This window comes from Streptomyces sp. NPDC088261 (assembly GCF_044740805.1).
In the GTDB taxonomy this organism is placed as follows: domain Bacteria; phylum Actinomycetota; class Actinomycetes; order Streptomycetales; family Streptomycetaceae; genus Streptomyces.
The window spans coordinates 171,761-228,692 of record NZ_JBIURL010000009.1 but is presented as its reverse complement, the minus strand read 5'-3'; the positions used below and the strand labels follow the sequence as shown (position 1 = coordinate 228,692).

The 56,932-nt window shown below is 72.9% G+C and carries 52 protein-coding genes and 1 pseudogene (2 of these 53 cut by a window edge); 36 read left to right on the top strand and 17 right to left on the bottom strand.

Annotation, left to right across the window (positions count from 1 at the left end; all coding sequences use genetic code 11):
* Window positions 1-398, bottom strand: the 5' end (the start) of a protein-coding gene (locus ACIODU_RS19725) for an amino acid deaminase/aldolase (RefSeq protein ID WP_356424925.1). The gene continues 805 nt to the left of window position 1, outside the view; only the first 398 of its 1,203 coding nucleotides appear in the window; the start codon lies at window positions 396-398; its stop codon lies off the left edge, out of view.
* 1,235 nt (window positions 399-1,633) lie between these two features.
* On the opposite strand from ACIODU_RS19725, the gene ACIODU_RS19720 reads away from it, so the two are divergent.
* A complete protein-coding gene (locus ACIODU_RS19720; RefSeq protein ID WP_401769067.1) occupies window positions 1,634-2,689 on the top strand; it encodes a hypothetical protein in 1,056 nt (351 codons plus the stop codon).
* A gap of 1,004 nt (window positions 2,690-3,693) precedes the next feature.
* Complete coding sequence (mycP, locus tag ACIODU_RS19715) at window positions 3,694-4,824, top strand: type VII secretion-associated serine protease mycosin (RefSeq protein ID WP_401769065.1); 1,131 nt, start codon at window positions 3,694-3,696, stop codon at window positions 4,822-4,824.
* Window positions 4,825-5,808: 984 nt separating this feature from the next.
* Here mycP and ACIODU_RS19710 read toward each other — a convergent pair.
* Entirely contained in the window at window positions 5,809-6,459 is a 651-nt protein-coding gene (locus tag ACIODU_RS19710; protein ID WP_401769064.1) for a serine hydrolase, read from the bottom strand.
* 50 nt (window positions 6,460-6,509) lie between these two features.
* Between ACIODU_RS19710 and ACIODU_RS19705 the strand changes: the two genes are divergently transcribed.
* On the top strand, window positions 6,510-7,292 hold the full coding sequence (locus ACIODU_RS19705; RefSeq protein WP_401769062.1) for an SseB family protein: 783 nt from the start codon (window positions 6,510-6,512) through the stop codon (window positions 7,290-7,292).
* A gap of 55 nt (window positions 7,293-7,347) precedes the next feature.
* On the opposite strand, the gene ACIODU_RS19700 is transcribed toward ACIODU_RS19705, so the two are convergent.
* A complete protein-coding gene (locus ACIODU_RS19700) occupies window positions 7,348-7,665 on the bottom strand; it encodes a DUF1844 domain-containing protein (protein WP_161307760.1) in 318 nt (105 codons plus the stop codon).
* A gap of 508 nt (window positions 7,666-8,173) precedes the next feature.
* On the opposite strand from ACIODU_RS19700, the gene infC reads away from it, so the two are divergent.
* The 10 genes from infC to ACIODU_RS19650 all read left to right on the top strand — a co-directional run bounded on the left by infC (window position 8,174) and on the right by ACIODU_RS19650 (window position 19,592).
* Entirely contained in the window at window positions 8,174-8,878 is a 705-nt protein-coding gene (gene infC / locus ACIODU_RS19695; protein ID WP_356424911.1) for a translation initiation factor IF-3, read from the top strand.
* 128 nt (window positions 8,879-9,006) lie between these two features.
* A complete protein-coding gene (gene rpmI / locus ACIODU_RS19690) occupies window positions 9,007-9,201 on the top strand; it encodes a 50S ribosomal protein L35 (protein WP_356424909.1) in 195 nt (64 codons plus the stop codon).
* A 103-nt stretch (window positions 9,202-9,304) separates the two neighbouring features.
* Window positions 9,305-9,691, top strand: a complete 387-nt coding sequence (rplT, locus tag ACIODU_RS19685) for a 50S ribosomal protein L20 (protein ID WP_161307754.1) — start codon at window positions 9,305-9,307, stop codon at window positions 9,689-9,691.
* Window positions 9,692-9,872: 181 nt separating this feature from the next.
* Window positions 9,873-10,724, top strand: coding sequence for an RNA methyltransferase (locus ACIODU_RS19680; protein ID WP_356424905.1), 852 nt, complete (start codon window positions 9,873-9,875; stop codon window positions 10,722-10,724).
* Between the two features lie 84 nt (window positions 10,725-10,808).
* On the top strand, window positions 10,809-12,095 hold the full coding sequence (locus ACIODU_RS19675) for an ATP-binding protein (protein WP_401769060.1): 1,287 nt from the start codon (window positions 10,809-10,811) through the stop codon (window positions 12,093-12,095).
* A 171-nt stretch (window positions 12,096-12,266) separates the two neighbouring features.
* Window positions 12,267-13,400 carry a phenylalanine--tRNA ligase subunit alpha gene (pheS, locus tag ACIODU_RS19670; RefSeq protein ID WP_356424900.1) on the top strand — a complete coding sequence of 378 codons (1,134 nt, stop codon included), beginning with the start codon at window positions 12,267-12,269 and terminating at the stop codon, window positions 13,398-13,400.
* Window positions 13,400-15,928 carry a phenylalanine--tRNA ligase subunit beta gene (gene pheT / locus ACIODU_RS19665; RefSeq protein WP_401769058.1) on the top strand — a complete coding sequence of 843 codons (2,529 nt, stop codon included), beginning with the start codon at window positions 13,400-13,402 and terminating at the stop codon, window positions 15,926-15,928. The genes pheS and pheT overlap by 1 nt, the downstream gene beginning before the upstream one ends.
* A 250-nt stretch (window positions 15,929-16,178) precedes the next feature.
* Window positions 16,179-17,294, top strand: coding sequence for a PP2C family protein-serine/threonine phosphatase (locus tag ACIODU_RS19660; RefSeq protein WP_401769057.1), 1,116 nt, complete (start codon window positions 16,179-16,181; stop codon window positions 17,292-17,294).
* Window positions 17,295-17,624: 330 nt separating this feature from the next.
* Window positions 17,625-18,962: a transcriptional regulator gene (locus tag ACIODU_RS19655; RefSeq protein ID WP_401769055.1), complete on the top strand. Its 1,338-nt coding sequence runs from the start codon at window positions 17,625-17,627 to the stop codon at window positions 18,960-18,962.
* A gap of 99 nt (window positions 18,963-19,061) precedes the next feature.
* The gene (locus ACIODU_RS19650; protein WP_401769053.1) at window positions 19,062-19,592 is read left to right on the top strand and encodes an NUDIX hydrolase; all 531 of its coding nucleotides are present in this window, start codon (window positions 19,062-19,064) and stop codon (window positions 19,590-19,592) included.
* Window positions 19,593-19,650: 58 nt separating this feature from the next.
* Here ACIODU_RS19650 and ACIODU_RS19645 read toward each other — a convergent pair whose 3' ends face one another.
* Window positions 19,651-20,517: a 3-hydroxybutyryl-CoA dehydrogenase gene (locus ACIODU_RS19645; protein ID WP_401769167.1), complete on the bottom strand. Its 867-nt coding sequence runs from the start codon at window positions 20,515-20,517 to the stop codon at window positions 19,651-19,653.
* 348 nt (window positions 20,518-20,865) lie between these two features.
* On the opposite strand from ACIODU_RS19645, the gene ACIODU_RS19640 reads away from it, so the two are divergent.
* Window positions 20,866-22,089, top strand: a complete 1,224-nt coding sequence (locus tag ACIODU_RS19640; protein ID WP_401769165.1) for a glycoside hydrolase family 10 protein — start codon at window positions 20,866-20,868, stop codon at window positions 22,087-22,089.
* A 54-nt stretch (window positions 22,090-22,143) separates the two neighbouring features.
* Here ACIODU_RS19640 and ACIODU_RS19635 read toward each other — a convergent pair whose 3' ends face one another.
* Window positions 22,144-23,094 (bottom strand): DMT family transporter, encoded by a 951-nt coding sequence (locus ACIODU_RS19635; protein ID WP_401769050.1) that lies wholly within the window; start codon window positions 23,092-23,094, stop codon window positions 22,144-22,146.
* On the opposite strand from ACIODU_RS19635, the gene ACIODU_RS19630 reads away from it, so the two are divergent.
* Entirely contained in the window at window positions 23,093-24,541 is a 1,449-nt protein-coding gene (locus ACIODU_RS19630; protein ID WP_401769047.1) for a PLP-dependent aminotransferase family protein, read from the top strand. The genes ACIODU_RS19635 and ACIODU_RS19630 overlap by 2 nt on opposite strands.
* 166 nt (window positions 24,542-24,707) lie before the next feature.
* A complete protein-coding gene (locus ACIODU_RS19625; protein WP_356424884.1) occupies window positions 24,708-25,283 on the top strand; it encodes a phosphoglycerate mutase family protein in 576 nt (191 codons plus the stop codon).
* Between the two features lie 130 nt (window positions 25,284-25,413).
* Here ACIODU_RS19625 and recQ read toward each other — a convergent pair whose 3' ends face one another.
* The 3 genes from recQ to ACIODU_RS19610 form a co-directional block, all read right to left on the bottom strand.
* Window positions 25,414-27,306: a DNA helicase RecQ gene (gene recQ / locus ACIODU_RS19620; RefSeq protein ID WP_401769044.1), complete on the bottom strand. Its 1,893-nt coding sequence runs from the start codon at window positions 27,304-27,306 to the stop codon at window positions 25,414-25,416.
* Between the two features lie 101 nt (window positions 27,307-27,407).
* Window positions 27,408-28,298 (bottom strand): GyrI-like domain-containing protein, encoded by an 891-nt coding sequence (locus tag ACIODU_RS19615; RefSeq protein WP_401769042.1) that lies wholly within the window; start codon window positions 28,296-28,298, stop codon window positions 27,408-27,410.
* A 33-nt stretch (window positions 28,299-28,331) separates the two neighbouring features.
* Window positions 28,332-29,102: a 2-phosphosulfolactate phosphatase gene (locus ACIODU_RS19610; RefSeq protein WP_401769163.1), complete on the bottom strand. Its 771-nt coding sequence runs from the start codon at window positions 29,100-29,102 to the stop codon at window positions 28,332-28,334.
* 366 nt (window positions 29,103-29,468) lie between these two features.
* Between ACIODU_RS19610 and argC the strand changes: the two genes are divergently transcribed.
* From argC to ACIODU_RS19580, 6 genes and pseudogenes are all read left to right on the top strand, one after another.
* Complete coding sequence (argC, locus tag ACIODU_RS19605) at window positions 29,469-30,506, top strand: N-acetyl-gamma-glutamyl-phosphate reductase (RefSeq protein ID WP_401769039.1); 1,038 nt, start codon at window positions 29,469-29,471, stop codon at window positions 30,504-30,506.
* On the top strand, window positions 30,503-31,672 hold the full coding sequence (gene argJ / locus ACIODU_RS19600; RefSeq protein ID WP_401769038.1) for a bifunctional glutamate N-acetyltransferase/amino-acid acetyltransferase ArgJ: 1,170 nt from the start codon (window positions 30,503-30,505) through the stop codon (window positions 31,670-31,672). The genes argC and argJ overlap by 4 nt, the downstream gene beginning before the upstream one ends.
* Entirely contained in the window at window positions 31,669-32,706 is a 1,038-nt protein-coding gene (argB, locus tag ACIODU_RS19595) for an acetylglutamate kinase (protein ID WP_401769035.1), read from the top strand. Before argJ ends, argB begins: the two co-directional genes overlap by 4 nt.
* Window positions 32,707-32,753: 47 nt before the next feature.
* Window positions 32,754-33,922: pseudogene (locus ACIODU_RS19590) on the top strand (acetylornithine transaminase).
* Entirely contained in the window at window positions 33,919-34,455 is a 537-nt protein-coding gene (locus tag ACIODU_RS19585) for an arginine repressor (protein WP_161307278.1), read from the top strand. The pseudogene ACIODU_RS19590 and the gene ACIODU_RS19585 overlap by 4 nt, the downstream one beginning before the upstream one ends.
* Before the next feature lie 222 nt (window positions 34,456-34,677).
* Window positions 34,678-36,120: a glycerophosphodiester phosphodiesterase family protein gene (locus tag ACIODU_RS19580; RefSeq protein WP_401769033.1), complete on the top strand. Its 1,443-nt coding sequence runs from the start codon at window positions 34,678-34,680 to the stop codon at window positions 36,118-36,120.
* Here ACIODU_RS19580 and ACIODU_RS19575 read toward each other — a convergent pair.
* The 5 genes from ACIODU_RS19575 to ACIODU_RS19555 form a co-directional block, all read right to left on the bottom strand.
* Window positions 36,096-37,127, bottom strand: coding sequence for a PfkB family carbohydrate kinase (locus ACIODU_RS19575; protein ID WP_401769030.1), 1,032 nt, complete (start codon window positions 37,125-37,127; stop codon window positions 36,096-36,098). The genes ACIODU_RS19580 and ACIODU_RS19575 overlap by 25 nt on opposite strands.
* Window positions 37,124-38,140, bottom strand: coding sequence for an ADP-ribosylglycohydrolase family protein (locus tag ACIODU_RS19570; protein WP_401769028.1), 1,017 nt, complete (start codon window positions 38,138-38,140; stop codon window positions 37,124-37,126). The genes ACIODU_RS19575 and ACIODU_RS19570 overlap by 4 nt, the downstream gene beginning before the upstream one ends.
* Window positions 38,141-38,198: 58 nt before the next feature.
* Entirely contained in the window at window positions 38,199-38,918 is a 720-nt protein-coding gene (locus ACIODU_RS19565; RefSeq protein WP_401769026.1) for a GntR family transcriptional regulator, read from the bottom strand.
* Between the two features lie 66 nt (window positions 38,919-38,984).
* Complete coding sequence (locus tag ACIODU_RS19560; RefSeq protein ID WP_401769023.1) at window positions 38,985-39,731, bottom strand: L,D-transpeptidase; 747 nt, start codon at window positions 39,729-39,731, stop codon at window positions 38,985-38,987.
* An 89-nt stretch (window positions 39,732-39,820) separates the two neighbouring features.
* On the bottom strand, window positions 39,821-40,402 hold the full coding sequence (locus tag ACIODU_RS19555) for a pyridoxamine 5'-phosphate oxidase family protein (RefSeq protein ID WP_401769020.1): 582 nt from the start codon (window positions 40,400-40,402) through the stop codon (window positions 39,821-39,823).
* A gap of 136 nt (window positions 40,403-40,538) precedes the next feature.
* On the opposite strand from ACIODU_RS19555, the gene ACIODU_RS19550 reads away from it, so the two are divergent.
* On the top strand, window positions 40,539-41,732 hold the full coding sequence (locus ACIODU_RS19550) for an argininosuccinate synthase (RefSeq protein WP_161311035.1): 1,194 nt from the start codon (window positions 40,539-40,541) through the stop codon (window positions 41,730-41,732).
* Between the two features lie 93 nt (window positions 41,733-41,825).
* The gene (gene argH / locus ACIODU_RS19545; protein ID WP_401769018.1) at window positions 41,826-43,253 is read left to right on the top strand and encodes an argininosuccinate lyase; all 1,428 of its coding nucleotides are present in this window, start codon (window positions 41,826-41,828) and stop codon (window positions 43,251-43,253) included.
* 40 nt (window positions 43,254-43,293) lie between these two features.
* On the opposite strand, the gene ACIODU_RS19540 is transcribed toward argH, so the two are convergent.
* On the bottom strand, window positions 43,294-43,800 hold the full coding sequence (locus tag ACIODU_RS19540) for a hypothetical protein (protein ID WP_356424843.1): 507 nt from the start codon (window positions 43,798-43,800) through the stop codon (window positions 43,294-43,296).
* Window positions 43,801-43,905: 105 nt separating this feature from the next.
* On the opposite strand from ACIODU_RS19540, the gene ACIODU_RS19535 reads away from it, so the two are divergent.
* Both ACIODU_RS19535 and ACIODU_RS19530 read left to right on the top strand, forming a co-directional pair.
* Complete coding sequence (locus tag ACIODU_RS19535; protein ID WP_401769015.1) at window positions 43,906-44,454, top strand: TetR/AcrR family transcriptional regulator; 549 nt, start codon at window positions 43,906-43,908, stop codon at window positions 44,452-44,454.
* On the top strand, window positions 44,451-46,004 hold the full coding sequence (locus tag ACIODU_RS19530) for an MFS transporter (RefSeq protein WP_401769014.1): 1,554 nt from the start codon (window positions 44,451-44,453) through the stop codon (window positions 46,002-46,004). Before ACIODU_RS19535 ends, ACIODU_RS19530 begins: the two co-directional genes overlap by 4 nt.
* A 229-nt stretch (window positions 46,005-46,233) precedes the next feature.
* Here ACIODU_RS19530 and ACIODU_RS19525 read toward each other — a convergent pair whose 3' ends face one another.
* The gene (locus tag ACIODU_RS19525) at window positions 46,234-46,905 is read right to left on the bottom strand and encodes a lysophospholipid acyltransferase family protein (protein WP_356424836.1); all 672 of its coding nucleotides are present in this window, start codon (window positions 46,903-46,905) and stop codon (window positions 46,234-46,236) included.
* 293 nt (window positions 46,906-47,198) lie between these two features.
* Between ACIODU_RS19525 and ACIODU_RS19520 the strand changes: the two genes are divergently transcribed.
* From ACIODU_RS19520 to ACIODU_RS19510, 3 genes are all read left to right on the top strand, one after another.
* A complete protein-coding gene (locus ACIODU_RS19520; RefSeq protein WP_356424833.1) occupies window positions 47,199-48,353 on the top strand; it encodes a glycerophosphodiester phosphodiesterase in 1,155 nt (384 codons plus the stop codon).
* A 169-nt stretch (window positions 48,354-48,522) separates the two neighbouring features.
* The gene (locus ACIODU_RS19515; protein WP_401769010.1) at window positions 48,523-49,065 is read left to right on the top strand and encodes a sigma-70 family RNA polymerase sigma factor; all 543 of its coding nucleotides are present in this window, start codon (window positions 48,523-48,525) and stop codon (window positions 49,063-49,065) included.
* Between the two features lie 37 nt (window positions 49,066-49,102).
* Window positions 49,103-49,606 (top strand): GNAT family N-acetyltransferase, encoded by a 504-nt coding sequence (locus ACIODU_RS19510; protein ID WP_356424828.1) that lies wholly within the window; start codon window positions 49,103-49,105, stop codon window positions 49,604-49,606.
* A gap of 58 nt (window positions 49,607-49,664) precedes the next feature.
* Here ACIODU_RS19510 and ACIODU_RS19505 read toward each other — a convergent pair whose 3' ends face one another.
* Both ACIODU_RS19505 and ACIODU_RS19500 read right to left on the bottom strand, forming a co-directional pair.
* Window positions 49,665-50,120: a hypothetical protein gene (locus ACIODU_RS19505; protein WP_356424825.1), complete on the bottom strand. Its 456-nt coding sequence runs from the start codon at window positions 50,118-50,120 to the stop codon at window positions 49,665-49,667.
* Window positions 50,121-50,124: 4 nt separating this feature from the next.
* On the bottom strand, window positions 50,125-50,484 hold the full coding sequence (locus ACIODU_RS19500) for a hypothetical protein (RefSeq protein ID WP_356424822.1): 360 nt from the start codon (window positions 50,482-50,484) through the stop codon (window positions 50,125-50,127).
* Between the two features lie 142 nt (window positions 50,485-50,626).
* Between ACIODU_RS19500 and ACIODU_RS19495 the strand changes: the two genes are divergently transcribed.
* The 7 genes from ACIODU_RS19495 to cobT all read left to right on the top strand — a co-directional run.
* Window positions 50,627-51,274, top strand: a complete 648-nt coding sequence (locus ACIODU_RS19495) for an HAD-IA family hydrolase (protein WP_401769161.1) — start codon at window positions 50,627-50,629, stop codon at window positions 51,272-51,274.
* Window positions 51,275-51,758: 484 nt separating this feature from the next.
* Window positions 51,759-52,805, top strand: a complete 1,047-nt coding sequence (locus ACIODU_RS19490; protein WP_401769006.1) for a methionine ABC transporter ATP-binding protein — start codon at window positions 51,759-51,761, stop codon at window positions 52,803-52,805.
* Window positions 52,802-53,470 carry a methionine ABC transporter permease gene (locus ACIODU_RS19485; RefSeq protein ID WP_356424813.1) on the top strand — a complete coding sequence of 223 codons (669 nt, stop codon included), beginning with the start codon at window positions 52,802-52,804 and terminating at the stop codon, window positions 53,468-53,470. The genes ACIODU_RS19490 and ACIODU_RS19485 overlap by 4 nt, the downstream gene beginning before the upstream one ends.
* Window positions 53,471-53,563: 93 nt before the next feature.
* A complete protein-coding gene (locus ACIODU_RS19480; protein ID WP_401769003.1) occupies window positions 53,564-54,424 on the top strand; it encodes a MetQ/NlpA family ABC transporter substrate-binding protein in 861 nt (286 codons plus the stop codon).
* A gap of 86 nt (window positions 54,425-54,510) precedes the next feature.
* Window positions 54,511-55,155, top strand: a complete 645-nt coding sequence (locus tag ACIODU_RS19475; RefSeq protein ID WP_356424807.1) for a GNAT family N-acetyltransferase — start codon at window positions 54,511-54,513, stop codon at window positions 55,153-55,155.
* A gap of 138 nt (window positions 55,156-55,293) precedes the next feature.
* Window positions 55,294-56,514 (top strand): precorrin-6y C5,15-methyltransferase (decarboxylating) subunit CbiE, encoded by a 1,221-nt coding sequence (cbiE, locus tag ACIODU_RS19470; RefSeq protein ID WP_356424803.1) that lies wholly within the window; start codon window positions 55,294-55,296, stop codon window positions 56,512-56,514.
* A 320-nt stretch (window positions 56,515-56,834) separates the two neighbouring features.
* Window positions 56,835-56,932 carry the start of a nicotinate-nucleotide--dimethylbenzimidazole phosphoribosyltransferase gene (cobT, locus tag ACIODU_RS19465; protein WP_401768999.1) on the top strand. 3,670 nt of this gene lie beyond the right edge of the window, so only the first 98 of its 3,768 coding nucleotides appear in the window; the start codon lies at window positions 56,835-56,837; the stop codon falls past the right edge of the window.

The following is a 56,932-nucleotide window of genomic DNA, read 5'->3' as shown; positions in this document are numbered from 1 at the left end:
TCGCGGGCCGCGTCGATGAGTTCCAGGTGGGCCGGGTCGTCGATCATCACGGTGACGGCGGCGGCGAGCTTGGGGTCGGCGGCGAGCCGCGCGTACGAGGCGCGGTCGGCGGACGGGTAGGCGAGGAGGACGTCCTCGAACCCGGCGCGGGCCAGCCACAGCGATTCGGCGAGCGTGAACGACATGATCCCCGCGAAGCCGTCCCTGGCCAGCACCCGTTCGAGCAGCGCCCGGCAGCGCACCGACTTGCTCGCGACCCTGAGGGACTTGCCGCCCGCGCGGCGGACGAGGTCGTCGGCGTTGGCGTCGAACGCGGCGAGATCGACGAGCGCGAGCGGCGCGTCGAGAGGGGCGGTGGCCCGGTCGTACCGGGCCCGGTCAGTGGCGCGCGGATTCATGCGCAGAGCTTGCCAGACCGGATTACCGATCGGTAGGGGGGATGTTCTGGGCAGAACCTCCCCGACGTCCCCCCGGCCCGCGTTCCTGTTCCCGCCGGGCCCGCGCCAGCCCGTAGAGTGACGCCCACGCGGCGATGAACGGGCCTGTCCCGCAAGGCCGATCGGCATGCGACCAGCCGCGCACCGGAAGAGGACATGGGGGCCGGATGAGCACCGAGGCACAACGCGCCCCCGTACCACCGCGCCCACCCCACGCCCCGCCGCCCGCGAACCCGCCCCGGATACCACCGCCACCGCCACCGCCGACGCGCCCCACCGACGGCCCGCCGACGCGGGCCGAGGTCCCCGGGTCGGCGACGCGGGCCACGGCCCCAGGACCAGCCGAATCACCCACCACCCCAGCGGAAAACGCCCCCACGCCACGGACGACGACCCAGCCTCCGAACACCCCTGAGCCCCCCACCCCCCGGACGACATGGGACGTCGGCCAGCCGCCCTCCAACGGGGCACGGCCATCGGGCGGCCAAGGGCCCATACCGCCTACGGGTCGGGCCCCCCGCCCCGCCACGGACGGTCGCACTTCCCACCCCGGCGGAGCCGGACGGTCCGGCCCGCAGGCGGGCGCGGGTCAGGTGTCCGGACCGCCTGCGGGTTCGGGGGGAGCCCCGGCTGCGGACGGCGGCTTTTCCGGGCCCGGCGGCGTGCGGTCGCCGGGTGGGGCGGCTGCGTCCTTGGGCGACCGGCGGCCGGTTGGGGGGCAGGGATCGGGACGGCTTGGGGTTACGGGTGCCCCGGGGGCGTCCGGGGCCGTGTCCGGGGTGGCTTCCGGGGGGATGGACAGCCGGCTCTCGCGGACCGAGCGGTCCCGGGCGGGCGGGCCGCCTCCTGTTCTCGGTGACCGGGGGCAGGTGGCCGGGGCTTCACCGGTCGGCGGTGGTCGTGGGGCGGGGCGGGGCGGGGATTCGGGTTTTGGTGGGGGTATCGGGGGTGGTCCGGTTGGGGTTGATTCCGCTCCGACGGGGGCTGCACCCAGCGCGTCTGGAGGCGTTCCGACCGCGACGGGGGCTGGACACGGCGTGTCTGGGGCTGTTCCCCATGCGACTGCGGGTGCCCCCACCGGCCGAGGGGCTGATCCCACCGGGCTAGGGGCTGATCCCAGCGGGCGGCGAGGGGCTGCCCCGCCCGCGACCGGGCCCGGCCCTCGCGTGGGCGGCTCCGTACCGCCGGCGCGGCCCGTGCCGGGGCGCATTCCGCCCCGGCCCACCCATGCGCCGGGTGCCGCGCCCCACCCCCATCGGGCCGACGGCACGACACCTGGCGAGGGGCGGGCCGCGTACCCCGGTGAGCCTCACGCCCCCTTCAGCGCGGCGCCCGGAACGGCTCCCGCGCCCGGCGAGACCACCGTCCGGCTGCGGCCCGTACCCCCGGACCCGGGCTTCGCCACGCACCACCACCACGCCTGGCCGCCCCCACCCCCGCCCCCGCGCGAGTCGCTCAGCGAGACGACCACCCATCTGCGGCCCGTCCCGTCCCGTCCCCCCGTCAGGGCGGCCGCCGCTGTCGCCTGCGTGGTGCTCGGCCTCGGACTCATCGGCGGTGCAGTCACCGGCAGCTGGCTGACCGGGGACTCCGCGGCCGAACCCGTCGTACCCGACGCCTACACCACCGCGCGCGCCCTGTGGCACAGCGTTCCCGTCGACACCCTCTTCCCTCGGACCCTCAAGGGCGACGGCGCCGGGCCCGGCCGCGCGGACCGCGCCTGGACGCGCGTCGCCGTCGCACCCGACGGCACCTGTGCCGACGCGCTGCCCGCCGCTCTCGTCAGGACGCTGCGCCCGGTGGGCTGCACACGCGTGCTGCGTGCCACGTACGCCGACTCCACCGGCAGCAGTCTCACCACCGTCGGGCTGGTCTTCACCGAGGGCGACCGCCCCGCCATGACCGCCCTGAAATCCCGCCTCATCACGCGGCGTCTCGCGGAACGGACCGATCACATCCCGCACACCTTCTCCGTCGAAGGCACGCCCACCGCCGGCTTCGGCGAGAGGCAGCGCGCCTCCTGGACGCTGGAGGTCGTGGACGGGGTGCCGGTCGTCGGCTACGCCGTCTCCGGCTTCGCCGACGGCCGTACGGTCACCGACCCCCAGCCGGCCTCGGCGGCGACGGTCACCGGCGCGACGACCGCTGCCGCGGAGGCGGGCCTCGGGTTCGAGGCGAAGGGGATCGCGACCCGCATCGAGGAGGGCCTGCGGCGGGCGGCCACCACCACGGCGATGGCGGCCCCCCGATGACCCACCCCCCGACCCAGGACACCCCCCGACCAACGCCCCCCACCGGCGCCCCGCCCACGACCCGTACGACCCGGGCCCCGGCACTTCACGCCGACGACGGGCGCGGTGCGGCGGCGCATCCGGGCACGGGGGATACGCCTACGTCCCGCGCGCACCTGGATACGGTCCCGGGGACGCCTGGCGCGTGGGATGGGCGTACAGCCTGCGCGTATCCGGGTACGGCTTCGGGGGCGCCTGGCGTGGGGGATCCGCGCATGGCCTGCGCGCACCCGGATACGGCCCCATCGACTCCCGGGACGGGGAGCCCTCGCACAGCCCGCGCGCACCTGGAATCGGCCGCAGCGACGCCGGGAACGGCGGATTCGCGTGCAGCCTGCGCGCAACCGGCCACGGCTGCGGGGGCGCTCGGCACGGGGGATCCGTACATGGCGTGCGCGCACCCGGATACGGCCTCCCCGACTCCCGGAACGGGGGGCCCTCGTACGGCCCGCGCGCACCTGGCGGCGGCCTCGGGGAGGCCCCGCACGGCGTGCGTGCACCTGGATGCGGTCCCGGGGTCGCCTGGCACGGATCCGTGCACGGCCTGTGTGCACCTAGATACGGCCTCGCAGACGCTCGGCCCGGGGGATCTGCGCGCGGCGTGCACGGACCCGGACACGGTTCCAGGGACGCCCGGCCCGGGGAATCCACGTACGGCGTGTGCGCACCTGGATACGGCCTCGGCGATGCCGGGAACGGGAGATCTCCGCATGGCGCGCGCGCATCTGAATGCGGCCCCATCGACTCCCGGGACGGGGGGCCCTCGCACGGCACGCGCGTACCAGGCCACGGCCTCGCTCCCGCGGACCGGCTCCCCGCTGAGCTTCCTCGCGGACCGCGACACCGCCCCCGCGCCCGGCGACCCCTCGCCACCCCCCGCCTCTGCCCCCGGCCCCTCACGCCGCCGCCCCCCGTCCCCCCTCCGCCGCCGGCTTCTCGTCGTCCTTGCCGCCGCCTCCTTCGCCGTGCTGCCTGCCACCCCTGCCCACGCCGACTCGCTCCGGGAGCAGCAGTGGGCCCTCGAAGCGCTGCACACCGATCAGGCCTGGCGTACCTCCCAGGGGAACGGCGTCACCGTCGCCGTGCTCGACACCGGTGTCGACGGCAGCCACCCCGACCTGTCCGGACAGGTACTCCCCGGCCGCGACCTCGTCGGCTTCGGCGCGACCGAGGGCGACCCCTCCTGGGCCCGGCACGGCACCGCCATGGCGGGAATCATCGCCGGCCACGGCCACGGCCCCGACCGCTCCGAGGGCGTTCTCGGCATCGCGCCGCAGGCCAGGATCCTGCCCGTCCGCGTCATCCTCGAAGGGAGCGACCCGGCCCGCGAGAAGGCCCGTAAGTCCAAGGGCGGCGCCCTCGCCGAGGGCATCCGCTGGGCCGCCGACAACGGGGCCGACGTCATCAACCTCTCCCTCGGCGACGACAGCAAGTCCGCCCACCCCGAAGCGGCGGAGGACGCCGCCGTCCAGTACGCCCTGGGCAAGGGCGCGGTCGTCGTCGCCTCGGCCGGCAACGGCGGGGAGAAGGGCGACCACATCTCGTACCCGGCGGCCTACCCCGGCGTCATCGCCGTCGCCGCCGTCGACCGCTTCGGGACGCACGCGGCCTTCTCGACCCGCCGCTGGTACGCCACCGTCAGCGCCCCCGGCGTCGACATCGTCATCGCGGACCCCGACCGCAAGTACTACGAAGGCTGGGGCACCAGCGCCGCCGCCGCGTTCGTCTCCGGCGCCGTGGCACTCGTACGCTCCGCCCACCCCGACCTCACCCCCGCGCAGATCAAGAAGCTCCTCGCCGACACCGCCCGCGACGCCCCGGCGAACGGCCGCGACGACGCGAAGGGATACGGCTTCGTCGATCCCGCCGCCGCCATCGAGGCCGGCGCGAGGCTGTCCGGTACGGAAGCGAAGAGCGGCCCCGCCGCCGGCTACCAGAAGCAGTACTTCGGCGCGGGCCCTGACGTCCCCCGCGAGGACCCGGGCCGGGGCGTCGGCCTCGCCCCGGTCGCCGGGGGAGTGGGCGCGCTGCTGCTGGCGGCCGCGGTGGTGCTGTGGCGAGGCAGCGGCACGAGACACCCGGACCGCCCCCGCTGACGGCGAGGAACGAACGGCCGTACGTGAACGGCCTTACGGCCCCGACCCACCACGCGGCCTGCGGCCGGGCGACTCACCGCACCGCCCCCCACCCAGTCGAACGCTCGGGTCCACCGCCCCGAGCCGGCTGGGACGCCCGGGCCCGCCGCGCGGAGCGGGCTGGGGCGCCCTGACCTGCCGCGCCGAGTGCGGCCACGCGCCCCGTCGGCTGCGTTGAGCGGGGCCGTACGACCCAGGTCTGCCGTGCCGCCGGTGGCCGGACGACTTGGCGCATAGCCCTGAGCCGGCTCAGACGCTCGGGTCCGCCGTGCCGGGCGTGACACCGAGGCCGTACGACCCCGGTCCGCCACGCCGTCGGCGGCCGGGTGACTCGGCGCACCGTCACGAGGCGGTTCAGACGCTCGGTTCCGCCGCGCGGCGCGGTTTCAGGCGCCCTGGTCTGCCGAGCCGGGCGCGGCCGCGAGCTCGGTCGACTGCGTTGAGCGAGGTCGTACGGCCGGGGCCCGTCAGACCGTTCCTAGCCGGGCGACTTGGTGCGCCGCCCCGAGTGGGCTCAGGCGCCGGGGGTCGGGTCGTACGACCTCGGTCTGTCACGCGGCCGATGGCCGGGCGGCTCGGTACACCAGCCCGACCCGGCTCGGACGCTCGGGTCCCCCGCGGAGCGGTCTCGGGCGCGCTGGTCCGACGTGCCGAGCGCGGCCACGTGCCCCGTCGCCTGTGTCGATCGGGGGCGTACGACCCCGATCCGCCACGCGGCCGTGGCCGGGCGGCCCGGCGTACCGCCCCGAGCCCGCTCGCACGCTCCATCCGTCGCCCCGAGCCGGCAGCCGCCCCCCGCCCCGGCGCGACGAGCCCGCGCGCGCCCCAAGCCCGAGCGGCGCGCCACGCAGCCCCCGCCCGCCCGCCTGGCCGACCCGGCCCCACGGCCCCGCCCGCCCCGCGCCCCAGCGGCGCGCCCCGCTACGCCCGCCCCCGGAGCAGCGCTCAAACCGCCCTCCCCGCCCCCCTCACCGCCGCCTCCTCCACCCGTTCGATTCCCGCCTCCAGCGTGGGGTGGTCGTCCGACAGGATCGCCACCAAGCGATCGCCCGCGCGGCCTATCGAGTGGACTACCCACAGGCCGGAGTCCGTTCGCGGTAGCCAGCCGTTCTTCAGGGCGTGGTCGCCGGTGGCGTCGGTCGCCGCCGAGATGCCCCAGTCCTGGGCCGGTACCACCCGTTCCATCAGGGTCGCCACATACCGCCGCGACCTCGCGTTCAGCGGTGACACGGTTCCGGTGTCGAACACCGCCCTCAGCAGCGTCAGCTGGTCGCGCGCGGTCGTTCGTGTCAGGCCCCACGCCGCCGCGCCCACCGTCCGCGTCAGGCCCAGCCGCGCGTGTGCCTCGTCCAGGGCCGTCACTCCTCCGGCCGCCGTGCGCAGCGCCGTCGCCGCGTCGTTGTCGCTGCGTTCGATCATCGCGGCAGCGAGCGTTTCCTCCTCCGGCGTCAGCCAGCGGTCCGCGTCCTGCGCCCGCAGCAGCAGCGCCGCCAGCACGCCCACCTTCACGACGCTGGCGCTGACATACGCGCGGTCCGCGTCGGTCGTCGCCCCGCGGCCGGTCGCCATGTCGTACACCGCCATCGAGAGATTCATCCGACGACCGTACGTTCCGACCGGCTCCGACCGGGCACTACGCTCGACCCGTGGCGCTCAAGAACATCCCCGACCCCGGCTTCTCCGACGACGACGGCACCGCCGACCCCGCGCTGGCCTCCGCCCTCGCCGCCTGGTCGGCCGACCGGTCCGCCGAAGGGGCCGTGCTGGCGGCGCTCACGAGCGCCCGGCTGCTCGTCCCCATCGTCGCCGTCCTCGGCGAGACCGAGGAGGACGAGAACGGGCTGCGCCGCGAGAAGACCAGCGACATGGCCGTGCCGACGCTCCGGGCGGGCGACCGCCGCGCGCTGCCGGCCTTCACGTCCGTCGCGGCGCTGGCCCGCTGGGACCCGGCGGCCCGCCCCGTCGCCGTACCCCTGCACCAGGCACTCCGGGCCGCCGCCCACGAGCAGGCCGACACGGTCGTGCTCGACCTCGCCGGGCCCGTGCCGTACCAGCTCACCGGGGCCGCTCTCCTCGCCGCCGCCGAAGGCCGTACCAGCACCGACCCCCTCGACGACCCCGCCGTCACGGCGGCGGTACGCGGTGTGGTCTCCGCCGAGCCCGCCGTCCTCCGGGCCCACCTCGGGCCTGGTACGGCGGACGGCACGCTGGCCCTCGTCCTGGAACCGGCCGCGCCCCCCGCCGACACCGCCCGCCGCGTCGCCGGGGCGCTCGCCGCCGACGACGTGCTGAGGGCCCGCCTGGTGCGCGGGCTCGACCTGGCACTGCTGCCGGCCGAGGCCACGCCACCGGGCGAGCCCCTGTTCGTACGCGACACGTCGGCGGACGCCCGTACGGTCGCCGGTGACCCGGGGAACCCTCAGCCGTAGGCCGGGGACGCCTAGCCGATAGGCCGAGACCGCTCAGCCGTGCCCCGGGAAACCCTCAGCCGTAGACCGGGCCCGTGTACTTCTCCCCGGGGCCCTGCCCCGGCTCGTCCCGTACCACCGACGCCTCGCGGAACGCCAGCTGGAGCGACTTGAGCCCGTCCCGCAGCGGCGCCGCGTGGAACGAGCTGATCTCCGTCGTGCTCGCGTCCAGCAGCCCGGCCAGCGCGTGGACCAGCTTGCGCGCCTCGTCCAGGTCCTTGTGGTCGTCGCCGTCCTCGGTCAGGCCGAGCTTCACGGCCGCCGCGCTCATCAGGTTCACCGCGACCGTGACGATCACCTCGACGGCGGGCACTTCCGCGATGTCGCGGGTCATCGCGTCGAAGTCGGGGGACTCCTGCGGGGACGCCGCGGACTGCGGGGACTGCGTGGAGTCCGAGAAGGCCGACGACTGCGGGGAGTCGGAGAAGGCCGACGATTGCGGGGACTCCGAGAAGGCCGGGGACTGCTGCGGGGAGGGGGCGTCGCTCATGCCCCACACGATAGGCCCCGCCCGCCTCCGCCCCCACGGTTGGCTCCCGGGAGCGGGAAGGTGCTAACCTGGTGTGACGACCGGCCGGACATTCATGTGCCCGGCCCACAAGTGGAGGCTCCGATCTCCCACCTGGCTGCCCCTTCCGGGCGGCGGGTCACCGGTCAGGTGGTGCCCATCGTTCCGTACGGACGATGGAGCCGCCCGATGCGCGCCCCGCGGTAGACGCGGCGGTGCTCCGGTAGTGCGAGGAGCTCCCGCCTGTGTCCCGTCCGGGGCATTTTTCGCGTTCCCCCACGGTTGGTCTCAGGTAAGAGTCAACAGACCTTACGCGGCTGTCTGCCAGACAGTCGTGTGGTGCTACCGAGGAGGATCCATCAGCGCCGAGCCCCGCATTAACGACCGGATTCGCGTTCCCGAGGTCCGACTTGTCGGCCCCAGCGGCGAGCAGGTGGGCATTGTCCCGCTGGCGAAGGCCCTGGAGTTGGCACAGGAGTACGACCTCGACCTGGTTGAGGTCGCGGCGACCGCACGTCCGCCCGTGTGCAAGCTCATGGACTACGGGAAGTTCAAGTACGAGTCGGCCATGAAGGCCCGTGAGGCGCGCAAGAACCAGGCGCACACGGTCATCAAGGAGATGAAGCTCCGCCCGAAGATCGACCCGCATGACTATGACACCAAAAAGGGTCACGTCGTCAGGTTCCTGAAGCAGGGCGACAAGGTCAAGATCACGATCATGTTCCGCGGTCGTGAGCAGTCCCGCCCCGAACTGGGCTTCCGACTGCTCCAGCGGCTCGCGTCGGACGTGGAGGAGCTCGGCTTCATCGAGTCGAACCCGAAGCAGGACGGCCGGAACATGATCATGGTTCTCGGCCCGCACAAGAAGAAGACCGAGGCCATGGCCGAGGCGCGCGAGGCCCAGGCCGCCCGCAAGGCGGAGCGCGCGGGTTACGCACCCGACGAGCACGTCGACGAGTCCCCGGACGCCGCCGACGCTCGCGCCGAAGCAGCTGCCGCCGAAGCCGAAGCCCCGGCCGAGGCATCTTCCGAGGCGTGATCCACGGGCTGCCATCCAGGCGGCCCACGGCTCCGTTCAGGAACCACACACCAGAGATCTGACGCTCCCGTGCGCCGGCTGAGAATCCGGCCGGCTGGGAGCGCCACTGACGAGGAGAGAACGGCGCCATGCCGAAGAACAAGACGCACAGCGGTGCCAGCAAGCGCTTCAAGATCACCGGCTCCGGCAAGGTCATGCGCGAGCGCGCCGGCAAGCGCCACCTGCTCGAGCACAAGTCCTCGCGGGTGACGCGGCGCCTGACCGGCACCGCCGAGATGGCCCCGGGCGACGCCGCGAAGATCAAGAAGCTTCTCGGCAAGTGACGTCGCGACCCCCGGTGACCGGGGGTGCGACCTCAGGACCGGGACCCATTCGTTTCCGGGCCGTGTGACACCGAACCACGGCCCCGCTACAAGGAGTTAACACGTGGCACGCGTCAAGCGGGCAGTCAACGCCCACAAGAAGCGCCGGGCAATCCTCGAGGCGGCCAGCGGTTACCGCGGCCAGCGCTCGCGCCTGTACCGCAAGGCCAAGGAGCAGGTCACCCACTCCCTCGTCTACAACTACAACGACCGCAAGAAGCGCAAGGGTGACTTCCGCCAGCTGTGGATCCAGCGGATCAACGCCGCGGCCCGCGCCAACGGCATCACGTACAACCGCTTCATCCAGGGTCTGAAGGCCGCCAACGTCGAGGTGGACCGCAAGATCCTCGCCGAGCTCGCGGTCAACGACGCCAACGCGTTCGCCACGCTCGTCGAGGTCGCCCAGAAGGCCCTCCCGAGCGACGTCAACGCCCCGAAGGCCGCCGCCTGATCTCCCTCAGGCCGCATGCACTTCCCACCGGACCCGCAGGCAGCGCGCCTGCGGGTCCGATGTGTTCCCGCCTCCCCCTTCCCCGCCCGCCCCGCCCCGGTCCGGTACGCGACCGGCGCGCCGGGTCCCCGCGGTCCGGTACGACACGTCCCGGGCCCCACACGTGAGTGAGCCGCCGCCCATGGGCACCCCCGAGCTGATCTCCCCGCGATCCCCGCGCGTCCTGGCCGCCAAGCGGCTCGCCCGGCGCGCCTTCCGGATCAAGGAGCGCCGGTTCATCGCCGAGGGGCCGCAGGCCGTACGGGAAGCGGTCGCCCACCGGGGCCCCGGCGGGGAGCCGACCCTCCTGGAGCTGTTCACCACCGTGGAGGCCGCCGAGCGGTACGCGGACATCGTGGACGGGGCCAGGGAGAGCGGCGCCCGCGTGCACCTCGCGCCCGACACCGTGCTCGCCGAGGTGTCGCAGACCGTCACTCCCCAGGGGCTGCTCGGCGTCTGCCGCTTCCTCGACTCGCCGTTCGAGGACGTCCTGCGCGCCCGGCCCCGCCTCGTCGCCGTGCTCGCGCACGTCCGCGACCCCGGGAACGCCGGTACGGTGCTGCGCTGCGCGGACGCCGCGGGCGCCGACGCCGTGGTCCTCACCGACGCCTCCGTCGACCTGTACAACCCCAAGTCGGTCCGCGCGTCCGTCGGCTCGCTGTTCCACCTGCCGGTCGCCGTCGGAGTTCCGGTCGAGGAGGCCGTACGGGGGCTCAAGGACGCCGGGGTACGGATCCTCGCCGCCGACGGCGCGGGCGACGACGACCTGGACGACGAGCTGGACGCGGGCACCATGGGCGGGCCCACGGCCTGGGTCTTCGGCAACGAGGCCTGGGGGCTGCCGGCGGAGACGCGCGCCCTCGCGGACGCCGTCGTACGGGTCCCGATCCACGGAAAGGCCGAGAGCCTGAACCTCGCGACCGCCGCGGCCGTATGCCTGTACGCGTCGGCACGTGCGCAACGGTCCGGGAACAGCGCCGGGAACAGGCGCTGAGGGGGTCCGCTCCGTCACGTATGGCTAGTACTGTTGCGCCTTCGCAGACCCACTGAGCTATGTGGAAGAGGCGGGATTACGGGGATGACGGCCGGGACCAGCAGACCTGTCACGGTCCAGGGACCTGTCCTGCGCGGCCCGGACCCGGGAGCCGGTGACGACGGCCAGGACCCCGCCGCGGGCGGCGACGGCCAGGACCGACCTGCTGGCGGCGACGGCCAGGACCGCCCTGTCGGAGGCGACGGCCAGGATCCCGCCGCCGGCGGCGACGGCACGCGGCCCGCCGACCCGGCCGGCCTCGCGCAGCCCATCGATCCCGACGACCTCCCCGACGGGCTCGTCGTCGCCGACGAGCACGGCCGCGTGACCTGCTTCAACGCCGCCGCCGCGCGGATCACCGCCGTACCGCTCGCGGAAGCCCTCGGTCAGCCGCTGGAGCGCGCGCTGCCGCTGGAGGACCTGGAGGGCCGCCGGTGGTGGACGCTGACGGATCCGTACGGCGGACTGGCCACCCGGGTCGGGCAGCCCGAGCGGAATTTACTGCTCCCGGGCGGGCGGGAGGTCCTGGTCTCCGCGCGGTACGTACGCGTCCGCCCGCTCGGCCCGGTCCAGAAGCTCGTCATCTGCGTCCGGGGCACCGAGGCCCGCCGCCGTACCGAACGCAGTCACGCCGAGCTGATCGCCACCGTCGCCCATGAACTGCGCTCGCCGCTGACCTCCGTCAAGGGCTTCACGGCGACGCTGCTCGCCAAGTGGGAACGCTTCACCGACGACCAGAAGCGGCTGATGCTGGAGACGGTCGACGCCGACGCCAACCGGGTCACCCGGCTCATCGCCGAACTCCTCGACATCTCGCGGATCGACTCCGGGCGCCTGGAGGTCCGCCGCCAGCCGGTCGACATCGGCGCCGCCGTCGGCCGCCACGTCCAGTCGCACACCGCAGCGGGCCAGTCCCCGGACCGGTTCCTCGTACGGATACAGCGCCCCCTGCCCGATCTGTGGGCCGACCCCGACAAGATCGACCAGATCCTCGGCAACCTGCTGGAAAACGCGGTGCGCCACGGCGAGGGAACCGTCACCATCGAGGTGGCAGCCGCGGAGATCGGGCACATCGAGGACGGGAGGGGCACCGTGAAGGGCACCGCCGTCACCGTGTGCGACGAGGGCCCCGGCATCCCCGAGGAGTCGATGGGCCGCGTCTTCACCCGCTTCTGGCGGGGCAGCAAACGCGGCGGTACGGGCCTCGGCCTCTACATCGTCAAGGGCATCGTCGAGGCGCACGGCGGGACGATCACCGTCGGCCGCGGCCCCGGCGGCGGCGCCCAGTTCCGATTCGTCCTGCCCGTCGCCGCTCCGGCCTACCTGACCTGAGCGGACGGACGGGCCCCACCCGAGCGGACGGACAGGCCCCGGGGGAGCGCACGGACGGGCCTGAGGGATCCGCGACGTCCACACGCCCTTTAGACTCGACCACTGGCACCTTCGGCGCCTACAGCGATCGAGCAGGGTCGTTTCGCCAGCCAAACGGAAGTACGGGAAGAGATGTCGGCACCCAACAAGTCGTACGACCCAGTCGAGGTCGAGGCGCTGAAACCGGAACAGATCGAGCGCATGCGGGACGAGGCGCTCGCCGCCTTCGCCGCCGCGGGCGATCTCGACGCGCTCGCTCACGCGAAGACCGCGCACACCTCCGGGACCTCGCCGCTCGCCCTCGCCAACCGCGAGATCGGCGCGCTGCCGCCGCAGGCCAAGGCCGAGGCGGGCAAGCGCGTGGGCCAGGCCCGCGGCGCCGTGAGCAAGGCCCTCGCCGCCCGGCAGACCGAGCTGGAGGCCGAGCGCGACAGCCGGGTCCTGGTCGAGGAGGCGGTGGACGTCACGCTGCCGTACGACCGGGTACCGCCCGGCGCCCGGCACCCGCTGACCACGCTCATGGAGCGGGTCGCGGACGTCTTCGTCGCCATGGGCTACGAGATCGCCGAGGGCCCCGAGGTCGAGGCGGAGTGGTTCAACTTCGACGCCCTGAACTTCCTGCCCGACCACCCGGCCCGCCAGACCCAGGACACCTTCTTCGTGCGGGCGCCCGGTCAGGCCGCCGACACCGGCGACGAGTCCGGTGTGCTGCTCCGTACGCACACCTCACCCGTCCAGGCCCGCACCCTGCTCGACCGCGAGCCGCCCGTGTACGTGGTCTGCCCGGGCCGGGTCTACCGGACGGACGAGCTGGACGCCACGCACACCCCGGTCTTCCACCAGATCGAGCTGCTCGCCGTGGACGAGGGCCTCACCATGGCCGACCTCAAGGGCACCCTCGACCACATGGTCCAGGCGCTCTTCGGCTCGGACATGAAGACCCGGCTGCGGCCGAACTACTTCCCCTTCACCGAGCCGTCCGCCGAGATGGACATGCTCTGCTACGTCTGCCGCGGCGCGTCCGTCGGCAACCCCGACCGGCCCTGCCGCACCTGCGGCAGCGAAGGCTGGATCGAGCTCGGCGGCTGCGGCATGGTCAACCCGAAGGTGCTCGTCGCCTGTGGCGTCGACCCCGAGAGGTACAGCGGGTTCGCCTTCGGGTTCGGCATCGAACGGATGCTGATGTTCCGCCACCACGTCGAAGACATGCGAGACATGGTCGAGTCGGACGTCCGGTTCACCCGGCCGTTCGGGATGGAGATCTGATGCGCGTCCCGCTTTCCTGGCTGCGGGAGTACGTCGACCTGCCGGCGACGGAGACCGGCCGCGACGTCCAGGCCCGGCTCGTCTCGGCGGGCCTGGAGGTGGAGGCCGTCGAACAGCTCGGCGCCGGTCTCAAGGGCCCCCTGGTCGTGGGCAAGGTCCTCACCATCGAGGAGCTGGAGGGCTTCAAGAAGCCCATCCGCTTCTGCACCGTCGACGTCGGCACGGCCAACGGCACCGGCGACCCGCAGGAGATCGTCTGCGGCGCCCGGAACTTCTCCGTCGGCGACAAGGTCGTCGTGGTCCTGCCGGGCGCGGTGCTGCCCGGCGACTTCGCGATCGCCGCGCGCAAGACGTACGGCAAGACCTCGCACGGCATGATCTGCTCCGGCGACGAGCTGGGCATGGGCGACGACGGCTCCGGCGGCATCATCGTCCTGCCTCCGGAGCACGAGGTCGGCACCGACGCGATCGCGCTCCTGGAGCTGGTCGACGAAGTCCTCGACATCGCCGTCACCCCGGACCGCGGCTACTGCCTCTCGCTGCGCGGCGTCGCCCGCGAGACCGCCACCGCGTACGGCCTGGCCCTGCGCGACCCGGCGCTGCTCGACGTGCCCGCGCCGAACGCCTTCGGGCACCCCGTGAAGATCGCCGATCCCAGGGGCTCCGACCGCTTCACGGCCCGTACGGTCACCGGCCTCGACCCCGAGGCCCGCAGCCCCCTCTGGCTGACCCGCCGGCTCCAGAAGGCCGGCATGCGGCCGATCTCGCTGGCCGTCGACATCACCAACTACGTGATGCTGGAGGTCGGCCAGCCCCTGCACGCGTACGACCGCTCCCGGATCGACGGGCCCCTCGGGGTCCGCCGCGCCCTGCCCGGCGAGAAGATCACCACGCTCGACGGCGCCGAGCGCACCCTCGACCCCGAGGACCTCGTCATCACCGACGACCGGGGGGCCATCGGCCTCGCCGGGGTCATGGGCGGCGCCGACACCGAGATCGCCGATGTCGCCGTCGACCCCGAGACCGGGGAGGTGCGGGGCACCACCGAGGTCGTCATCGAGGCCGCGCACTTCGACCCGATCTCCATCGCCCGCACCGCGCGCCGCCACAAGCTGGCCTCCGAGGCGTCCAAGCGCTTCGAGCGCGGCGTCGACCCGCAGGCCGCGGCCGCCGCCGCGCAGCGGACCGTCGACCTGCTGGTCCTGCTCGCGGGCGGTTCCGCGGGCGCCGGGGTCACCGAGGTCGTCGCGCCGTACGCGCCGCACACGATCGTCATGCCCGCGGGCCACCCCGACCGGGTGGCGGGCATGGTCTACGGGCGCGAGACCGTCGTACGGCGGCTCCAGGAAGTCGGCTGCGCCGTCCAGGGTCAGGACGAACTGGTCGTCACCGTCCCGTCCTGGCGCCCCGACCTCGGCGCGCCCAACGACCTCGCCGAGGAGGTCATCCGCCTGGAGGGGTACGAGAACCTTCCCTCCACGCTGCCGACCCCGCCATCGGGCCGGGGCCTCACCGAGCGGCAGCGGCTGCACCGCAGGGTCGGCCGGGTGCTGGCCGGCGCCGGATACGTGGAGGCGCTGAACTACCCGTTCATCGGCGACGCCGTCCTGGACGCCCTCGGGCTCCCGGCCGACGACGCCCGCCGCCGTACGGTCACGCTGGTCAACCCGCTCTCCGACGAGGAGCCCGCGCTGCGCACGACGCTGCTGCCGGGCCTCCTGGCGGCCCTGCGCCGCAACGACGGGCGCGGCTCGCACGACCTGGCGCTGTTCGAGACCGGCCTGGTCTTCCGGCCGACCGGCCACGAGACCGTGCCGGTACGGCTGCCCGTGGACCGGCGGCCCTCGGACGCGGACCTCGCCGGGCTCGACGCCGCGCTGCCGCGCCAGCCGCGCCGCGCCGCCGTGGTCCTGGCCGGCGCCCGTGAGCAGGCCGGCTGGTGGGGCGCGGGGCGCCCGGCCGGCTGGGCGGACGCCGTCGAGGCGGCCCGTACCGTCGCGCGGGAGGCCGGCGTCGAGCTGACCGTCCGCGCCGGGCAGCACGCGCCCTGGCACCCCGGCCGGTGCGCGGCCCTCTTCGCCACCGTGGACGGTGAGGAGACGCTCGTCGGCCACGCGGGGGAGCTGCACCCGAGGGTCGTCAAGACGCTCGGGGTGCCGGACCGCACCTGCGCCATGGAGATCGAACTGGACCTCCTGGAGCGGGCGGGCGACGGCCCCGTCCAGGCACCGCGGATCTCCACGTTCCCGGTCGCCACCCAGGACGTCGCCCTGGTCGTCGCGGACGACGTGCCGGCCACGGCGGTGGAGGAGGCCCTGCACCAGGGCGCGGGTGAACTGCTGGAGTCCCTGCGGCTGTTCGACGTCTTCACCGGCGAGCAGATCGGCGAGGGCCGCAAGTCCCTCGCGTACGCCCTGCGCTTCCGGGCGCCGGACCGCACGCTGACCGTCGAGGAGGCCACGGCCGCGCGCGACGCGGCGGTGGCGCTGGCGGCCGAGCGGACCGGAGCGGTGCTGCGCGGCGCGTGACGCCGACGCGTGAACTACTGCGCGGCGCGTGACGCCGGCACGTGAACGACTGCGCGGCGCGTGACGCCGGCGTGAACGACGAGGGGCGCTTCCGGATCTCCGGAAGCGCCCCTCGGTCGTCCCGTGACACCCCCTCACTCATTCGGGTGAGAAGCCGGGACGAGGTCGCCCACGGGCCGGAGTGATCGACACAATCGATGCGGCCACGACGGTCGAGGGACGTCCGGACCGGCCGAGGAGGCCCGACGGCATGATCCGTACGAGGGCAGCGGGGGACACGCGGGCGATCGCGCCCGTCCCGCGGCGGGTGGTCGAGTGTGTGGTGCTGTGCCTCTGGCTGGTGCTGGTCGTCCTCTGGGAGCTGACCGGCCCGCTGGACGAGGAGGGCGACGGCCTGGTTCGCCGCTCGGTGACCTGCGCGGCGTTCCTGATGGCGGTGGGGTATCTGCTCACCGGTGTACGGCGGGGCCCGGTCCGGGAGTTGCGCGAGGCGAGGGCGGTCGCGCGCGCCACCCAGGACGTGCTGCTCAGGCCGCTGCCCCCGGGGATCGACGGGCTGACCCTGGCCGCCCGCAGGCTCTCCGTCTCGCACGGCGCGGACGTCGGCGGCGACCTGTACGAGGCGGTGGCCACCCCGTACGGCGTGCGGATCGTCATCGGGGACGTGCGCGGGCACGGCCTGTCCGCCATCGGCGCGGTCGCCGCCGTCCTCGGCAGCTTCCGGGAGGCCGCGCACGACGAGGCGGGTCTGGACGGGGTGCTGCGCCGGCTCGACCGCGCGTACCAGCGCCGGTTGCGGGACCTGACGGGCCAGGAGCACGCGGCGGCGGGCGGGCGGGAGCCGGCGGACCCGGCGGCGGAGGAGTTCGTCACGGTCCTGCTGCTGGAGATCGGCGCCGACTCGGACGTACGGGCCCTCAATTGCGGCCATCCGTGGCCCTATCGGCTCGGGCCGGGCGCCGTACCGCTGTCCGCCGTCGAGCCGCTGCCCCCGCTGGGCGCCTTCCCGCTGCCGGACGGCCTCGCGCCCCTGGTCTGCGGGCGGCTGCTGCCGGGGGAGGCGCTGTTCCTGCACACGGACGGGGCGGAGGACGCCCGCGACGCGGCGGGCCGCTTCTTCGGCCTCAAGGACGCGCTCGTACGGTCTCTGGCGGGGCGGCCGCCCGGGGTGCCCGTCTCGCCGGCGCACGTGGCGCGGCAGGTGCACACGGCGCTGCTGCGGCACACCGGCGGGCGGATCACCGACGACGTGGCGCTGCTCGTGCTGCGCAACGACCGGGGCGGCCGGGGCGGCCGTACGCGCGTCCCGGCGCGGAGCGGCGAACCGGCGCCGCGCCGCTCCCGTACAGAACCCTCGCGCCGGTGAGCGGCCCGGAGGGACGTGTCCCTGCTGTCGGCCCCGTCTGCTTGGTGCGAGACGCGGCCGGCGCGCCGTCCGTTCCCCCGCGGAGTGTCGGGCAGGTCGGGGGGACGGACGGCGCGGTGACGGGCCGCCGCACTGTACGAGGGGGAGCCGGCGGCCCGGCCGCCTCTTGCGAGACCACCGAGTCAACCGTGCCGGGCGGTCCCGCGGCAGCGTGTGCGGGGCGCGGATTCGTACGTTCCGTTCACACCCCGTGTGAATTTCCCCGTACAAACCGGCCCTTGTCCCACCGCACAGGTTCTATCGTGGGCCTGCCAGTCATCGGAGGGGCACATGCAGCCCAACACTCTGCTCGACTCGCTGTTGGACGAGGCGGGCATCTCCCACGCCGGTCTCGCCGCCCGGATCAACCGCGCCGGCGAGGCCCGTGGTCTCACCCTGCGGTACGAACACACCGCCGTGGCCCGGTGGTTGAAGGGGCAGCGGCCGCGAGGCCAGGTGCCCGACCTGATCTGTGCGGTCCTGGGCGACCGGCTGGGCCGCCCGCTGTCCCTCGACGACATCGGCCTCGGGGTGCCCGGCGCGTACCGCCCGGCCGGCACCCCGCTCTCCGGGTTCGTCGAACGGGCCGCCGCGCTCTGGCGCTCCGACGAACAGCAGCGGCCCCATCTGGCGGCCGCCTCCGCCGTCACCGGGACGCCCGCCGTGATGCCCGTCTGGGAGTGGGAGAACCCTCCCGAGGACACGGACGTCTCGCGCGCGGGCCGCACCAGGGTCGGCCCGGCCGACGTCGAGCTGCTCAAGTCGGCGCGGGCGCACTACGAGTTGATGTACCGAAGATCCGGCGGGGTCGCCACCCGCGCCCGGGTCGTCGGCTTCCTCAACGCCGAGACCGCGCCGCTGCTGCGCGGCTCGTACGGCGACACGCTGGGCCGGCAACTGCACCGCGCCACCGGCGGACTGGTCGCGGTGGCCGGCATCTGCGCGTACGACTCCGACGCCCACGGCCTCGCCCAGCGCTACTTCCACCAGGCGCTGCGGCTCGCGAAGGCCAGCGGCGACCGGGGACTCGGCGCCTACGTGATCGCGCTGCTCGTCAACCAGTCGCTGCACATGGGGGAGTACCGCCAGGCCGTGGCCTTCGCGGAGGCGGCCCTGCGCGCCGCCGGGACGCGCATCACCCCCGCCCTCACCGCCGACCTCTACGCCATGCAGGCCAAGTCGTACGCCCATCTCGGCGACGGCGGCAACGCGTTGGACCGCATCCGGCGCGCCGAGAGCGCGGCGGAGCACATCCGGCCGGGGCACGAACCGGACGAGACGGGCTATGTCCAGCCGGGCCTGGTGAACGTCCAGGTGGCCGAGGCGCTGCTGAGTCTCGGCGATCTGGCGGCGGCGCGGGCGCACGCGACGGCCGCCGTCGGCACACCGGCGCACGACCGGGGCAGGGTCCACCGCCTCGCCATGCTCAGCCACATCGAGCTCCGGCAGGGCGAGCCCGACCGGGCGGCCGGAACCGCCGCCGAGATGGCCGAACGCGCGAAGGGGATGGAGTCCCAGCGGCTGCGGGACCGGCTGCGCGCGGTGCGCGGGGAGTTGGTGTCCAGTGGTTCCAGCGAGGCGGGGGAGGCGGCCGCGCTGATCGACGAAGCGCTCCGTGTGCCTCTGTAAGCCCCCTGGTAAGCCCCCTGCGCGGACGACGTGTTGCTGAGAATCAGCGGTGAGTTCTGCTGCGATGTTGCCATCAACGCGTCGGAAGGTGGCAGAAACGTGCAGTGGACGAAACTGAGCGAACAGACTGTGTATGAGAATCGCTGGTTCCAGGTCAACCTCGCGGACGTCGAACTTCCCGACGGCCGCCACCTGGACCACTTCCTCATCCGGCTCCGCCCGGTCGCGGCGGCCACGGTCGTCAACGAGGCCAACGAGGTGCTGCTCCTCAGGCGCCACCGCTTCATCACCGACAGCTGGGGCTGGGAGCTGGCCGCCGGGGTGGTCGAGGACGGCGAGGACATCGAACGCGCGGCGGCGCGGGAGATGGAGGAGGAGACGGGGTGGCGGCCGGGGCCGCTGCGCCATCTGCTCACGGTCGAGCCGTCGAACGGCCTCACCGACGCGCGCCACCACCTCTACTGGGCGGAGGAGGCCACGTACACCGGACCGCCCGAGGACGACTTCGAGTCGTCGTGCCGCGAGTGGGTGCCCCTCAAGCTCGTACCGGACATGATCGCCCGGGGCGAGATCCCGGCCGCCAACATGGCGGCCGGGCTGCTGTTGCTCCGTCACATACGGCTGGGCTGAAGGGGATCCGCGCCCAGCGGGACGTACGGCGTGTGCGTACGACGCGCGGTGATCCGGGTCAGACGGCGGCGTACGGGTAGAAGCCCGCGCCCGTCTTACGGCCCAGCCGTCCCGCGTCCACCATCCGCTGGAGCAGCGGGGGAGCGGCGTACAGCGCCTCCTTGTACTCGGCGTACATCGAGTCCGCGACCGACGCCACCGTGTCCAGGCCGATCAGGTCGGCGAGCTTGAGCGGGCCCATCGGGTGGGCGCAGCCCAGCTCCATGCCGTTGTCGATGTCCTCACGGCTGGCGATCCCCGACTCGAACATCCGGACGGCGGAGAGCAGGTACGGGATCAGCAGGGCGTTCACCACGAAGCCCGAGCGGTCCTGGGCGCGGATCGCGTGCTTGCCCAGCACCTTCCCGACCAGGGCCTCGGCGCGCCGGAGCGTCTCGTCGGACGTCGTGAGGGCGGGGATCAGCTCGACCAGCTTCTGCACCGGGGCCGGGTTGAAGAAGTGGATGCCGATGACCTGGTCGGGGCGGGAGGTGGCGACGGCCAGCCTGACCAGCGGGATGGAGGAGGTGTTGGAGGCCAGGATCGCGTCGGGCCGGGTCACGACCTGGTCGAGCACCTGGAAGATCTCCGTCTTGACCTTCTCGTTCTCCACGACGGCCTCGATGACGAGGTCGCGGTCGGCGAACTCCCCGAGGTCGGTGGTGAAGCTGAGCCGGCCGAGGGTCGCGTCCCGCTCAGCCGGGGTGATCTTGCCGCGTTCGGCGGCCTTGGCGAGCGAACCGTGCAGGCGGGTCCTGCCGATCTCCAGGGCCTCGCCGGTCGTCTCGGCGACCCTCACCTCCAGGCCGCTGCGGGCGGCGACCTCGGCGATGCCTGCGCCCATCTGGCCGCAGCCCACCACTCCCACGCGGGCGATATCGGTCAGGGTGTCGGTCACATCGTGCCTTTCGCTGGTCCGCGCCGATCCGCGCAGGTCGGTGCGGGATCGGTGACGGGTGGGTCCCGGGTCGGTGGTTCCGGCAGGTCGCCGGGTGATACCGGTGGCCCGCCCCGGACCGAGACGTTACTCCGCGCGGGTGTGTGGACGCCGTGCCGGGGCGGGCATGCTCAGCCCGTACGGCGGCCCGCTCCCCACCACGGCGGGCACCCCACCCCCCCACCGGCAAGGGACGGAAGCCAGATGCGGCACACGCCACTCCACATCCCCTCCAACCTCCCCCGTGACACCCCCTCTCTCACCTCCCACCCCGGCACCTTGGGCAGACGGGGATTCATGGCGGCCACGGCGGCGCTGATGACCACGATGCTGAGCGCTTCGGAGGCGCTCGCGGGCGGGCCCGTGGGCCCCGACGGCCGGCACCGCGCCCCGCGCCGGGACCTGCGCGGGGTGTGGGTCGCGACGGTCACCAACCGCGACTGGCCCTCCAAGCCGGGGCTCACCGCCGCCCAGCAGCGCGCCGAACTGATCGCGCATCTGGACACGGCCGTCACCCGCAAGTTGAACGCCGTCGTCTTCCAGGTCAGGCCCACGGCCGACGCCCTGTGGCCCTCCCCGTACGAACCCTGGTCGCAGTACCTCACCGGCACGCAGGGCAAGGACCCGGGCTGGGACCCGCTGGGCACGGCGGTGCGCGAGGCGCACGCGCGCGGTCTGGAGCTGCACGCCTGGTTCAACCCGTACCGCGTCGCCATGCACACCGACCCGTCGAAGCTCTCCGCGAAGCACCCGGCCCGGGTGCACCCCGAGTGGGTGCTGCCGTACGGCGGGAAGCTCTACTACAACCCGGGTCTCCCGGAGGTCAGGGCCTTCGTGCAGGACGCCATGCTGGACGCCGTGCGGCGCTACGACATCGACGCCGTGCACTGGGACGACTACTTCTACCCCTATCCGGTCGCGGGCCAGGTGTTCGCGGACGACGAGGCGTACGCGCGGTACGGCGCGGGCTTCAAGGACAAGGCGGCGTGGCGGCGGGACAACACGGACCGGCTGGTGCGGGAGACCGGCGCGAAGATCAAGAAGCTCAAGAAGGACGTACGGTTCGGCATCAGCCCCTTCGGCGTGTGGCGCAACGCGGCCACCGACCCCCTCGGCTCCGACACCCGGGCGGGTGTGCAGACGTACGACGACCTGCACGCGGACACCCGGAAGTGGGTGAAGGAGGGCTGGATCGACTACATCGCCCCGCAGCTGTACTGGAACATCGGCTTCGCCGCCGCCGACTACGCGAAGCTGGTGCGCTGGTGGGACGGTGTCGTACGGGGCACGGGCGTCGACCTCTACATCGGCGAGGCGCTCTACAAGGCGGGTGACCCGGCGCAGCCCGCGCCGTGGCAGGACCCGGCGGAGCTGTCCCGTCATCTGACCCTGGCCAAGGACTTTCCGGGGGTGGGCGGCCACTGCTTCTTCGCGGCGAAGGAGGTCCGCTCCGACCCGATCGGCGCGATGACCCGGCTGGTGACGGACCACTACGGCAAGCGGTCGCGGCTGCCGGGGTGAGGGGGCGGGGGCGGGGCCGCGGGGGCTGCGGGGCTGGGTGTGGGGCCCGGGTGCTCACCTGCCCGCGCCGCCCGCGCGTTGGGTGACGGCGATGCAGACGAGGACCGCGAGGGCCGCCGCGACGGCCGCCGGGGGGAGGTGTTCGCCGAGGAGGAGTACGGCCCAGACCAGGGTGAGCAGCGGTTGGGCGAGCTGGAGTTGGCTGGCGCGGGCTATGCCGATCGACGCCATGCCCCGGTACCAGACGTACAGGCCGAAGAAGGTCGACACCGAGGCCACCCAGACGACACCGATCACCCCGTGCGGCGAGAGGTGCACCGGCTCAAAGGACAGGGCGGTCGCCGCGCCCGCCACCGAGAGCGGCAGGCATCCGATCAGCGCCCAGCCGATGACGTGCCAGCCGGGCATCTCCCGGGCCAGGCGCCCGCCTTCGGTGTAGCCGGCCGCGCAGACCAGCAGCGCGCCGAAGAGGTACAGGTCGCCGGAGGAGAGGGTGCCGCCGCTCTGCTGGACCGCGAAGGCGAGGACCACGGCGGCGCCCGCGACGGCGGCCCACCAGAACGCGCGGGACGGGCGGCGGCCTGTCCGCAGCGTCGCGAAGGCCGCCGTGGTCAGCGGCAGCAGTCCGACCACCACGGCCGCGTGTGCGCTGGTGGAGGTCTCCAGGGCCAGGGTCGTCAGCAGCGGGAAACCGGCCACGACCCCGCCCGCGACCACCGCGAGGCCGGCCCAGTGGCGTCGCGCGGGCACCGGGACGCGCAGGGCGAGCAGGAAACCGCCCGCGAGCAGTGCGGCGAGGGTGCTGCGGAGGGCGACCAGGGACCAGGGGCCGAAGCTCTCCAGGCCCCACGCGGTGGAGGGGAAGGTGAGGGAGAAGGCGAGCACGCCCGGCACGGCGAGGAGGGTGCCGGAACGCGTGGAGGGGGTGGCGGGCGTGGCGGTGGTCCGTGGGGCGTCGCCCACCGCTATCGGTGTGCCGGTAGTAGCGCTATCCTGTGCCGTCATGCAAGAGCGTAGCAGTGTGCGGGAATTGGCGGATGTCCTGCGGGGAGAGCTGCACCGCTACCCGCCTGGTGGAAAGCTGCCGTCGAGTCGCGCCCTGGTCGAGCGTCACCACGTCTCCCCGGTGACCGTCTCGCGCGCCCTCGCCCGGCTTGTGGCGGAAGGGCTCGTCGTCACCCGGCCCGGGGCCGGTGCCTTCCGGGCCGCCGCACGGCCGGCGGCCCCGCCCGCCGGTGACACCTCCTGGCAGGAGGTCACGCTGAGCGCGGACGCCCAGGCCGAACTCGTCCCCCGGGCGGTCGACGCCTCCGCCGTCCTGGTCACCCTCGCCGCGCCGGCGCCGGGGGTCGTGGAGTTCAACGGCGGCTACCTGCACCCCTCCCTCCAGCCCGAACAGGCGATGGGCGCCGCCCTGGCCCGGGCGGGCCGCCGCCCCGGCGCCTGGGGACGGCCGCCCGTCGAGGGCCTTCCGGAACTGCGCGAGTGGTTCGCCCGCTCGGTCGGGGACCGCTGCACGGCCGCCGAGGTCCTGGTCACCGCGGGCGGCCAGAGCGCCCTCACGACCGCCGTACGGGCTCTCGCGCCGCCCGGCGCCCCCGTCCTCGTGGAATCGCCCACCTACCCCGGCATGCTCGCCATCGCCCGCGCCGCCGGACTGCGGCCCGTCCCCGTGCCGGTGGACTCCGACGGCGTACGGCCCGGGCTGCTCGCCGAAGCCTTCCGGGCCACCGGGGCACGGGTGTTCATCTGCCAGCCGCTCTTCCAGAACCCCACCGGGGCCGTGCTCTCACCGGAGCGCCGGCCCCAGGTGCTCCGGATCGCCCGGGAGGCCGGCGCGTTCGTCGTGGAGGACGACTTCGCCCGGCGGCTGGTCCACGAGGACGCGGGGCCGCTGCCCGCGCCGCTCGCCGCCGACGACCCGGACGGCGTGGTCGTGCACGTCAGTTCGCTCACCAAGGCGGCCTCGGCGAGCCTGCGGGTCGGCATGCTCGCGGCCCGGGGCCCGGTCCTGGAACGGCTGCGCGCCATCCATGTCGTCGACACCTTCTTCGTACCGCGCCCCCTTCAGGAAACCGCCCTGGAGCTGGTCGGATCCGCCGCCTGGAGCCGCCATCTGCGGGCCCTCGCGGGGGCGTTGAGGACCCGCAGGGACACCATGGCCGCCGCCTTGCGCCGGGAGCTGCCCGAGCTGTCCGTGCCGCACCTGCCCGCGGGCGGGCACCACCTCTGGGTCCGGCTCCCCGACGGCACCGACGAACCGGCCGTCGTCTCCGCCGCCCTGCGCGCCGGGGTGGCCGTCACGCCGGGCCGCCCGTACTTCAGCGCCGAGGCACCGGCCGCGCGGCTGCGGCTGAGCTTCGCCGCGGTGGCGGGTCCTGCGGAGATCCACGAAGGGGTACGGAGGCTCCGCACCGCCTGCGACGAGGCACTCGGGGCTGCCCGGGCCTGACGGCAACGAGGGCACCGCGAGGGCGCCGCGAGCGCGCCGCGAGGGCGGCGGGCCACCGGCCGGAGGGGAGCGGACCGCATGGGTCACACCCATATCCCGAAGCGTTTCTCCACCCGCCTTCCACTGACCCTTGACCAGGTCGCCGTTCGGATCCACGATCACGGCCATGAGTGTTCGGGTCACCTTGGTCGCCGCCGCGCGCAGCTCGGACCAGTTCGACGAGCGCTTCGACGAGGACCGCCCTCTGGACCGGATCGGCTGGCACGAGATCCAGCGCGTGGCGCACAGCCTGGTGCCGCTGGCCGCCGCCGATCTCCGCTACTGCTCACCCACCCCGCGCAGCCGTGCCACCGGCGACGCGCTGGGCTACGCCCCGATGGCGCAGCCCGCCCTGCGGGACTGCGACATGGGCCGCTGGCGCGGGCTCACCTTCGCCGAGGCGGCGGCGCGCGAACCGGCCGCCGTCGACGCCTGGCTGGCCGACCCCCGCGCCGCCCCGCACGGCGGCGAACCCCTGCTGGCCTTCATCTCCCGGGTGGGCGGCTGGCTGGACACCCGGCCCGCGCAGGACATCATGGCGATCGTGGCGGTGGCCGAACCGGCGGTCGTCCGGGCGGCGGTGGTCTACGCGCTGAACGCCCCGCCCCGTACGTACTGGTACCTGGACGTCCGCCCGCTCTCCACCGTCACCCTCACCGGCGCCGCAGGGCGCTGGAACCTGCGCCTGGACGCGGGCCCGTGAGGTGGCGCGAGCCGGTGACGTACCGGGGCCGGTGAGGTGACGCGAGCCGGTGACGTACCCGGGCCGGTGAGGTGACGCGGACCGCTGACGTACGGGCCGCGCCCCCCTGAGGTACGGATCCCCTCTCCGCTCAGGCCGCGCCCAGCGTCTCCAGGATCTGCTCCCCGTACTTCGCCAGCTTGTTCTCCCCCACCCCGTTCACCGTGCCCAGCTCCGTCAGTGTCGTCGGGGACAGCACCGCGATCTCCCGCAGTGTCGCGTCGTGGAAGATCACATACGCGGGCACGCCCTGCTCCTTCGCCGACGCGGCGCGCCACGCGCGCAGCGACTCGAACACCGGCACCGCCTCGGCCGGCAGGTCCACCGGAGCCGCGCGGTTCCTGGCCGTCTTCTCCGCCCGCGCCGGGCGAAGCGCGCTCTCGGGCTCCCGCCGCAGGACGACCGGCCGCCGCCCGCCCAGCACCTCCGCGCTCTCGTCCGTGAGTGTCAGCGTCCCGTACTCGCCCTCGACCGCGACGAGGCCCTGCGCCAGCATCTGCCGGGCCACCCCGCGCCATTCCGCCTCGCGCAGCTCGGTGCCGATGCCGAAGACACTCAGCGCGTCGTGGTCGAACTGGATGACCTTCGCGGTCTTCTTGCCGAGCAGGATGTCGGTGATCTGCCCGGCGCCGAACTTCTGGTTGCGCTCCCGCTTGAGCCGTACCACCGTCGAGAGGAACTTCTGCACGGGCACCGTCCCGTCCCAGGACTCCGCCGGGGTCAGGCACGTGTCGCAGTTCCCGCACGCGGTGCTCTTCTGGCCGAAGTACGCCAGCAGGCGCACCCGGCGGCACTCGACCGTCTCGCACAGCGCGAGCATCGCGTCCACGTGCTCGCCCAGCCGCCGCCGGTGCGCGTCGTCGCCCTCCGAGGTCTCGATCATCTTCCGCTGCTGGACGACGTCCTGGAGCCCGTACGCCAGCCACGCCGTGGAGGGCAGCCCGTCGCGCCCGGCGCGGCCGGTCTCCTGGTAGTACCCCTCGACCGACTTCGGCAGGTCGAGGTGGGCCACGAACCGTACGTCCGGCTTGTCGATGCCCATGCCGAACGCGATCGTCGCCACCATCACCAGCCCGTCCTCCCGCAGGAAGCGCGACTGGTTCGCGGCGCGCGTCCCGGAGTCCAGACCCGCGTGGTACGGCAGCGCGTTGACGCCGTTCTTCACCAGGAACTCGGCGGTCTTCTCGACCGACGCGCGCGACAGGCAGTAGACGATCCCCGCGTCCCCGGGGTGCTCGGCGCGCAGCAGTTGCAACAGCTGCTTCTTCGGGTCGTTCTTCGGCGCGATCCGGTACTGGATGTTGGGCCGGTCGAAGCTCGCGACGAAGTGCCGCGCGTCCTGGAGCTTGAGCCGGGACGCGATCTCCGTGTGCGTGGCCTCGGTGGCCGTCGCGGTGAGCGCGATGCGCGGCACGTCCGGCCAGCGCTCGTGCAGCGCGGAGAGGGCGAGGTAGTCGGGGCGGAAGTCGTGGCCCCACTGGGCCACGCAGTGCGCCTCGTCGATCGCGAACAGCGAGATCGTGCCGCGCTCCAGCAGCCGTACGGTCGCCTCCACGCGCAGGCGCTCCGGCGCCAGATAGAGGAGGTCCAGCTCCCCGGCCAGGAACTCCGCCTCCACCAGGCGCCGTTCGTCCATGTCCTGCGTCGAGTTCAGGAACCCGGCCCGCACCCCGAGCGCCCGCAGCGCGTCGACCTGGTCCTGCATGAGCGCGATGAGCGGCGACACCACCACCCCGACCCCTTTGCGGACCAGCGCGGGGATCTGGTAGCAGAGCGACTTGCCGCCGCCGGTCGGCATCAGCACGAGCGCGTCACCGCCGTCGACCACATGGTCGATGATCTCCTGCTGGCTCCCGCGGAAGGAGTCGTAGCCGAAGACGCGGTGCAGCACCCGCAGGGCGTCGCTCGTCCCCGCGTCGCTGATCTCAGGGCCGCCGACCTCAAGGAGGGGGCCGATGTCGGAACCGGTGCCGGAAGTGCTCATTCGCCGAGTCTACGAGGATTGTCGGCCCCGCCTCCCGGCCTGTGGAAAACTCCCGCCCGCACCTGTGGACAACTCCCGGGATTCAGTGATCGGGCAGACGATCAGCCCCGCCGCCCCTTCTCCTCCCGCTCTCTCTCCCGCTCCACCGGGAGCCACAGCTCGGCGTCCGCCTCCGTCCCGTCCGCTGACAGGCGGGTGCGCAAAATCTCCGGCCCGGGGCGGGTGCGGTACGGGTTCGAGGGGAACCACTCCGCGTACACGTCCCGCCACAGGTGCTGGATCGCCTCCGGCACCGGCCCCGAGGCGGTGAAGACCGCCCAGGTGCCGGCCGGGACGGCGAGGGTGGTGGTGCCCTCGGGGGCCGCCGCGGAGGTGATCACCCCGTGGTAGTAGTCGAGTTCGGTGCCCTCGGCGCGGCTGGGGTCCAGGTCGTCGCAGACCGCGACGGTGCCCTGGGGCTCCTGGTCCGACAGTTTCTCCAGGCTCTCCTTCACGCCTGGGTCGATCCCTCGGACGAAATCGATGATGGCCTGGTTCGGTCCCACGTGCACCAGGGGGACCCGGGCCTTGAGGCCGACCACGGTGAAGTCGGGCCTGTCCACGACGCGATAGCGCATGCTGCTGCTTCCTTCGACGGTGAGGCGGAAGGTCAGCCGGGGCTGGGAGACGAGCGCGGCGCCGGTACGGCGGGCCTCGCCGGGGCCGACGCCGTGCACGGCACGGAACGCCCGCGCGAACGCCTCGCCGGAGCCGTACCCGTACCGCACCGCGATCTCCAGCAGCGAGTCACGCCCGCCGAGCACCTCGGCGCCCGCGACGGTGAGCCGCCTGCGCCGTACGTACTCCGAGAGCGGCATGCCCGCGAGCGCGGAGAACATCCGGCGCAGGTGGTACTCGGAGGTCGCCGCGGTGCGCGCGAGCGCCGCCACGTCGACGGCCCCGCCGAGGTCGTCCTCGATCTGCCCCATGGCCCGGTTCAGCCGCTCCAGCATGCCCGGCCCCCCTTCCTCTTGACACCCACCACGCTAGGAGGCGCGTCCCCCGCCGGACCCGACATCCTGTGCCCGTTCCTGTCGGGTACGGAGCCGGCCACCGCCCCCGTCCGGCCCGGCCACCTCCGGCGGCACCTCGACGGGACGGAGCACGGTCAAGGAGTCCTCCTGGCGGGCCACCATGGCGAAGGAGAACCTGTCGATCTCCAGACACAGACCGACGTCGTCGGGGTGACAACCGCTCCGCAGCCCGCCGGCGAGGTCCGCCGCGGCTCGGGACATCCTCGCGCGGCGGAGGTACGGAGCCGGGTCGACCTCGCCTCCTCCCACGCACCGGCCGATGTACTCGGCGCAGGCCAGATCCTCGTCGGCCCGGCCACCCTCGCCGGTGACCACGAACGTCACCGGGCCGGACTCCTCCCCCCGCAGGAACCGCGCGGTCGGGCCCGCCACCACGAAGCTCGCGCACAGGACCAGGGGCGCGCCGGCGACAGCCAACGCGCCCACGGTCCCCGCCGTCGTCTTCTGCACCAGCGTGCGGCCGGCGAAGTCGCGCGACCGGAGCAGACCGGGTGAGTTCACAACGTCGAACCCCGCGGCCGGCGCTCCGTCCTTCAGCGCCAGCCACCCGGAGTGGCGCTCCTTCAAGGCGAGCGCCTCACTCTCCGTCGAGGCCAGAACGATCCTCTCGACGCCACACGCGAAGGCCCAGGCGGCCACGGTGAAGGCGCGCATGACGTCGACGACGACCGCGACCCGGGGAACCCCGCTCAACTCCGGTATACCGACGAAGTGATGATCCATCGCGCCAGTGTGACGCCCCGCGCAGACCGGCTGCTTCTCCCTGAGGAGGGAGTTCATGACGCTGTCGTCGAGGTTGAGGTGGTGCCGTACCAGTTCACCCGGGGTCAGCGCCATCCGCTGGGCCGCACTGACGTCCTCGAAGCGGGGGGCCTTGAACATCTCCAGCAGCTTCAGCGGGGTGTCGCCCGTGTTCTCGATGTAGTGCCCCATGGCGAACTCGAAGCCTCACGCACAACCCGCCAGGTCACCTGCAAACCCGCCAACCGAAGCGCAACGTCACACCGTTCCGCGGGGTCGCCGATAGGGGGCGTTGCATAAAGCTGCGGGGGAACGTATAGTCATGCCATTGCCGAGGAGGGCTCTTCGATGGTGGCACAGACGGTGCGCGTAGCGGTGGCCGGGGCGAGTGGGTACGCGGGTGGGGAGTTGCTGCGGCTGCTCCTCGGGCATCCCGGGGTGCGTGTCGGGGCCCTGACCGGGAACTCCAACGCCGGGCAGACCCTCGGCGCGTTGCAACCGCACCTGCTGCCGCTCGCCGGGCGGGTGCTGGAGGCGACCTCCGCCGAGGTGCTCGCCGGGCACGACGTCGTCTTTCTCGCGCTGCCCCACGGGCAGTCCGCCGCCGTCGCCGAGCAGCTCGGGGACGACGTCCTCGTCATCGACGTCGGCGCCGACTTCCGGCTCCAGGACGCCGCCGACTGGGAGAGGTTCTACGGCTCCCCCCACGCCGGCACCTGGCCCTACGGGCTCCCCGAACTGCCGGGCGCCCGCGCCGCGCTGGAGGGGTCCAAGCGTGTCGCGGTGCCCGGCTGCTACCCCACGGCCGTCTCCCTCGCGCTTTTCCCCGCGTACGGGGCCGGGCTCGCCGAGCCCGAGGCCGTGATCGTCGCCGCGTCCGGCACCTCCGGCGCCGGCAAGGCCGCCAAGCCGCACCTGCTGGGCTCCGAGGTCATGGGGTCCATGTCGCCGTACGGCGTCGGCGGCGGCCACCGGCACACCCCGGAGATCGTCCAGAACCTCAGCGCCGCCGCCGGGGAGCCCGTGACCGTCTCCTTCACCCCCACCCTCGCCCCCATGCCCCGCGGCATCCTCGCCACCTGCTCCGCCAAAGCCAGGCCCGGCACCACCGCCGGGGACGTACGGGACGCGTACGAGAAGGCCTTCGCGGACGAGCCGTTCGTCCACCTGCTCCCCGAAGGACGCTGGCCGGCCACCGCGTCCGTCTACGGTTCCAACGCCGTACAGATCCAGGTCACGTACGACGAACACGCGCACCGCATCATCGCGGTCAGCGCCATCGACAACCTCACCAAGGGCACGGCCGGCGGCGCCCTCCAGAGCATGAACATCGCCCTCGGGCTCCCCGAGGACACCGGACTCTCCACGATCGGAGTGGCACCTTGAGCGTCACCGCAGCGCAGGGATTCACGGCGGCGGGCATCGCCGCCGGGATCAAGGAGAACGGCAACCCGGACCTGGCCCTCGTGGTCAACCACGGCCCCCGCCGCGCCGCCGCCGGTGTCTTCACCTCCAACCGCGTCAAGGCCGCGCCCGTCCTCTGGTCCGAACAGGTCGTCAAGGGCGGGGAGATCTCCGCCGTCGTCCTCAACTCCGGCGGCGCCAACGCCTGTACGGGACCCCAGGGCTTCCAGGACACCCACGCCACCGCCGAGAAGGCCGCCGAGGTGCTGAGCGCGGCGGGCGGTGCCGAGCACAGTGCCGGGGAGATCGCCGTCGCCTCCACCGGGCTCATCGGGCTGCTCCTGCCGATGGACAAGCTCCTGCCCGGCATCGAGAAGGCCGCCGCCGAACTCTCCCCGCACGGCGGCGAGAAGGCCGCCCTCGCCATCAAGACCACCGACACCGTGCACAAGACCGCCGTCGCGGGCGGCGACGGCTGGACCGTCGGCGGCATGGCCAAGGGCGCGGGCATGCTCGCCCCCGGCCTCGCCACCATGCTCGTCGTCCTCACCACCGACGCCGACGTCGAGACCCCCGCCCTGGACACCGCGCTGCGCGCCGCGACCCGTACCACCTTCGACCGGGTCGACTCCGACGGCTGCATGTCCACCAACGACACCGTCCTCCTGCTGGCCTCCGGAGCCTCCGGGGTGACGCCCGCGTACGACGAGTTCGCCGAGGCCGTCCGTACGGTCTGCGCCGACCTCGCCCGGCAGCTCATCGGTGACGCGGAAGGCGCGTCCAAGGACATCAGGATCGAAGTCGTCAACGCCGCGAGCGAGGACGACGCCGTCGAGGTGGGCCGCTCCATCGCCCGCAACAACCTCCTCAAGTGCGCGATCCACGGCGAGGACCCCAACTGGGGCCGGGTGCTGTCCGCCATCGGCACGACCGGCGCGGTCTTCGACCCCGACCGGCTGAACGTCGCCATCAACGACGTCTGGGTCTGCAAGAACGGCTCCGTCGGCGAGGACCGCGACCTGGTCGACATGCGCTTCCGCGAGGTGCGTGTCACCGCCGACCTCGCCGCCGGCGCCGACTCCGCCATCATCTGGGCCAACGACCTCACCGCCGAGTACGTCCACGAGAACAGCGCGTACAGCTCATGACCGACTCGACCGACCTGACCGACGTGACCGACCTCCCCGCCGAGACCGACCCGCCCGCCGTCCCCACCGCCCGCAAGCACACCGCCCTCCCCAAGGCCCAGATCCTCATCGAGGCGCTGCCCTGGCTCACCCGCCACCACGGCAAGACCGTCGTCATCAAGTTCGGCGGCAACGCCATGATCGACGAGGACCTCAAGGCCGCCTTCGCGCAGGACGTCGTCTTCCTCCGCCAGGCCGGCCTCAAGCCGGTCGTCGTGCACGGCGGCGGCCCCCAGATCAGCGCCCAGCTCGACCGGCACGGCCTGGTCAGCGAGTTCAAGGCCGGCCTGCGGGTCACCACGCCGGAAGCGATGGACGTCGTACGGATGGTCCTCGCCGGACAGGTCCAGCGCGAGCTCGTCGGCCTGCTCAACCAGCACGGCCCGCTCGCCGTCGGCATGACCGGCGAGGACGCCCACACCATCACCGCCGTCCAGCACCGCCCCCTGATCGACGGCGAGCTGATCGACATCGGCCGGGTCGGCGAGATCACCGCCATCGACACCGGCGCCATCGAGGCGCTGCTCGGCGACGGCCGGATCCCGGTCATCTCCTCCATCGCCCGCAGCGCCGACGACGGCCACGTCTACAACGTCAACGCCGACACCGCCGCCGCGGCCCTCGCCGCCGCCCTCGGCGCCGAGACGCTGATGGTCCTCACCGACGTCGAGGGCCTGTACGAGGACTGGCCGAACAGCGACGACGTCATCAGCAGGCTCACCGCGAGCCAGCTGGAGAAGCTGCTGCCCGAGCTGTCCAGCGGCATGGTGCCCAAGATGGAGGGCTGCCTGCACGCCGTACGCAACGGAGTCACCACCGCCCGGGTCCTCGACGGGCGCGTCCAGCACTCGATCCTGCTGGAGATCTTCACGGACGAAGGCATCGGCACGATGGTCGTGCCGGACGCCCCGCAGGACCCCGTGACACACGACGTCACACACGACATCACACACGACATCACACACGAAGCAGCGGCCGAAGGGGGAGCACGGTGAGTACGGTGACCGGCAACGAGGAACTCGTAGGGCGCTGGCGGGGCGTCATGGCGGACAACTACGGGACGCCGCGGCTGTCCCTGGTCCGGGGCGAGGGCACCACCGTCTGGGACGCCGACGGCACGCCGTACACCGACTTCGTCGGCGGGGTCGCCGTCAACGCGCTCGGCCACGCCCACCCGGCCGTCGTCGAGGCGGTCTCCCGCCAGATCGCGTCGCTGGGCCACGTCTCCAACCTCTTCGTCGCCGAGCCGCCCCTCGCGCTCGCCGAACGCCTGATCCAGCTCGCCGGCCGCCCCGGCCGGGTGTTCTTCTGCAACTCCGGCGGCGAGGCCAACGAAACCGCCTTCAAGATCGGCCGGCTGACGGGCCGTCCGCACATGGTCGCCACCACCGGGGGCTTCCACGGCCGGACGATGGGCTCGCTCGCCCTCACCGGCCAGGAGCCGAAGCGGACCCCCTTCCTCCCGCTGCCCGGCGACGTCACGCACGTCCCCTTCGGCGACGTGGAGGCGCTGCGGGCCGCGGTCACCGAGGAGACCGCGTTCGTGATCGTCGAGCCGATCCAGGGCGAGATCGGCGTCGTCGTCCCGCCCAAGGGCTACCTGGAGGCGGCCAGGGAGATCACCCGCGCCACCGGCACGCTGCTCGTCCTGGACGAGGTGCAGACGGGGATCGGCCGGACGGGCCACTGGTTCGAGCACCTCGCCCACCAGGGTGTCGAGCCCGACGTCGTCACCCTCGCCAAGGGCCTCGGCGGCGGGCTGCCGCTCGGCGCGGTCCTCGCGTTCGGCGAGACCGGCGACCTGCTGCGGCCCGGCCACCACGGCACGACGTTCGGCGGCAACCCCGTCGCCTGCGCCGCCGCGCTTGCCGTCCTCGACACGCTGGCCGCCGGCGGCCTCCTCGACCAGGTGAAGCGGCTCGGCGAGCGGCTGCGCGACGGGATCGAGGGGCTCGGCCACCCGCTGGTCTCCCACGTCCGTGGCGCGGGCCTGCTCCTGGGTATCGTGCTCACCGGGCCGCTCGCACCGCAGGTGCAGCGGGCGGCCCAGGACGCCGGTCTCCTGGTGAACGCGCCCGCCCCCGACGTCGTACGACTGATGCCCCCACTGATCATCGGCGACAACGAGGTGGACAGGTTCCTCCAGCTCCTGCCCGGTGTCCTCGACACGGCTACGGGGACGGACGATCCGGGGAAATGAGACAACGATGACCGAGGCCCAGGAACCGGAGCAGGGCGGGCAGTCCGTGCCGCAGACACGGACGGCCCGGCACCGCCGGATCGTCGACATCCTGAACCGGCAGCCGGTGCGCTCCCAGAGCCAGCTGGCGAAACTGCTCGCGGACGACGGGCTGAACGTCACCCAGGCGACGCTCTCGCGCGACCTCGACGAACTGGGCGCGGTGAAGATCCGCAACACCGGCGGTGAGCTGATCTACGCCGTGCCGAGCGAGGGCGGATACCGCACGCCCCACGCCCCGCTGGGCGAGTCGGCCAAGGAGGAGCGCATGCGGCGCCTCTCCGGCGAACTCCTCATCTCCGCCGAGGCGTCGGCGAACCTGGTGGTCCTCCGTACGCCGCCGGGCGCCGCGCAGTTCCTCGCGTCGGCCATTGACCAGGCCGAACTGAGCGACGTCCTGGGCACGATCGCGGGGGACGACACGCTGATGCTGATCAGCCGCGACCCGGCGGGCGGGCAGGCGTTGGCGGAACACCTGCTGAAGCTGGCGCAGAACGACCGCTGAGCGGGGCGGGCCCGGGCCCCGACCGGGTGCGGGCTCCGGTGGGCTCGGAGCGGTACGGGCTCCGAGGCGGTACGGGCCCCGTCGCGGTACGGGCTCCGCTCCCGTCACGCGAATTCCTCGACGGTTCACGGTCACGTCACGGCGGGGATGATCACCCCGCCCGCCGGTCGCGCACAGTGGGTGCCCTCGCCCACCCGCCCCCCGACGCACCGGAGTTCCCCCATGCGTACCCGATGGACGTCCCTGGCCGGTGTCGCGGCCGCCGCCGCACTGACGGTCACGGCCGCGGCGGTCCCCCTTCTCGTCGAGCACGGGCGCACCGCCACCACCGCCCCCGTCGCGTCCCACCGGGCGGCCCCGGCCATCGACCGGATCCACGCCTCGTACCTGGACCACCGGCCCGGCGCCCCCGTCATGGTCGTCGCCCACCGCGGCTACTGGCGGGGCGCGCCGGAGAACTCGCTCCGGGCCGTCGACCTGGCGGTCGCCAAGGGCGCCGAGGTGGTCGAGATCGACGTACAGCGCACAAAGGACGGCCAGTTGGTCCTCATGCACGACGACACGGTGAACCGCACCACCGACGGCACCGGCCGGGTGGCCGACCTGACGCTCGACCAGATCAAGGCCCTCCGGCTGCGGGCCGGACTCGGCGGCGCGCAGGCCGCGCTCACCGGTGACCGGGTGCCGACGCTCGCCGAGGCGCTGGCGGCAGTCCAGGGCCGGGCGATGGTCAACCTCGACAAGGGCTGGGCCTTCCGGGACCAGGAATACGAACTCCTCGCCGGCCTGGGCATGCTGGACCACGCCATCTTCAAGAGCTCCGCCCCCGTTCCCGAGGTGCAGGCGTTCCTCGACAAGGACCGGCGCATCCTCTACAGCCACGTGGTGGACGACGCGAACGCGTCGAGCGTCGGAACGTTCACCGGCCGGAAGCCCCAGTCGTACGAACTCATCTTCGACCGCCTCACCGACCCGCAGATCCAGCCCGCCGCGACCGCGAAGGCGGCGGCGCTGGGGCGCGTGTGGGTCAACACCATGTGGTACGGGCTGGCCGCCGGCTACACCGACGAGGCGTCGCTCGTCGACCCGGCCCGCGGCTGGGCCCCGGTGACCGACCGGCACGGCGCCTCGATGATCCAGACCGACAACCAGGAGCAGCTGCTCGACTGGCTGGAGGCCCGCCGCCGCCACGCGCCGTGGCCCGTCGTCCCGGCCGGCGCGGTGCGGGTGCAGGCCGAGGACTACTCCTTCGGGGGCAAGGACGCCGGCTACCACGACACGGAGGACGACAACAAGGGCGGCGCGGCGCGGAAGTACGAGGGCGTGGACCTCTGCGACCAGGCCGGTGCGCTGGTCATGTGCTGGATCCGCGCCGGGGAATGGGTCAGGTACGAGGTGACCGTGCCCAGGACGGACGACTACCGGGTGTCGGTGCGGGTCTCGTGCCCGTACAGCCCCGCCGGAAGGTTCACGCTCAGCTTCGACGGGCGCCCGGCCACCACCCCTTCGGACGTACGGAACACCACCTCGCACGACGCATTCGAGCTCCAGGCCGTCGCGGGCGAGCAGCGTCTCACCCGGGGCACGCACGCGTTCGTCGTACGGATGGACGACGCGGCCTACCAGAACTTCAACATCGACTACTTCCAGTTCGACCGCGCCTGATACGGGCCCGGTCCGAACAGCCGTACCGCAAGCGGGTCCTCGCCCAGGAACGCCCGCAACTCCGACCGGTCGGGGGCGGTCGCGGGCCCCCGGCGGGTCACCGCGTACGCCGCCGCCGCGTTCGCGCCCCGGACCGCCGTCAGCGGGTCGCACCCCTGGGCCAGCAGCGCCAGGAACGCGCCGACGTGCGCGTCCCCCGCGCCGTTGCTGTCGACGGCGCGCACCGGGAAGCCGGGCACCCGCACCGGCTCCAGCTCCGCATGAGACCCCCCGCCCGCCGCCAGCCAGCAGCCGTCCTTGTCCACCCGTACGAGCACCCCGCCCCCCGGAGCCAGCCGCTCACGCAGCGCGGCCGCGGCCGCGCGGGGGTCGTCGAGCCCCGACATCAGCCGGGCCTCGCGGGCGTTGGCGCTCAGCCAGTCGGTCCGGGCCAGCACCGGCGCGAGCACCGCCTCCGGGATGTCGGCGACCAGCGGGGCCGGGTCGAGGCACACGACGATCTCCGGGGGCAGCAGCGCGGTGAACCGGGCCAGCAGCGGGCCGTTCACCGGCATGACGAGCCCGTAGCCGGAGAGCTGCACCAGATCGCCGGGCCGCAGCCGCCCCGCCACCGCCGCGACGTCGGCCTCCGTCATCTCCGCGTCCACGCCGAAACTGGTGACGAAGGTACGTTCGCCGCCCGCCTCGACCAGCGCGACGGTGAAGCCCGTATCGCCGTCGGCGCGGGCCGGCAGCACCACCCCGATGTCCTCGGCGGCGAGCGCCTCACGGACGAGATCACCGTACGGGCCGGTGCCGTGCAGCCCGGCGAACACGGATTCCGTCCCGAGGCGGCGGGCCGCGACGAGCGTGTTGAAACCGCCGCCCGCCGTCAGCTCCGTACGCGTCCCGATGACATCGCCGCCCCGCTCGGGCAGCGCGGGGATCTCGATCACGAGATCGGCGATGACGTTCCCCGCGAGGACGACACGGGGGCCGCCGGCCTCCCGGCCCGCGCCCGCGCTCACCGCCCCGCCCCCTGGTGTGCGCTTCGCAGGGCGAGCAGCCGTACGACCAGAGGCTCCAGGTCCAGGCCGTTGACCGTACGGAGCGTGGCGACCGCCTCGCGAGGGAGCGCCGCGAACCCCGCGACCGACCCGGCGACCGCGCCCGCGATCGCGCCGATCGTGTCGCTGTCCCCGCCCAGGCCGGCCGCGAGCAGAGCGGCCCGCCACGGGTCCCCGGCCGCCGCGGTCACCACCGCGAAGGCGGCGGGCACCGACTCCTGGCTGGCCACGCTCGTCCCGACGAGGGCCACGATCCGGTCCAGCGCCGCCGCGTCCGGCAGGTCCCGCACCAGCGCGCGGGCCCACTCGATCCGGGACGCGATGTCGGCCCCCGCGACCCAGTGCCCGCGCCTCGCGCCCGCCCGGGCCGCCCCGACCGCCGCCGTCACGGCCTCCTCCAGCGTCCCCCCGGCCACCCCGGTGCTCACGGCCGCCGCGACGGCGGCCGCGCCCGCGATGCCGACCGTCGTGTCATGCGTGACCTGGCAGGACTCCACGACCCGGTCGAGGAAGTCCGCCGCCGGCGTGACCGGGAAGGCGATCCCGACGGGCGTGACCCGCATCGCGGCGCCGTTCGTGGAGCCGTACCGCCCCGCCTCCTCCGGCGGCACCCCGCGCGCCACCGCGTCCAGCGCGGCCTTGGTGGACGGGCCGAGCAGGTCCAGGGAGCCCTTGGCGCGCATCTCCGCCTCCCAGGCCAGCAACTCCCGGGCGAGACGCGACGGATCGATCCGCCCCCGGCCCTCGTCGATCAGCCGGCCGACGAGCAAGGCCTGGTCGGTGTCGTCGGTGACCGTGCCCGCCGGCATCCCCGCGCTGACCGGGTTGCCGGGCCGGGCGGCCTCGAAACCGGAGACGGTGCCGTAGACCCGTACGACCTCCTCCCGCGACATCATCTGCGTGGGCATGCCGAGGGCGTCGCCCAGGGCGAGTCCGTAGTACGCGCCCAGGGCGCGGTCCAGCTGACCGGTCACAGGCGGGTCTCCTCGATCGCGAGCGCTGCTCCCCGGCTCACAACAGGTTCTCCTCGGCTCACGAGAGGCCTTCCCGTCCCGCGCGGACGCGCAGTTCGAACCGGGCGGGGTCGAGCAGGCTGGTGATCTGTTCCACGACCGAGCCGTCGGCGGCCCGGAAGACCTGGGCGAGGTGGAGGAAGGACGTCCCGGGGGAGCGGCGCAGAACGACGGCGTCCGCCGCGTCGAGCGCCCGCACCGAGACCCGCCCGTCCGCGCTCCGCCGTATCCGGCCGGCGGCGACGAGGGCCCGGTTCAGCGAGCCGCCGTCCAGCCCCCGCTCCGGGAGTCCGGCGAGCGCGCCGACGGCGGGGACCCTGCTGCGTTCGAGCGAGACACCCTGCCCGCCGGGGAGCCGCCGGACGCGGTCCAGGGCGACGAAGGCGCTGGATTCCGTGCCCAGTTCGTCGGCCAGCCGCTGGTCCGTCACGTCCTCGAAGCAGAGGATCTCCGTGGACAGCTCGGTGTCCTGGCCGGTCAGCGCGTGGGTCCAGCCGAGGGGGTGGTCGAGCGGTGTCCCGTCGAAGGTGACGAACGAGCCTATGCCCGCATGTGTGGAGATCAGCCCCTGCTCGCCGAGGACCTGGAGCGCCTGGCGCAGGGTCGTACGGCTCACGGCGAACCGCTGGGTGAGCGCGTGCTCGCCGGGGAGCCTGCTGCCGTCGGAGTGGACCCCGGCGCGGATCTCGTCGGCGAGGACGCGGGCGATGCGGTGGTGTTTGTGAACCTGTCCAGGCATGTATGAAGCCTAAGGGGACGAGTCCTTCCGGTCCAGACGGTCCGGTGAAGCGCCGGACCGCTCGTCTCAGTAACGCGTGATCCCCGTCCCGCCCGCCCGCGTCCCCACCGCCAGGCGCGGCTCCCGCCGCGGATCCGCCCAGGCCAGGATGCGGCGCATCGCGCCGGCCGGTACGGACACACAGCCGGCCGTCGCGCCCCTGCCGTTCACGTGCAGGAAGATCCCGGCGCCCCGGCCACGGACCGGCCGCTCGTAGTTGTACCCGGTCACCAGGGCGTGGGCGTACTGCGTCGGATAGTCGGCCAGCCGCTCGGACTCGGCCGCACGGCAGTCCTCCGGCAGCCCCTCGACCCAGCGGTTGTACGACCGTGACGCGGTGTCCTCGCACCACCAGGACCTCTTCGTCACCCGCCGGTAGGTGTACGACGTACCGGCGGGCGCCGCCGCGACCCCGAAGGCGTACGGCAGGTCGAAGAGCCCGGTCGGGGTGGTCGAGGTGCCCTGCTCGCGGCGCGCTCCGTCGACCAGCCCGTTGGCCCCGAAGCGCGCGTCCGCGGAACCGGCGGCCACCCACCGCCCGCCGCGCAGGTCCCACCAGGTCAGCCGGCCGGTGGTGGACCGGAGGCCGGGCGCCTCCGCCGTGATCAGCTGACTGCCGCCGCCGGTGTCCGCCATGCGCGCGGGGAGCGGGAGCGGCGGGGGCGCCGGGGCCCGTCCGGCGGGCGCGGGCCCGGCGCCCGTGGCGGCGGTCACGGCGAGCAGTGCGGCGGCGAGGGCCAGGACCTTCCGGCCGTACGAGAAGACGGAGCGCATGCTCAGGACGGTACGGGCCCGCCTCCCCGCCGTCCCCCCGGAAGCCGCCGCCCTCACCCGTACGAGACCCCGGCCCCCCGTACGGACGGTCAAGCGGTCCGGGCGGGCAGGGGCAGCGGCAGTGCGGGCAGCCCGTCCAGGCTCACCCCCACGTGGTCCTTCTTCTCGCAGTACGCCGCGAACTCGTCGTCCGTCTTCCGGCCGAAGTGCTCCGCGTGCTGCGTGCGCTCCTCCCGGTAGTCCATGAACGGCACCGCGAAGCCGCACGCGTCACTGATCCGCACCGCGTGGACGACGATCACGGCCCGCGCCGAGGGGCCGTCCGCGTCCGCGAAGCGCGGAATGTACTCCGCCCAGCGAGGATCGTCCCGGAAGATCGCCTCGCCCCTGCCGTGCACCCGCAGCACCTTCGGCGGGCCGCTGAACGCGCACCACATCAGCGTGATGCGGCCGTTCTCCCGGACGTGCGCGAGGGTCTCGGCGCCGCTGCCGCCGAAGTCGAGATAGGCGAGCGTCTCCTCGTCGAGCACGACGAGGCTGCCCGCGCGCCCCTTGGGGGAGAGGTTGACGTGTCCGTCGGCCGCCAGGGGAGCGGTGGCGGTGAAGAAGACGGGCTGTTCCTCGATGAAGGTGCGTATCCGGCCGTCGATCCGTTCGTAGAGCTTTCCCATGCCACGATTGTCCCCGGTACCCCCGGCTCCGGGGAGGTGGCACCCGTACCCCACGGCCCTCACGAGGCACTTTGACAAACCATACGGTCCACTGCATAGTTATACCCATCAGTGAATGCACCGTAAGGAGAAACCCGTGACCGAGCGCGTCGTACTCGCCTACTCGGGCGGCCTGGACACCTCTGTCGCCATCGGCTGGATCGCCGAGGAGACGGGCGCCGAGGTCATCGCCGTTGCCGTGGACGTCGGCCAGGGCGGCGAGGACCTGGACGTCATCCGCAAGCGCGCGCTCGCCTGCGGTGCGGTCGAGGCCGAGGTCGCGGACGCGAAGGACGAGTTCGCCGAGGAGTACTGCCTCCCGGCGATCAAGGCCAACGCGCTCTACATGGATCGCTACCCGCTGGTCTCGGCCCTCTCCCGGCCCGCGATCGTCAAGCACCTCGTGGCCGCCGCGCACAAGCACGGCGCCGGCATCGTCGCCCACGGCTGCACCGGCAAGGGCAACGACCAGGTGCGGTTCGAGGCCGGCATCTCCGCGCTCGGCCCCGACCTCAAGTGCATCGCGCCCGTCCGCGACTACGCGATGACGCGGGACAAGGCGATCGCCTTCGCCGAGAAGGCGAACCTCCCGATCGCGACCACCAAGAAGTCCCCGTACTCCATCGACCAGAACGTCTTCGGGCGCGCCGTCGAGACGGGCTTCCTGGAGGACATCTGGAACGCGCCGATCGAGGACATCTACGAGTACACGCAGAACCCGTCCCTCCCGCGCGAGGCCGACGAGGTCGTCATCTCCTTCAAGGAGGGCGTCCCGGTCGCCCTCGACGGCAGGCCCGTCACCGTCCTCCAGGCGATCCAGCAGCTCAACGAGCGGGCCGGCGGCCAGGGCATCGGCCGGATCGACATCGTCGAGGACCGGCTCGTGGGCATCAAGTCCCGTGAGGTGTACGAGGCTCCCGGCGCGATCGCCCTGATCACCGCCCACCAGGAGCTGGAGAACGTCACCGTCGAGCGCGAGCTGGCCCGCTACAAGCGGCAGGTCGAGCAGCGCTGGGGCGAGATGGTCTACGACGGCCTGTGGTTCTCGCCGCTCAAGCGCGCCCTGGACGGCTTCATCAACGAGGCGAACCAGCACGTCACCGGCGACATCCGGATGACCCTGCACGGCGGGCGCGCCGTCGTCACCGGCCGGAGGTCCGAGGAGTCGCTGTACGACTTCAACCTCGCCACGTACGACTCGGGCGACACGTTCGACCAGTCCAAGGCGCAGGGCTTCATCGAGATCTTCGGCCTCTCGTCGAAGATCGCCGCCAAGCGCGACCTGGTCTGACCTTCCCCGTTCCCCCAACCGCACGGCAGCCGCCTCCCCGTTCCTCCGTGGCGGGGAGGCGGTGGCACTTCCCGATCCCTCCGAGGAGCAGCAGTGAGCAGCAACAAGGGTGATGTCCGGCTCTGGGGCGGCCGTTTCGAAGACGGCCCCTCCGCGGCGCTGGAGGCGTTGTCGGCGTCCGTCCACTTCGACTGGCGGCTCGCCCCGTACGACATCGCCGGCTCCCGCGCCCACGCCCGCGTCCTCCACAGGGCGGGGCTGCTCACCGCCGACGAGCTGACCCGGATGCTCGACGGGCTCGACCGGCTCGAATCCGACGTCGCCGACGGCTCGTTCACCGGCACGGTCGCCGACGAGGACGTCCACACCGCCCTGGAGCGGGGCCTCCTGGAGCGGCTCGGCGCCGACCTCGGCGGCAAGCTGCGGGCCGGCCGGTCCCGCAACGACCAGGTCGCCACGCTCTTCCGGATGTACCTGCGCGACCATGCCCGGATCATCGGCGGCCTGATCACCGACCTCCAGAGCGCGCTGGTCGGCCTCGCCGAGGCCCACCAGTCCGTCGCGATGCCGGGCCGTACGCACCTCCAGCACGCCCAGCCCGTCCTCTTCGCGCACCACGTCCTCGCGCACGTCCAGTCGCTCTCGCGGGACGCCGAGCGGCTGCGGCAGTGGGACAAGCGCACGGCGGTCTCGCCGTACGGCTCCGGCGCGCTGGCCGGCTCCTCCCTCGGCCTCGACCCCGAGGCGGTCGCCGCCGAACTGGGCTTCGAGCGCGGCTCGGTGGGCAACTCCATCGACGGCACGGCCTCCCGTGACTTCGTCGCCGAGTTCGCCTTCATCACCGCGATGATCGGCGTCAACCTCTCGCGGATCGCGGAGGAGGTCATCCTGTGGAACACGAAGGAGTTCTCCTTCGTCACCCTCCACGACGCCTTCTCCACCGGCTCGTCGATCATGCCGCAGAAGAAGAACCCGGACATCGCGGAGCTGGCGCGCGGCAAGTCCGGCCGGCTCATCGGCAACCTGACCGGCCTGCTGGCCACGCTCAAGGCGCTGCCGCTCGCGTACAACCGCGACCTCCAGGAGGACAAGGAGCCGGTCTTCGACTCCTGCGACCAACTGGAAGTGCTGCTCCCGGCGTTCACCGGCATGATGGCGACCCTGACCATCAACCGCACGCGGATGGAGGAGCTGGCCCCGGCCGGTTTCTCGCTCGCCACGGACATCGCGGAGTGGCTGGTCCGGCAGAACGTGCCGTTCCGGGTGGCCCACGAGGTCGCGGGGGAGTGCGTCAAGGAGTGCGAGGCGCTGGGCATCGAGCTGGACCAGCTCACGGACGACCAGTTCGCCAAGATCTCCGAGCACCTCACGCCGGACGTGCGGTCGGTCCTCAACGTGCCGGGCTCGCTGGCGTCCCGCAACGGGCGGGGCGGTACGGCGCCGTCGGCGGTGGCGGTGCAACTCTCCGAGCTCAAGGCCGACCTGGTGATCCAGCACGCGTGGGCGACGGCGAAGCGCTAGCCGCCCGTACGTCCGTACATCCGTACGCCCGTCAGTAGTCCTACAGCGCCGCCGCCCAGTCCGCGAGCGCGTCGAAGTCCGGTCGGATCAAGCCGATCCGGGGATCGATGTGCAGCAACAGGGCGGCGGCGAGGTGTTTTTCCGCCACCCACTCGTGGTCGAACGTGGTGATGTCGTCGTCGACCCAGGCGAACGGCCGCCCCGCCGCGTACTCCAGGATGTACTGCGTCTTCCAGAAGGTCCCGCGAGGGGCCCTTCCGTGCATCTGGGGCCAGTCGATGTAGGGGAGTTCGGGCAGCCCGAGGTGCGGTCCTATCCAGTCGTTCGCCCCGCCCTTCCAGGTGGTGGCCCAGACGAGGTCGAACCACTCGGTGAGCGCGAGCAGTTCCACGCCGTGCTCGGGGTTGAGCCAGACCCGGAGCGCCTGGGTCTCGGTCCAGCCGGTGGGCCGCATGTGATGGGTGGCGTACCCCGCGGGCCGTTGTGTCGCCTTGGCCGCATACGGATTGAGCGGCCCGTCCACGTCGATGAGCAGCAGTGGCTTCATCCCACCATGATCGCGAACGGGGCCCCGTGAGGGGAAGGGGCCCGTGCGGGAGGGCCACGTCGATGCGGTGAGACGCTGGTGTCTCACTTGGGTTATGCTCGTCTCATGACTGTGGACCGTGACCAGGTGCTCCGTACCGCCGCCGCGCTGCTCACCCGTAAAGCGACCGCCACCATGGACGAGGTCGCCCGGGCCGCCGGGATCGGGCGGGCGACGCTTCACCGGCACTTCGCCGGGCGGGACGCGCTGGTCAAGGCGCTGGAGGAGCGGGGCATCCAGGAGTTCGAGGCGGCGCTCGACACCGCGCGGCTGGACGAGGGCGGGGCGGGGGAGGCGCTGCGCCGCCTTGTCGCCGCCGTCGAACCGTCCGCCGGGCTCCTCGCCTTCCTCGTCACCGAGAACCAGCTCTTCGAGGGCGAGGTCGACGAGGGGTGGAACCGCCTCGACGCCCACGTCTCCGCGCTCTTCCGGCGCGGCCAGGAGGAGGGCGAGTTCCGGATCGACCTCACTCCCGCCTGGCTGACCGAGGCCCTCTACGCGCTGATCGGGGCCTGCGCCTGGTCCGTCCAGGACGGACGGGTCGCGGCCAAGGACTTCACCCATATGACCACCGAGCTGCTGCTCGGCGGAGCACGACGGAGCACGGAGAAATGACCACCACCGCCCCCCACCTGTTGACGACCCCGGCCGGTCCGGCGGAACCGGGCGCACCGCTGTCCCGCGCGGCCCGGTGGGTCGCGCTGGCCGTGCTGGTCCTCGCCGTCCTCCTCGTGGCCGTCGACGCGACGGTCCTCGGCCTCGCCACGCCGTTCCTCAGCGAGGATCTCCGGCCCACCGGCACGCAGTTGCTCTGGATCGGCGACATCTACTCGTTCGTCATCGCCGGTCTCCTCGTCTCGATGGGCAGCCTCGGCGACCGCATCGGGCGCAAGAAGCTCCTGCTGATCGGCGCGACCGCGTTCGGCGGGGTCTCCGTGCTGACCGCGTACGCGTCGAGCCCGGAGATGATGATCGCCGCGCGGGCCCTGCTCGGCGTGGCCGGCGCGACCCTGATGCCGGCGACCCTCGCGCTGATCCGCAACATCTTCCCCGACCCGAGGGAGCGCAGCCTCGCCGTCGGCGTCTGGGGCGCGACGGCCTCCGCCGGCGCCGCCGTGGGGCCCGTGGTGGGCGGGTTCCTGCTCGAGCACTTCTGGTGGGGCTCGGTCTTCCTGATCAACCTGCCCGTGATGGCGGTCCTGGTGGTCGTCGGGGTCAGACTGCTCCCCGAGTCCAAGGACCCGTCCCCGGGCCCCTGGGACCTGACCAGCGTGGTGCTGTCCCTGGTCGGGGTGATCGGGGTGGTGTACGCGGTGAAGGAGACGGCCGCGCACGGGATGCGCGGGGAGGCCGCGGCGGCCGGGGTGGCCGGCGCCGCCGCGCTCTTCTGGTTCGTACGGCGTCAACTCACCCTGCCGAGGCCCCTGCTGGACATGCGGCTCTTCCGCGGCCGGGGCTTCTCGGGGGCGGTGCTGGCGGACCTGCTGACCATCCTGGGGCTGTCGGGCCTGGTGTTCTTCCTGTCGCAGTTCTTCCAACTGGTCCAGGGCCGGGCCCCGTTGGAGGCGGGCCTGGCCGAACTGCCCGCCGCCCTGGGGGCGGTGGGCGCCGGTCTGCTGGCGGGGGTGATGGCCCGCCGGTACTCGGTACGGTCCGTGGTGGCCGGCGGCCTCGCGGCGATCGGGCTGGCGCTGGCGGCCCTGACCGGGCTCAGCCAGTCCACGGGCTATCCGGTGCTGGGCGCGGTGCTGCTGGTGGTGGGCGTCGGCGCGGGCCTCTCCTTCACGGTCACGGCTGACGTCATCCTGGCGGGCGTCCCCAAGGAGCAGGCGGGTGCGGCCTCCGCGGTGTCGGAAACGGCATACGAACTGGGCGCGGCGCTGGGGATCGCGCTGCTCGGCTCGATCGTCACGGGCGTCTACCGCGACTTCGCCACGCCCCCGGGGGTGCCGGCGGACGCGGCGAGGGCCGCGCACGAGTCCCTGGGCGGCGCGGCGGACGCGGCGTCGACCCTCCCACCCACCCAGGCCACGGCGCTGGTGGGAGCGGCCCAGGACGCGTTCACGGAGGGCATGCGTCTGGCGGCGGGCGCGGGTGCGGTGGTGCTGCTGGGGGCGTCGGTGGCGGCGTTCTTCCTGCTGCGCGGCGAGAAACTGGACGGCTGACGCGAGCCCACCCCGTCCCTGGCCGGGACCAGGTCGGGTGCGCCCGTCCGGGGCCCCGGGTCCGTCCTCAAGCGCCGGACGGGCTGAGGCAGGCGTTCCCGGCCGGGACCGGGTTGGCTGCGCCCGTCCCCGTGCGGGGGTCCGTCCTCAAACGCCGGACGGGCTGGGGTGGGCGTTCCTGGCACGCCGAAGATGCGCGGCGTCCCCACCCAGCCTCGCGCGGACGCGCCTACGCCGCCTTCGCCTTGCTCGCGTACATGTCCACGTACTCCTGCCCCGACAGCTCCATGACCTCCGCCATCACCGAGTCCGTCACCGCCCGCAGCACGTACCGGTGCCGGTCCATGCCCTCGTAGCGGGAGAACTCCATCGGCTTCCCGAAGCGGACCGTCACCTTGCCCGAGCGCGGCATCCCCTTGCCGTCGGGCTGGAGCTTGTCCGTGCCGATCATCGCGAACGGCACCACCGGCGCCCCCGTCTCCAGGGTCAGCCGCGCGATGCCCGTACGGCCCCGGTACAGCCGGCCGTCGGGGGAGCGGGTGCCCTCCGGGTAGATGCCGAAGATCTTGCCCTCGTCCAGCAGCCGGCGCCCCGTCATCAGCGCCGCCACCCCGCCGTGCCCGCCGTCGCGGTCCACCGGGATCATGCCGACGCCGGTGAAGAACCAGGCCATCAGCCGGCCCTTGACGCCCTTGCCCGTGACGTATTCGTCCTTCCCGATGAAGAAGACCTGCCGGTCGCAGACCAGCGGAAGGATCATCGAGTCGATGAACGTCAGGTGGTTGCCCGCGAGGATCACGGGCCCGCTCGCGGGAATGTGCTCGGCGCCCTCCACGCGGGTACGGAACATCAGGCGCACGAGCGGGCCGAGCACTGCCTTGATGAGCGCGAAGCGGGACAACAGATCCTCCGGCGTCGTGAAACGGTCGTCGTGAATGGTCGCGGTGAATGGTCGTCGTGGACGGTCTCCGTGCAGGTGAGGACGATACTCGCGGGTCAGGGGTCACCGCACGTCGGGTTCATCGACTCGATACCCAGTGTTGACGTGAGTTCGCGTCACGTTTGTGTGCCATCTGCCGTACGGAGGGGAGGAAAGCCTACGCTCGGGCCCCGTCGGACAGGTCTTGACAGGTGCGGGACATCAGGGACATCACCTCCGCGGGAACATTCCCGGGAACACACCAAGGAGCGTTCATGACACAGGGTGCGCGGCACACGCCCGGACGGCGGACCGTACTGGGAGCGGCGGTGCTCGGCTCGGCGGCCCTGGCACTGCCCACGGCGGCGGCCACGGCGGCCCAGGCCACGGAGCGCGGCCACGGCTCGTCCGGCGCGGAGCTGCCCGTCCCGACGATCGTCGGCCACCGCGGGTCCAGCGGCTACCGGCCCGAGCACACCCTCGGCTCGTACCAGCTCGCCCTCGACCTCGGCGCGCACGTGATCGAGCAGGACCTGGTCCCCACCAAGGACGGCCACCTGATCTGCCGTCACGAGAACGACATCACGGCCACCACCGACGTCGCCGACCACCCGGAGTTCGCCGGCCGCAGGACCACGAAGGTCGTCGACGGCACCAGCATCACCGGCTGGTTCACCGAGGACTTCACGCTCGCCGAGATCAAGACGCTCCGCGCGAAGGAGCGCATCCCGGCCGTCCGCCAGCGCAACACCCTGTACGACGGCCACTGGGAGGTCCCCACCTTCGAAGAGGTCCTGCGCTGGGCCGACGCCGAGGGCCGCCGCCGGGGCCGTCCCGTCTGGCTGTACGTCGAGACCAAGCACCCCACGTACTTCCGGGGCGTCGGCCTCGCCCTGGAGGACCGCCTCGCGAAGCTCCTGCGCCGGTACGGGCGGGACCGCAAGGACTCCCCGCTGCTGCTCCAGTCCTTCGAGCCGAGCAGCATGCAGAAGATGGCGAAGCTCGTCGGCACGCGGCGTGTGGTCCTGCTCGACGCGGCCGCGACGCGCCCCTGGGACTTCCGGGTCGCCAACGACCCCCGTACGGTCGCCGACCTGGTCACCCCCGCCGGCCTCAAGTGGATCGCGTCCTTCGCGCAGGGCATCGGCCCGACGCTGGACCTGATCATCCCCAGGGACGCCACGGGCAAGCTGGGCACGCCGACGACGCTGGTACGGGACGCGCACGCGAAGCACCTGATCCTGCACCCGTACACGATGCGCAACGAGAACTCGTTCCTGCCGGCCGACTTCCGGCGCGGCACGGACCCGAACGCGTACGGCGACGCCTTCGGCGCCTTCCAGGTCTGGTTCGAACAGGGCATCGACGGCATCTTCACCGACAACCCGGACACGGGCCTGCTGGCCCGCGAGGACTTCCTCGCCCGCTGAACCGGGAGGCGCCGGGTGGTCCCCCGCCCGGCGCCGACGCCGTCGGCAGGTAAGGGGCCCTGAGGGCCGCCCGGCGTCCCCGTCAGCCGCCCGCCCCGGCGTGACCCGGTCGGGTGACAGCCCCGGCGGGGGGGCAACCGGTGGCGGGCGGTCGTACGTCCCGCGCAGCATGACGACCGCCGACACGGCCCCCGGCCGCGAAGACCTGTTCCACGCCCTGCGGCCGCTCGTCGCCGCCGAGGCCGGGGCCGAGGCGCCCGGCGCCGCCGTCGAGGCGCGCGACCTCGAACAGGCGGTGTGGGTGCGGCTGCTGGAGCGGATGGCGGACGAGGGGCCGCCTCCCGACACCGTCCGCTGGGTCCGTACCGCCGTACGCGCCGAGGCGCGGCAGGGCCGCCGTACCGCCGCCCACGAACTCCCCTACACCCGCGCCCAGCCCGCCGCCGGCGCCGACTCCGACCCCGAGCGCGTGGCACTCCGTGCCGACCGCAGGCGCGCGCTCCGCTCCGCCGTGGGCCGTACCCCCGGGCGCTGCCCCCGCCTGCTGGCTGCGATGCTGTCGCCCGCCGACCCCACCTACCGCGAAATCGCAGGAGAGTTGGGTATCTCACAGGGGAGTTTAGGGCCGATGCGTTCCCGATGCCTGGGATGCCTGCGAAGAATGCTCACACCGGAGATTGGCACCGCTGAACTTGGGGGAAAGAGGCGGTAGACAATCGGCGTACCAGGTGAGCGGGAGGCATGCACACATGGGCATGAGCGTGACCATCTCTGCGGCGAGTGCGCAGGACGCGGAACAGATCCTGAAGCTGCAATATCTGTGTTACCAGAACGAGGCCGAGCTGTACGGCGACTACACCATCGAACCGCTCACCCAGACCCTGGACGACCTGAGGGCCGAACTCGACCGGGGGCACGGCCTGGTGGCCCGCCTCGGCGACGAAGTGGTGGCGTCGGTACGGGGCACGGTCGACGCGTCCGGCACCGCGCGCATCGCCAAACTCATCGTCCATCCGCGTCTCCAGCGCCACGGCCTCGGCGGCCGGCTGCTCGACGCCATAGAACAGCACTTCGCGGCCGAACCGGCCGCGCGGCGCTTCCGGCTCTTCACGGGCCACCGCAGCGAGGGCAACCTGAGGCTCTACCGGAGCCGGGGCTACGCGCCGGTCTCGACGGAGCAGATCGGCCCGCGCCTGCGCCTCGTGACGCTGGAGAAGGAGGCCGCCGCCGAGGTGTACGTCGCGAGCGCCTGACCCCGGGGGCCGACGTCCTGAGAGCGGCGCGGCCACCCGCGGACAGGCTGATACGGGTCTACGACGCGAGAGCGGAATCCCCGCCGGTACGGGGGGATTCCGCGACGCGCGGCCTGCGCAGCCACAGGATCCCCGTGACCGGCAGCAGCACGGGAATGAACAGGTACCCCATGCCGAAGGACGACCACACCGTGGAGTCCGCGAACGCGGAGGAGTCGGCGAGCGTCCACACCCCGACGGTCAGCACCCCCACCAACTCGGCCCCGCAGCAGACGAGCGCGACCTTCCGCGCCGTCTCGCCGCCGCGTACGAGCGTGTAGGTGATGAAGACGTACACTACGGCCGCGACGGCGGACAGCAGATACGCCAGCGGGGCCCGGTCGTACTCGGTCGCGATCTGGTAGACGGAGCGGGACACCGCGCCCACCGTCATCACGCCGTAGAGCCAGACGAGCAGCAGGCCGGGGCCCTTGACGAGCCTGGTCCGCGTCTCCGGCCCGGTCCGTGTCTCCATGGTTTCAGCCACCCCAGATGTCGTGGAGCCGTACTTCGAGCACGGCCAGGACGACCGCCCCGGCCGACACCGTCACCGAGCCCCAGCGGGTCCGCTCGGTCAGGGACAGGAAGCCGGCGGCGGGCACCGCGAGCAGGGCCCCCAGAAGGTACGAGAAGAACAGCACCGAGCCGTCCGACGCCCGCTCCCCGCGCCCCACCAGCACGATCCCCACCACCACCTGGACCAGCGCCAGCGCCGACACCACGGCCATGCCGATGAAGTGCCAGTCCTTGGTCGGCTGGTCCCGGTACGCGGCGAAACCGCACCAGGCGGCGAGGGCGAGCGCGGCCACGGAGACCGCGACCGTCAGGGCGACGAGCATGGGCCCGAGCGTATTACGGCGGAATGACCGGCCCGCGCGCGCCCCCGGGCGTCCACCGCGCCCGCCCCCCCCGGCCGTCCACCGCGATCACCCCGGCGCGCGCCCCCGGCCGCCCCGTACTGTCCCCCTCATGAGGAGTGACATGAGGTTCGACGCCGAGGCCCTGCTGTTCGACAACGACGGGACGCTCGTCTCCTCCCTGGAGTCCGTCCTGCGCTGCTGGGGCCGGTGGGTCGAGGAGTACGGCATCACGGCGGACGCCTTCGCGCGGTATGGGCTGCACGGCCGCCCCGCCGCGGAGATCGTGGCCGACCTGGTCCCCGCCGCGCGGGTGCGGGCCGCCGTCGCCCGTATCGAACAGCTGGAGATCGACGACGCCGCCGGCGGGGTCGTCCTCGTGCCGGGCGCCGCCGACCTGCTCGCCTCGCTGCCCGCCGAACGCTGGGCCGTCGTCACCTCCGCGTCCCGGCGGCTCGCGGACGCCCGCCTCGGCGCGGCCGGGGTACGGCCCAAGACGCTGGTCACGGCCGACGACGTCACCCGCGGCAAGCCCGACCCCGAACCGTTCCTGCTCGCCGCCCGGCTCCTCGGCGTGGACCCGGCCCGCTGCCTGGTCTTCGAGGACGCGCCCGCCGGGCTCACGGCCGCCCGCGCCGCCGGTATGCGGACCGTGGCCTTGGCCACAACCCACCTCCGCGAGGAGCTGGTCGCCGACGCGGTCGTCGACGACCTCTCCGCCGTGTCGGCCCAGGTCGCGGCCGGGGGAGTGGAGATCCGTATCGCCGGCTGAGCGCGGCTCCCGATCCGCGCCGCCACGCAAGGGCCGTCCGCATGCTGCGACAGAGGAGTCCGCTATACGGACAGCCCTCTTGGCAAAGTACTGACGTCTGCTTTACTTACCGCATGACCAGGACGAGCGACCGCGCCCCCGCGACCGAGGCGATCACGACGCCCGGTGCTCGTTGTCTGTGTCGAATGTGCGCCAACTGAGGGCCCCTGCCTGAGCCTCGCGCCCCGAAGCGAGGACAGCGGCCGCGCCGTTTCCCGTACCACCTGAGGACCTTCACGGGCCCCCACGTCCTGTACGGGCCGCCGCACGCCCCCCCCCGCACACACGCCGCCTCCCGGTGACCCACCGCGTCGGCCGTGCCGTGTCGCCCCGAGCTGTGCCCACGCCCCGGGCCGCTGACCCATGCCCCCTGCCCATGCCCCCCTGCCCACGCCCCGCGCCGGCGGATCCTCCGCCGCGCCCCCGACTGTGACGGAACCCCCCTGTGATCACTACTACGGGCCTGACGAAGGTCTACCGGTCCGCCCGCGGGCGAGGCCGGGAGATCACCGCGCTCGACGGTGTCGACCTCCACGTCCGCGAGGGGGAGGTCTTCGGCGTCGTCGGACAGAGCGGCGCCGGCAAGTCCTCCCTCATCCGCTGCGTCAACCTCCTCGAACGCCCCACCTCCGGCACCGTGACCGTCGCCGGCCAGGACCTCACCGCGCTCGCGGGCCGGGGCCACCGGGCCGGCAAGGAGCTGCGCCGGGCGCGCAGTTCGATCGGCATGGTCTTCCAGCACTTCAACCTGCTGTCCTCCCGCACGGTCCAGGACAACGTCGAACTGCCCCTGGAGATCCTCGGCGTCCCCGCCCGCGAACGCTCCCGCCGCGCCCTCGAACTGCTCGACCTGGTGGGCCTCGCCGACAGGGCCAGGGCCTACCCGGCGCAGCTCTCCGGCGGCCAGAAGCAGCGGGTCGGCATCGCCCGCGCCCTGGCCGGCGACCCCAAGGTGCTGCTCTCCGACGAGGCGACCAGCGCCCTCGACCCCGAGACCACCCGCTCGATCCTCCAGCTGCTGCGCGACCTCAACCGCCAACTCGGCCTCACCGTGCTGCTCATCACCCACGAGATGGAGGTCGTGAAGACGATCTGCGACTCGGCCGCGCTGATGCGCGAGGGCCGGATCGTGGAATCGGGCACGGTGAGCGAACTGCTCGCCACCCCCGGCTCCGAGCTGGCCCGCGAGCTGTTCCCGGTCGGGGGCGACGCCTCGGGGCCGGGTCGTACGGTCGTCGACGTCACCTTCCAGGGCGAGGCCGCCACGCGGCCGGTGATCTCCCGGCTCTCCCGTACGTACAACATCGACATCTCGATCCTCGGCGCGGCGATGGACACCGTCGGCGGCCGGCAGATCGGCCGGATGCGGATCGAACTGCCCGGCGCGTACGAGGAGAACGTCGTCCCCGTCGGCTTCCTGCGCGAGCAGGGGCTCCAGGTCGAGATCGTCGGCGCCCCCGACCCCGTTCCCACCGAGGAAGGTGCCAAGTGACCTGGTCCGAGATGCAGCCCCTGCTGTCCCAGGGGACCGTCGACACCCTCTACATGGTGCTGTGGTCCGCGCTCGTCACCGTCGCCGGCGGACTGCCCCTCGGCATCCTGCTGGTCCTCACCGACAAGGGCGGACTGCTCCAGAACGCCCCGGTGAACAAGGTCGTCGGCGTGATCGTGAACATCGGCCGCTCGCTGCCGTTCATCATCCTGCTGATCGCCCTGATCCCCTTCACCACCTTCGTGGTCGGCACCTTCATCGGCCCGACCGCCATGATCGTGCCGCTCGCGATCGGCGCCATCCCGTTCTTCGCCCGTCTGGTCGAGACCGCGATCCGCGAGGTCGACCACGGACTGGTCGAAGCCGTCCAGGCCATGGGCGGTTCCATCCCCACCATCGTCCGCAAGGTCCTGCTGCCGCAGGCCCTGCCGTCGATCGTCTCCGGGACCACCACCACCGTCATCGCGCTCATCGGCTACTCGGCGATGGCGGGGGCGGTGGGAGGCGAGGGCCTCGGTTCAAAGGCCGTCACGTACGGATTCCAGCGCTTCGAGAACGGCTTCATGATCGCCACCGTCGTGGTGCTGATCCTGATCGTCACCGTGATCCAGCTGATCGGCGACCTGGCCGTACGGCTGCTGGCGCGCCGGGTCCGTACCGCCTAGGCGGCCGAGACCACACCCCACACCCGCACCGTTCGCAACGGCCCGCACTCCTTGTCCGGGCCTCCCTCCACACACCGGAAAGAGGCACTCTTCGTGCGCACCACCATCAAGCTCACCGCCGCTGCCGCCACCGCCGTCCTCGCCCTCACCCTGAGCGCCTGCGGCACGTCGTCCGACCCGGCCCCCAAGGCCGCCGACGGCGCCGAGGCCGACGCGTCCAAGCCGCTGCTCGTCGCCGCGTCCCCGACACCGCACGCCGACATCCTGAACTTCATCAAGAAGAACCTGGCGGACAAGGCCGGACTCAAGCTCGACGTCAAGGAGTTCACGGACTACGTCCTGCCGAACACCGCCACCGAGAGCGGCGAGGTCGACGCCAACTACTTCCAGAACAAGCCCTATCTGGACGACTTCAACAAGAAGAACGGCACCCACATCGTGCCGGTCGTCAACGTCCACCTGGAGCCGCTCGCCCTCTACTCCAAGAAGGTCGAGGAGTTGAGCGGGCTCAAGGCCGGCCAGAGCATCGCGATCCCCAACGACACCGTCAACGAGGGCCGCGCGCTCAAGCTCCTCGCCGACAACGGTGTGATCACGCTCAAGGACGGTGTCGGGGGCACCGGTTCGCTGGCCGACATCGAGGACGACAAGGGCCTCACGTTCAAGGAGCTGGAAGCCGCCACCCTGCCCCGTGCCCTCAACGACGTGGACGCCGCCGTCATCAACGGCAACTACGCCATCGAGGCCGAACTCAACCCCGCCCAGGACTCCATCGCCCTGGAGAAGACCGAGAACAACCCGTACGCCAACTTCCTCGCCGTGAAGGAGGGCAACGAGAAGGACCCGCGCGTGCTGAAGCTCGCGAAGCTCCTCAACTCGCCCGAGGTGAAGCAGTACATCGAGGACACCTACAAGAACGGCGCGGTCCTGCCCGCCTTCGGCCCCGCCGCGTAACCGGACACGCCCCGAGCCCCGCGCACCCCGGTCGTGCGCGGGGCTCCCCCGATGCTGCATGCTGTGCATTTACGACGGACTGAGGCATGGAGCTGCGCATGACTACCTTTCCGGACGTGTCCATCAGCACGGAGCGGTTGGTGCTGCGCCCCTTCGAACCGTCGGACATCCCGGCGCACATCGAGATGATGAACGACGAGATGGTCACCGCCTGGACGTCCGTGCCCCACCCGTACACCCGGGAGGACGCCGAGCGGTGGGTCCACACCATCGCCCCCGCCGAGCGCACCGGCGGACGCGGCATCGTCTTCGCCGTCACCGAGTTCCTCACGCAGCGGCTCGTCGGCATCGTCCGCCTCCACCACACCAACTGGCGCGCCCTCGCCACCGAGGCGCAGTACGTCACCGCCCCCTGGGCACGCGGTGAGGGGTACGCCACCGAATCGGTGCTCGCCGTCGCCCAATGGCTGTTCCGCGACCAGAAGTTCGAGCGCATCGAGGTGCGTACCGCCGCCGACAACACCGCCTCCCAGCAGGTCGCGCAGAAGATCGGCTGCATCAGCGAGGGTGTGCTGCGCAGCGCGTGGATAGCGCGTACGCAGACCGAGGACGGCGGCTGGACGGACTTCCGCACCGACCTCCTGGTCTGGAGCCTGCTTCCCGAGGATCTGGAAGGTGTGGCGGAGCAGATGGCGGACAGCGGATACGCGTCCTTCACGGACTGGAACTGACCACCGCGAGCGGTCGATCGACCCTCGCCACTCCTCTCGACCCTCACCTCCCCCGACCCGCTCTCACCACCCCCGAACGACGTTCACCTCCCCCGACCGACCGCCACCCGGCGACACATTCCTGGAGACCTGAAGAAGATGGCCGACCGCGTCACGGTGATCGGCTGGGACGGCTCACCCCTCACCGCTGCCGGCAACTCCGCCCTGTCCGCCGCGACCCTGGTCGCCGGAGCCCCCCACCATCTGGCCCTCCCCGAGATCCCCGCGAGCGCCGAGCGCGTCCAGCTCGGCAGTATCGACCTGGCGGCACGCCGGATCGCAGGGCACCGCGGCAGCGTGGTGGTCCTCGCCGACGGCGACCCCGGCTTCTTCGGTGTCGTACGGACGCTGCGCGACCCGGAACACGGCCTGGAGGTCGAGGTCGTCCCCGCCGTCTCCGCCGTGGCGGCGGCCTTCGCCCGGGCCGGCATGCCCTGGGAGGACGCCCAGATCGTCGTCGCGCACGCCCGTACGCTGCGCCGCGCCGTCAACGTGTGCCGGGCGCACACCAAGGTCGCCGTCCTCACCTCCCCGGGCGCGGGCCCCGCCGAACTCGCCCTGCTCCTCGAAGGGGTCCACCGCACCTTCGTCATCTGCGAGGAACTGGGCACCGACCGCGAGAAGGTCAGCGTCCTCACCTCGGACAAGGCGGCCGACCACGAGTGGCGCGACCCCAACGTGGTGATCGTCATCGGCGGCATCGGGACCGCCGTCTCGCCGGTCAGCGGCTGGATCGCGGGCCGCGACCCCGCCTACCCGCCGGCCGAGCGGGGCTGGGCGCTGCCGACCGAGGAGTACGGCATAGAACTCGACGAGGGCGAGTCGACCTGGCTGCGCGCTGCCCAGCTCGCCCGGATCGGTGCCCGTACCGGCGACCTCGTCTGGGACATCGGCTCCGGCAGCGGGGCACTCGCCGCCGAGGCGGCCCGCTTCGGCGCCGCCGTGATCGCCGTGGACGACGAGCCGGGGGCGTGCGCCAGCACAGCGGCGGCCGCCCGGCGCGCCGGGGTTCAGCTCCAAGTCGTCCAAGGACGCGCCCCCCATGTGCTCGAGCGCCTGCCCGAGCCCGATGTCGTACGGATCGGGGGCGGCGGGATCGACGTCGTCATCGCCGTCGCCGACCGCAGGCCCGAGCGCATCGTGACCCACGCGGCCAACCGCGACGAGGCGGAAGCCATCGGAACTGCCTTGCGGGACGGGGGATATGCGGTGGAATGCGTCCTGCTCCAGTCCGTCGGTCTCGACACCGCGGACTGGTCGGAACGGGAGCGCTCCGTGGTCTTCCTGGTGTCGGGACAGCGCGCCGACACGACCTCCTGACGGCCCCGCGCGCCACGTCGCCGCTCCGCCCCCTGCCTCCGGTTGTCATAGACCCGAGGTAGGCTGGCCGATCGTTGTACCGCAGCCGGGCGTTCGTCGCTTCGTTCGTCAATGTCCGGAAAAGGGGCCCGTTTTGGGCCCTGATGTGGTACGGCGAAACCGGGGGAAGCGCGACGTGGCGCAGCCCACAGCGGGCCGTGTCGTGCCGCGCGACGCCCGCGCTCGTTGTTCCATGACAAGCGCGGGGAGCACCGACGATCTGCGGAGCCGTCGCCCCGGTGAAGGGCCGTAGGAGCACAACCAATGGGCGAGGGGTACGCATGACTGACACCGGCCAGGTCCCGGGCGAGGTACTGCCGGAGAGCGCGGGCATGGTGGAACAGCACGGCGTCCCCGCGCCGAGTGCGTACGCGTACCC

Excerpts from the sequence above, each read along its gene's own strand:
- ACIODU_RS19710 (WP_401769064.1), bottom strand. The coding sequence starts at position 6,459 with ATGAATCTCTCGATGGCGGTGTACGACATGGCGACCGGCCGCGGGGCG.
- ACIODU_RS19700 (WP_161307760.1), bottom strand. The coding sequence starts at position 7,665 with ATGACCCGCGACATCGCGGAAGTGCCCGCCGTCGAGGTGATCGTCACG.
- rpmI (WP_356424909.1), top strand. The coding sequence starts at position 9,007 with ATGCCGAAGAACAAGACGCACAGCGGTGCCAGCAAGCGCTTCAAGATC.
- ACIODU_RS19680 (WP_356424905.1), top strand. The coding sequence starts at position 9,873 with ATGGGCACCCCCGAGCTGATCTCCCCGCGATCCCCGCGCGTCCTGGCC.
- ACIODU_RS19675 (WP_401769060.1), top strand. The coding sequence starts at position 10,809 with ATGACGGCCGGGACCAGCAGACCTGTCACGGTCCAGGGACCTGTCCTG.
- pheS (WP_356424900.1), top strand. The coding sequence starts at position 12,267 with ATGTCGGCACCCAACAAGTCGTACGACCCAGTCGAGGTCGAGGCGCTG.
- pheT (WP_401769058.1), top strand. The coding sequence starts at position 13,400 with ATGCGCGTCCCGCTTTCCTGGCTGCGGGAGTACGTCGACCTGCCGGCG.
- ACIODU_RS19660 (WP_401769057.1), top strand. The coding sequence starts at position 16,179 with ATGATCCGTACGAGGGCAGCGGGGGACACGCGGGCGATCGCGCCCGTC.
- ACIODU_RS19655 (WP_401769055.1), top strand. The coding sequence starts at position 17,625 with ATGCAGCCCAACACTCTGCTCGACTCGCTGTTGGACGAGGCGGGCATC.
- ACIODU_RS19640 (WP_401769165.1), top strand. The coding sequence starts at position 20,866 with ATGGCGGCCACGGCGGCGCTGATGACCACGATGCTGAGCGCTTCGGAG.
- ACIODU_RS19630 (WP_401769047.1), top strand. The coding sequence starts at position 23,093 with ATGCAAGAGCGTAGCAGTGTGCGGGAATTGGCGGATGTCCTGCGGGGA.
- ACIODU_RS19635 (WP_401769050.1), bottom strand. The coding sequence starts at position 23,094 with ATGACGGCACAGGATAGCGCTACTACCGGCACACCGATAGCGGTGGGC.
- ACIODU_RS19625 (WP_356424884.1), top strand. The coding sequence starts at position 24,708 with ATGAGTGTTCGGGTCACCTTGGTCGCCGCCGCGCGCAGCTCGGACCAG.
- recQ (WP_401769044.1), bottom strand. The coding sequence starts at position 27,306 with ATGAGCACTTCCGGCACCGGTTCCGACATCGGCCCCCTCCTTGAGGTC.
- ACIODU_RS19615 (WP_401769042.1), bottom strand. The coding sequence starts at position 28,298 with ATGCTGGAGCGGCTGAACCGGGCCATGGGGCAGATCGAGGACGACCTC.
- ACIODU_RS19610 (WP_401769163.1), bottom strand. The coding sequence starts at position 29,102 with ATGGATCATCACTTCGTCGGTATACCGGAGTTGAGCGGGGTTCCCCGG.
- argC (WP_401769039.1), top strand. The coding sequence starts at position 29,469 with ATGGTGGCACAGACGGTGCGCGTAGCGGTGGCCGGGGCGAGTGGGTAC.
- argB (WP_401769035.1), top strand. The coding sequence starts at position 31,669 with ATGACCGACTCGACCGACCTGACCGACGTGACCGACCTCCCCGCCGAG.
- ACIODU_RS19585 (WP_161307278.1), top strand. The coding sequence starts at position 33,919 with ATGACCGAGGCCCAGGAACCGGAGCAGGGCGGGCAGTCCGTGCCGCAG.
- ACIODU_RS19580 (WP_401769033.1), top strand. The coding sequence starts at position 34,678 with ATGCGTACCCGATGGACGTCCCTGGCCGGTGTCGCGGCCGCCGCCGCA.
- ACIODU_RS19565 (WP_401769026.1), bottom strand. The coding sequence starts at position 38,918 with ATGCCTGGACAGGTTCACAAACACCACCGCATCGCCCGCGTCCTCGCC.
- ACIODU_RS19560 (WP_401769023.1), bottom strand. The coding sequence starts at position 39,731 with ATGCGCTCCGTCTTCTCGTACGGCCGGAAGGTCCTGGCCCTCGCCGCC.
- ACIODU_RS19555 (WP_401769020.1), bottom strand. The coding sequence starts at position 40,402 with ATGGGAAAGCTCTACGAACGGATCGACGGCCGGATACGCACCTTCATC.
- ACIODU_RS19540 (WP_356424843.1), bottom strand. The coding sequence starts at position 43,800 with ATGAAGCCACTGCTGCTCATCGACGTGGACGGGCCGCTCAATCCGTAT.
- ACIODU_RS19535 (WP_401769015.1), top strand. The coding sequence starts at position 43,906 with ATGACTGTGGACCGTGACCAGGTGCTCCGTACCGCCGCCGCGCTGCTC.
- ACIODU_RS19530 (WP_401769014.1), top strand. The coding sequence starts at position 44,451 with ATGACCACCACCGCCCCCCACCTGTTGACGACCCCGGCCGGTCCGGCG.
- ACIODU_RS19520 (WP_356424833.1), top strand. The coding sequence starts at position 47,199 with ATGACACAGGGTGCGCGGCACACGCCCGGACGGCGGACCGTACTGGGA.
- ACIODU_RS19515 (WP_401769010.1), top strand. The coding sequence starts at position 48,523 with ATGACGACCGCCGACACGGCCCCCGGCCGCGAAGACCTGTTCCACGCC.
- ACIODU_RS19510 (WP_356424828.1), top strand. The coding sequence starts at position 49,103 with ATGGGCATGAGCGTGACCATCTCTGCGGCGAGTGCGCAGGACGCGGAA.
- ACIODU_RS19505 (WP_356424825.1), bottom strand. The coding sequence starts at position 50,120 with ATGGAGACACGGACCGGGCCGGAGACGCGGACCAGGCTCGTCAAGGGC.
- ACIODU_RS19500 (WP_356424822.1), bottom strand. The coding sequence starts at position 50,484 with ATGCTCGTCGCCCTGACGGTCGCGGTCTCCGTGGCCGCGCTCGCCCTC.
- ACIODU_RS19495 (WP_401769161.1), top strand. The coding sequence starts at position 50,627 with ATGAGGTTCGACGCCGAGGCCCTGCTGTTCGACAACGACGGGACGCTC.
- ACIODU_RS19475 (WP_356424807.1), top strand. The coding sequence starts at position 54,511 with ATGGAGCTGCGCATGACTACCTTTCCGGACGTGTCCATCAGCACGGAG.
- cbiE (WP_356424803.1), top strand. The coding sequence starts at position 55,294 with ATGGCCGACCGCGTCACGGTGATCGGCTGGGACGGCTCACCCCTCACC.